Genomic DNA, 57,671 nt, shown 5'->3' on the forward strand with positions numbered 1-57,671 from the left:
GGCAGGACCTTCGAACATGGTGCTTCACCCTCGGTTTGTTTGCACTTCCAAGGGTACACAATTTCGCGGGTCCTGCCGCTCTCCTGCGGTGATTCACCAAGCCCTACGCTAGGTCTTGGCCGGATTTATGATCAAGGCCCAATCAGGAAACTTGATTGCATAAAAGACGAGGGTAGTCAACCATCCGCATCAAAGGAGTGAGTTCATGCTCACCCTCGCCCTCACCTTCCCCGCCGGCCGCTACCACGGCACACCCTGGGGCCGTCACGTCAACGAGGCGGACGTCGGCTGGCCACCGGATGCGTGGCGACTGACCCGCGCGCTCATCGCTACCTGGCACCGGAAACTCAACCCGGAGCAGTTTCCGGTCGAGCGCTTGACGGACCTCCTCGCAACGCTGGCAACGGAGCCGCCGAACTACGCCCTGCCGGAGACCGTACACTTCCATACCCGGCACTACATGCCGGTGCGCGACAAACAGAGCCTGATCTTTGACGCCTTCGCCCAAGTCGGCCGGGAAGCACAGTTGATCATTCAGTGGCCGAGCGCCGACCTGACCCCGCCGCAGGCGCAGTTGCTGGACGCACTGCTGATGGCCATCGGCTACCTGGGCCGGGCCGAGTCCTGGGTGTCGGCCAGCCGAATCACGGATTGGTCGGGTACCTGCGACTGCTATCCGTCCGAGGAGGCCATCGACACCAAGACCGGTGAGGTCCGCGGCGACCTGATCCCACTCTGGCTGCCGCACCCGCCTGAGCGATACGCAGCGATTCGCGCCAGCCAGTTGGACGCCGCCCTCGCCCGCGCCAAGGCGGATGTCCATGTAAAACGCGCCCAGGCCATTGCCGAGGGCAAGAAGAAGCCGCCTGACCCGGAAAAGACCAAGGTGCCGACCGAGATCCTGGCAACCCTGCCCGAAAGCTGGCTGGACGCCATCTCATTGGACACCGGCGACCTCCAATCCGCCGGTTGGAGTTCACCCCCGGCTGCACATCAGGTCTATTACCTGCGCCCCAAAGACGCGCTCCGGTTCATGGCGGCCAGACCGGCGCCGACCAGGAGGAATCGTCCGACTCATCCCGTCACGACCGCCCGCTTTGCGCTGTATGGCAAGCCCTTACCGCGTATGACCGATGCCGTCCGAGTAGGGGAGTTGCTACGCTTCGCCCTGATGAGCCGCGCCCGCCATTTGCCCGGCGAGGTGATCCCGGCCAGCCTGTCCGGCCATGGTCTGCCCAGCGGCAACCGCCATGGTCACGCCTTCTTCTTGCCGGAAGCGAACCTGCACGGTCGCATCGACCACCTGGTGGTCCACGCCCCCGACGGGCTTGACGCTCAGGCCCAGGCCGCCATCGGCGAACTCGCGGCCATTTACACGCATGAGGGGGCCGAATGGCGGGTCTTACTGGAAGGGCTCGGTGAACCAGTGGACTTCGCACCGCACTCACCCTTACTGCGCACGTCCGCCTGCTGGGAATCGGTGACACCCTACCTGCATCCCTGGCACCGTAAGCGCGGCTTCGAGGTGCCGGAACAGATCGCACGAGAATGCCGCGCGCGCGGCCTTCCGGAGCCGAGCCTGGTGGAGCCGCGACCAGACGCCAAGCCGCGAGCGCTGGATTTCCACCGCTTCCGCGGCAAACGCGGCCTGGAGCAGCCCGATCGGCACGGAAGCATGATTCGACTGGAGTTCTCAGAGCCGATCACCGGACCCTTGGCACTGGGGTTTGGGTGCCACTTCGGCTTGGGGCTTTTCAAAGCGGTCGGCGCACGCGGCGCAGATCGATGAAAGCGTCCCCGTGGAAGCGACTTTAGCCGCGACGAGGCCCTGGCCGCTTGCGCGGTCGCGTCGCGGCTAAAGCCGCTCCCACCGGGTCCCGACCCGGCCGGCATTCACTCGACCGCGGGCACCGGCCCCGGCACCTCAAAGACTTCCCATAACGGGATCTCGATGGGCGGTAGCGTGCCTGAACTTAGGGTCAGGGTCTCATTGGCGGCGAAGACGGCACCCTTGTCATAGCCATCGGTGCCCAGGAGAAAGCGGATGGCGTACTGCTCCAATGGATCGACCACCAGATATTCGCGCACCCCGGCACGTTCGTAGAGCGCCTTCTTATCGCGCAAGTCCCTGACCGAGGTCCCGGGAGAGAGGACCTCGACGATCAGGTCCGGGGCGCCTTCGATGTGGCTCGGGGTGATCTTGGCGGGGTCGCAGACCGCCAGAATGTCCGGCTGGACCACGTCGGATTCCGAGAGTTTCACATCCGTGGGGGCGACGAAGGGGCGACAGGGTTGGCCCCGGAGTTGCTGTTCGAGCCGGCTGAACAATCGGCCGACCACGTCCTGGTGCTTGATCGAAGGCGCCGGGGCCATGGCGTAGGCCACCCCCTCAATGAGTTCCCAACGGGTGTCGTCCGGCCAGGATTGGTAGTCGCTCCAGCTGAAACGGTCGGTGGGCTGCGCCAATGCGGGTAGGGACATCAAGGACCTCCAAGTTGTTGGTCCGGCCGGGCCGGTTGCCGCGAGTCGGGGGCGGCACTCCCAGTCCGCGCGGGGCCTTGATCATAACGCAGGCCGCCGCGCCTCGCAGCGACCCGTCGCGGCCTGGGGGCCGCTCCTACGGGACCAGTCATGTCAGCCGCACGGCGGACAGCGCCGGCAACAGATTCACCCCGACCGCGGCTATCGGCCGCGGCCACCCCCACCCATGTCAGACGGAGACCGCCATGGCCAATGAAGAGCACGCCGTACAACTCGATCTGGAACTCCCCTTCCCGGAGATGGTGCGGGATGTCCCGCTGCTGCCCGCGCGCATGATCAACGAATACGCCTATTGCCCCCGGCTCGCCTACCTGGAATGGGTGCAGGGCGAATGGGAGGACTCCAGCGATACGGTGGAGGGCCGCCACGTCCACCGGCGGGTGGATAAACCCGGCGGCAAACTCCCACCCGCCGCCGCGCTCGCCAAGAAAACGAAGGACGCCGCAAACGATGCCGCCCAGACCGCCGATGAACCCAAGGCGCGGAGCACCCCCAAGGCCGCCGAGGACGAGGGCGAGGTGATGGAGAAGATCCACGCCCGCTCCATCACACTCTCATCCAACCGACTCGGGCTCATCGCCCGACTCGACCTGATCGAGGGCGAGGGACTCGCGGTCACCCCGGTCGATTACAAGCGCGGCAAGCGCCCTCACATCGAGCACGGCGCCTATGACCCGGAGCGCGTGCAACTGTGCGTACAGGGCATGATCCTGGCCGAACATGGCTATCGGTGTGAGGCCGGTGTGCTCTATTTTGCCGGCAGCCGCGAGCGGGTACTCGTGGAGTTCACCGACGACCTGCGCCGACTCACCAAGAACACCATCGACGCCCTGCGCTTTGTCGCCAGCGGCGGAACCATCCCCGCCCCCCTGGAGGACAGCCCCAAGTGTCCGCGCTGTTCGCTGGTCGGCATCTGCCTGCCCGATGAGATCGGCTTCTTCCGCGGCGCCGACATCGCCCCCCGCCCGCTGGTGGTCGGGCTGGAAAGCGCCATGCCGGTCTATGTCCAGGCCTTCCACGCCAAGGTGGCCAAGGCCGGCGAATGCCTGGAGATCTCTATCGACGACGTCAAGACCCAGACCGTGCGACTCATCGACTGCTCTCAACTCGCACTGTTCGGCAACATCTATGTCACCACCCCCGCGCTCAACGAACTCATGACGCGCGGTATTCCGATTACTTGGCACAGCCACGGCGGCTGGTTCATGGGTCACACGATCGGCAGCGGTCACAAGAATGTGGAACTGCGGCGCGCCCAATTCCGCGCCGCCGACGACCGGGGCTTCTGCCTGCGCCTGGCCAAGGGCCTGATCGACGCCAAGATCCGCAACGCCCGGAGCCTGATGCGGCGCAACTGGAAAAGCGGCGAGGCGCCCGCCGACCTGCTGGAGGCCATGAGCGGCGACACCCGGCGCCTCACCCGCGTGGCCGACCTGGAGGCCCTGCTTGGTGTCGAGGGCAGCGCCGCCGCCCGCTATTTCGGGAACTTCAGCCACCTCATCAACCACACCGGCCCGGACGGCAACTTCGTATTCGATTTCCAGACCCGCAACCGCCGCCCACCCACCGATCCGGTCAATGCCATGCTCTCCTATGCCTACGCGCTGTTGGTACGTGTCTGGCTGGTCACCCTTTCGGCGGTCGGATTGGACCCCTATCTGGGCTTCTATCACCAACCGCGCTACGGTCGCCCCGCACTCGCCCTGGACCTGATGGAGCCTTTCCGACCGCTCATTGCCGACTCCACCGTCATCCAGGCCATCAACAATGGCGAAGTCCGACCCACCGACTTCGTCCAGGCCGCCGGCAGCGTCAACCTGACGCCGGATGGGCGCAAGCGCTTTATCGGCACTTTCGAGCGGCGCATGTCATTGGAGGTGACCCACCCACTGTTTGGCTACCGCGTCAGCTATCGGCGGCTACTCGAACTCCAGGCCCGGCTGCTCGCCCGGCACCTGTTGGGCGAATTGCCCGAATACCCCAACTTCACGCCCCGCTGACCAGGCGTTGCCCCCTCCCCCCTCGTGGGGGAGGGTTGGGGTGGGGGAAAGCGGCAAGACCACCCCGGAAGCCAACCAACATCCACCGGACCCTTCCATCATGGACCAGCGCCTCTATATCGTCGCCTACGACATCTCCGACCAGCGCCGCTGGCGCCGTATCTTCAAGCTCATGAAGGGCTATGGAGAATGGGTGCAACTCTCAGTCTTCCAGTGCCGCTTGAGCCCCAAGCAACACGCCGAGCTGATCGCGCTGTTGGACGGCATCATCGATCACGACGAAGACCACATCGTCTTGCTCGACCTGGGGGTCGCCGATAATGTGATCCCGCGCGTCGTCAGCCTGGGCAAGGCCGAATTTGTGACCATCGAACACGAACCAGTGATCGTCTGACCCCGCCGCGGCCCGCGAGCGCTCCAGTGCTGCGCCAACCCCCGGCAGCGCTCGCAAAAATCGACACTTGAAAAATCAGCCAACTGGGTTAGAATCATGCCGCCGTGCATGACCATCAGGACCGAGCACCGGCCCCTCGCGGACCAGCGCTCGCAAAGTGCCCCGCAAGCCGCGCCACCAGCGGGCTCGGGGCCGGGCGGTTTCCCCGGCGAATTCGCCGGGGCCTCATTGAAGGTGCTCAATTTCCACAGTCTCAATCTAATCAACGGAGTTTCCCCGGCGAATTCGCCGGGGCCTCATTGAAGGAGCGTAGAGGCGCAAGCGGTCGATGAGATTGAGCCCCGTTTCCCCGGCGAATTCGCCGGGGCCTCATTGAAGCCAGTGAAAAAGTCAGGGTATCAACAATGGCAGCACCCGCGTTTCCCCGGCGAATTCGCCGGGGCCTCATTGAAGCGTCGAACTGGGCTTTGCGGGCTTGGTCGCGCGGTTGTTTCCCCGGCGAATTCGCCGGGGCCTCATTGAAGCTAAAACCAGACTGATTATTATGGTTACCCATGAACAAGGTTTCCCCGGCGAATTCGCCGGGGCCTCATTGAAGCATTCCGGTCTATCTGGTCTGGGGGCTGCCCCATGGCGTTTCCCCGGCGAATTCGCCGGGGCCTCATTGAAGCCCCTTGAACGCGGTCGCTTTGAGCGCGTCAATCAGCTGTTTCCCCGGCGAATTCGCCGGGGCCTCATTGAAGCTGGTAGATTTCGAGCAAGCCGCCCAGCCACGGGGGGAGTTTCCCCGGCGAATTCGCCGGGGCCTCATTGAAGCAGGCATGGTCCAGGTCCTCTTGGGTGAGCGCCCGCGGCGTTTCCCCGGCGAATTCGCCGGAGCCTCATTGAACAGCCCCGCCCACGCCCGCGGCTGGCCTTGATCATAATATCGGCCGCCGCAGATGGAAGCGAGGTCGCTGGTCCGCGCAGCGGACCCTACGGGCGCGCTCAAGCCCTAGCAGGCTGTCGGACTTGCAACGTAACAACTTGATTATAAAAGATAAAAAGTTTACGCCTAAAAAGCGAAAACTCTTTAACTTCAATCGGTTACCTCATCAAGCCCGACAGGCTGCTAGGGTCCGCTGTGCCGACGATCGCCTGGCCGGAATTATGATCAAGCCCCCTGCGGTTTCCCCGGCGAATTCGCCGGGGCATGACGATAAAGTTCACCCCCTAGGTGATTGGTACAACGCCGATAATGCACTGACAAGCCTTGGCGAGCTTGGCGCGTTGGCGCGATAACTGCTCTTTCCGGGTTGAGCGCCTTGGAAGTTTCGGAGAACCACAGGTATGAAGCGATGAGGCGAGATCAGGTTCTCTGATTTATGTGCGGTGCTATAAGGGCCGATGGTGTTCCCACCAATGCCGGGCGATGTCGATGCGGCGTGTCACCCACACCGCGTCATGCCCCAGCACATAATCGATGAAACGCGCCAGTGCCGCGATGCGCCCCGGCCGGCCGCTGAGACGGCAATGCAAACCGATCGATAACAGCTTCGGCGCCACCGCCCCTTCGGCATAGAGTACGTCGAAACTGTCGCGCAGGTAGTTGAAGAACTGATCGCCACAATTAAAGCCCGGCGACACCACGAAGCGCATGTCGTTGCTGTCCAGGGTATAGGGTATGACCAGATGCGGCCCGTGCGGCCCGTCAACCCAATAGGGTAGATCGTCGGCATAGGAATCGGAATCGTAGAGAAAGCCGCCTTCTTCCATCACCAGCCTGCGCGTATTTTCCGAACAGCGACCCAAATACCAACCCAGCGGACGCGCGCCCGTCACTGCGGTGTGAATGCGGATCGCCGCAGCGAGGTGGCGGCGTTCCTCCGGCACGCTGACATCCCGGTATTGAATCCATTTGAGCCCGTGGCTGGCGATCTCCCAGCCGGCCTCTTGCATGGCGGCGACCGCCTCCGGATTACGGGCCAGCGCGGTGGCGATGCCATAAACCGTGAGCGGCACCCCCCGCCCGGTGAACAATCGCCAAAGCCGCCAGAAACCGGCCCGCGGGCCGTATTCATAGACAGATTCCATGTTCATGTTGCGCATACCCGGCCAGGGTTGTGCAGCGACCATCTCAGACAGGTAGGACTCGGAGGCGGGGTCGCCGTGCAGCACACAACTTTCGCCGCCTTCCTCGTAGTTGAGCACGAATTGCACGGCGATCCGTGCGGCACTGGGCCAGCGCGGGTCCGGCGTCTGCCGGCCATAACCGACAAGATCTCTCGGATAAATCAGGTCGACCATTTAATACTTAGCATTTGCGTTAACATCGGGGAGGCATTAAGATGCCCCCATCGCGACCCGCTCGCCCCCGTGAAGAGCGCAGTCGGAGAGCGCAGGGGGCAACCAGACCCCCGCAGCCAAACCCGTTATGCCGGGCGAGGAGGACATCATTAGACCCGCCGGCCCATCGGGCACGGTAGGCGCGGCGTCGGGGCGGGTCGCAAACCCGCCCCGACCCATCCCCGAATCAATCCAGTTGAGACAGGTCCCGCACCGCGCCAAAGGCTGCGCTGGTGGTGAGCGCGGCATAGGCGCGCAGGGCCGCCGACACCGGGCGCTCGCGACCGATCGGGCGCCACGCATGCACCGCGCAACGGCGCGCCTCGATCGCCGCCGGGCTTACCTTCAGCTCGATGCGCCGGTTGGGGATATCGATGTCGATCACGTCGCCCTCCTCCACCAGTGCGATCAGGCCGCCCTCGGCCGCCTCCGGTGAGACATGACCGATGGACAGCCCCGAGGTGCCGCCCGAGAAGCGCCCGTCGGTCACCAGTGCGCAGACCTTACCCAACCCCTTGGATTTGATGTAGCTGGTGGGATAGAGCATCTCCTGCATCCCGGGGCCGCCCTTGGGTCCCTCGTAGCGGATCAGCACCACATCGCCCGCCTTCACGCGGTCGCCCAGGATGCCCGCCACCGCCGCCTCTTGGCTCTCGAAGATACGCGCCGGGCCGGTGAAGGTGAGATTGGACGCATCCACCCCGGCGGTCTTGACGATACAGCCCTGCTCGGCCAGGTTGCCGAAGAGCACCGCAAGCCCGCCGTCGCGCGAATAGGCATGGTCGAGGTCGCGGATGCAGCCGGTCTCGCGATCGAGATCGAGATCCGGCCAGCGGTTCGCCTGGCTGAAGGCGACCTGGGTGGGGACGCCCCCGGGGGCGGCGAGGAACCGGGCGCGGGCGGCGGCGGTGACGCTGTCGCGGGCGATGTCCCAGCCGTCCAGGGCCTCGCCCAGGGTGGCCGAATGGACCGTGGGCACGGCGCGATGGATCAGACCCGCCCGGTCCAGTTCGCCCAGGATGCCCAGGATGCCGCCGGCCCGGTGGACGTCCTCCATGTGATATTTCTGGGTGGAGGGCGCGACCTTGCACAGGTTGGGCACCCGGCGGCTCAGTGCGTCGATGTCGGCCATGGTGAAGTCGAGCTCGGCCTCGTGGGCGGCCGCCAGCAGGTGCAACACGGTGTTGGTGGAGCCGCCCATGGCGATGTCGAGCGCCATGGCGTTCTCGAAGGCGGCCCGGCTGGCAATGGTGCGTGGCAGGGCGCTGGCGTCGTCGTGTTGGTACCAGCGGCGGCACAGGTCCACCGCGACCCGCCCGGCCTGGAGGAACAACGCCTCCCGATCGGCATGGGTGGCGAGCAGGGTGCCGTTGCCGGGCAGGCTCAACCCCAGCGCCTCGGTGAGACAGTTCATGGAGTTGGCGGTGAACATGCCGGAGCAGGAGCCGCAGGTGGGGCAGGCGGAACGCTCGATGGCGGCCACGTCCGCATCGCTCTCGCGGGGGTCGGCCGCCGTGACCATGGCGTCCACCAGGTCGAGCTTGAGGTCGCCGCGGCCTGCAAGGTGGACCTTGCCGGCCTCCATGGGCCCACCGGAGACGAACACCGCGGGGATATTGAGCCGCAGCGCGGCCATCAACATGCCGGGGGTGATCTTGTCGCAATTGGAGATGCACACCAGTGCATCGGCACAATGGGCATTGGCCATGTATTCCACCGAGTCGGCGATGATGTCGCGCGACGGCAGTGAATAGAGCATACCGCCGTGACCCATGGCGATGCCGTCATCGATGGCGATGGTGTTGAATTCCTTGGCCACGCCACCGGCACGCTCGATCTCGCGCGCCACCAATTGCCCCAGGTCCTTGAGATGGACATGGCCTGGAACGAATTGGGTAAATGAGTTGACGACCGCGATAATGGGTTTATCGAAGTCGCCGTCGGTCATCCCAGTGGCGCGCCAGAGGGCGCGGGCGCCGGCCATGTTGCGGCCGTGGGTGGTGGTACGGGAACGGTAGTCTGGCATGGTGGGGTCTCTGTGGTCGGTGCATGCGGTTCGGCAATCGGCACGCGAACCACGCAAGCAATACAAATGAAATCCGTGCGCCCGCTCCGGGTGGGGCATGCGCCCCGCCCGGAACCTTGTCGGCGACCTGCGCAGGCCAGTCGGCCGGCGTCCTAAACGTTCGGGCCGGGGTCACAGACCCCGGCCCGCGCTGAGGCTACGCAGCCAGCCTCAGGCCTCCAGCCAGATGGTTACGGGGCCGTCGTTGACCAGGCTGACCTGCATGTCGGCGCCGAAGCGGCCGGTGGCGAGATCCGCATGGGCGGCGCGGGCCGTTGCGACCAGATAGCTGAACAGGCGCTCACCCAGCGCGGGCGGCGCGGCGGCGGTGAAGCCGGCGCGGGTGCCCTTGCGCGTGTCGGCCGCCAGCGTGAACTGGGGGACCAGCAGCAGACCGCCGCCGCGGCTGCGCAGGCTCACATTCATGCGCCCGTCGGCGTCGGGGAAGACCCGATAGCCCAGCAGTCGCTCCAGCAGGCGCTCGGCGCGCGCCTCGGTATCGTCCGGCTGCACCGCCACCAGGACCAGCAGCCCGGTGTCGATCGACCCGATGAGGTCGCCGTCCACCCGCACCTGGGCCTGCGTGACGCGCTGCAGCAGGCCGATCATCCCAGCAGCCGGGCGAAGTGGTCGGTGGCCGCCACCAGCGCGGCACGGATGCCGGGCTCGAAGGCCGAATGACCGGCATCCGGGATCACCTTCAGATCCGCCGCAGGCCAGGCGCGCTGGAGTTCCCAGGCCGAGCGCAGCGGACAGATCAGGTCATAGCGCCCCTGCACGATGATCCCGGGGATACCGGCGAGGCGCGACGCATCCTCCAGCAGTTGATTGGGCCGCAGGAAGGCGTCGTTGACGAAATAATGGCACTCGATCCGCGCCAGGCTCATGGCCACGTGGGCGTCGGCAAAGTGGGCACGCACGTCGGGGTTAGGGAACAGGGTCGCGGTGCGTCCCTCCCAGATCGACCAGGCCTTGGCGGCGGCCAGTCGCCCGACCTCGTTGCTGCCGGTGAGGCGCTGATGGTAGGCGGCGAGCAGGTCGTGCTGTTCATCCGCCGGGATGGGGGCCAGAAAGTCGGTCCAGTAATCTGGAAAGACCCAGTTGGCACCCTCCTGATAGAACCAGTGGATCTCCTGCGGCCGGCACAGAAAGATGCCGCGCACCACCAGGGCCAGCACCCGCTCCGGATGGGTCTGGGCATAGGCGAGCGCCAGCGTCGAACCCCAGGAACCGCCAAACACCAGCCAGCGCTCGATCCCCAACCGCTCGCGGATGCGCTCCAGGTCCGCCACCAGGTCCCAGGTGGTGTTCGCCGTGAGGTCGGCATGGGGCGTGGAGCGGCCGCAGCCCCGCTGATCGAACAGGACGATGCGGTAACGCGCGGGGTCGAAGAAGCGGCGATGCGCGGCCTCGCACCCGGCGCCCGGTCCGCCGTGCAGGAACACCGCGGGGATGCCGTCCGCCTGCCCACACTGCTCGACATAGAGCCGATGTCCCTCGCCGACCGGCAGGTCATGGGCGGCATAGGGGGTGAGCGGGGGATAGAGGTCATGCTGGGTAGTGTTCATGGACCCCAGGATAAGGGGCGGACGGGCCGGCTGCAATCGGCTCGGCGGGACAGTGTGAGAATATCCCTACAGCACCGAGCGAGATTGCCGACACAGCAACGGCCCGGTCGGCCCGGACAGCGGTGTCGACCCGATGGATACTGACCCTGTCGCCTCCTGGAACCCCACGGACGGACGAACCGCTCAAGCGCGGTTGCACACGCTGGACACCAGACCAAGCCTGGCGACACCCCCGCCGCGGGATGCGACGGGGGTTTTGTCACTCCGCCGACCTCATCATCGCGCCGCCCGCCCGCCGCGCCCGCCAGGCCCGCCACGCGGCGTTGAGCAGCGCCGACACCACATAGACGGCCCCGGCAAGCAGGATCATGGTCGGCCCGGCCGGCAGGTCCGGCCCATACGACAGGGCCAACCCGGAGGCGGTGAGCGCGGCCCCAAGCAGGGTCGCAATCACCATCATCCCCCCCAACGAATGCACCCAGTGACCGGCCACGGCGGCCGGCAGGGTCAGTAGCGCAATCACCAGGATCAGCCCCACCACCTGAATCAACAGCACCACCGTGACCGCCACCAGGCACAGCAGCAGCAAATAGAAAAAGGCCACCGGCACCCCGCGCAGCCGGGCAAACTCCTCATCGAAGCTCACCGCCAAGAATTGCCGGTAACAAAGCGCAACGGTCAGGACCAGCACCAGGTCGAGCCCCGCCATCAGCCACAGGTCGCGGGGCGGGACCAGCAGGATATTGCCGAACAGATAGCTCATCAGGTCCGCGCTATAGCCCGGGGTCTTGGCGATGAAGAGGATACCGATGGCCATGCCGATGGCCCAGATGGCGCCCACCAGGGTGTCCTCCTGGGCGCTCCAGGCGAGGCGCACCACTCCGATGATGAGCGCGGCCACCACCGCCGCCACCAGTGCCCCGAGCACCGGATCGAAGCCATAATAGAGCGCCGCCCCCATGCCCGCTAGGACCGAATGGGCGATCCCGCCGGCCAGGAAGGCGATCCGCTTGACCACCACATAGCTGCCGATCACCCCGCAGCCGACACTGGCCAGGAGCCCCGCCAACAACGCCGTGCGCAGAAAGGCATGATCGGCGAGTGCGCTTAAGAATTCATTCATCGTTCATTTGCGTTCATTTGCGGACGAATTGTGTTTGCGGCTAATGCACATGCGCCACGGCCCGCACGTCGCCGGGATAGAGCCGGTGAATCAGGTCGGCATCGATCGCGGCGGTGTCGTGGGCGATGAGGGTGCGATTGAGACAGGCCACCCGATCCACATAGCCGGAGATGAATGCAATGTCGTGCGACACCACCAGGATGGTCCGACGCGCCTTGAGTCGCGCCAGCAGGTCGAAGATATCGCCTTCCATCCGCTGATCGATATTGGCCGTCGGCTCGTCCAAGATCAGGATCTCCGGGTCGCTCACCAGGGCGCGCGCCAGCAGGACGCGCTGCAACTGACCGCCGGAGAGTGTACCGATGCGCCGGGGGACCAGGTCCAGGCCCTCGACCTCCTCCAGGCTGCGCCGCGCCGCCGCCCGATCCGCCGCGTTGTACCAACCGAGCCCGGGTCCCAGCCGGCCCATCAGCACCACCTGCTCGACCGAGATGGGAAAATCGCGGGCAAAGGTCGGATACTGGGGCACATAGCCCAAGCGACGGCGCGCCTCGCGCGGCGCCAGCCCAAGCACCCGGATGCGCCCGACCTGGGGCACCAGCAACCCGAGGATCAGCTTGAGCAGGGTGCTCTTGCCGCCGGCATTGGGACCGACCAGCCCGACGAACTCGCGCGGGGCAATGGCCAGATTGATGTCGGAGAGCACCGGCGCGTCGCCGAATGAAAAACTCACCCCCACCAGTTCGATGACGGACTGGCTCACGGCGCCTCACCCCCAGCGATCAGGTCGGTAACCCGCCGCAGGGTCCCGAAATAGTCGGCCGACAAGGGGTCCACCGATTCTACCCGGCCACCGATGGCCGCCGCCACCTGCTGCGCCGCCCGCGGGCTGAACTGCGGCTGGACCAGCACCGCCCGCACCCCGGCCGCGCGTGCCGCGTCGATCAGGCCCGCCAGTGCGCGCGGGCCGGGCTCCTTACCCTCGAACTCGATCGCCACCTGGGTGAGCCCATAGGTCTGCGCGTAATAACCCCAGGCCGGGTGGAAGACGAGGAACCGACGTACCTGCAAGGGCTTGAGCTTTAGCCGAATCTCGGCATCGAGCGCGTCCAGCTCGGCGGCCAGGCGCGCATAGTTGGCAGCGAACAAGGCCGCCTGCCCCGGCCGCCGCTGGCTCAGTGCATCGCGGATCGCGGCCGCCATCGACTTCACCAGCGGCGGACTGGTCCAGACATGGGTGTCTTCGGCGCCGTGGTCGTGACCCTCATGCGCCGCCTCGGTACCGTCGACCGGTACCACCGGGTCACTGGGGCGCAGCGGCAAACCGTCGCGGACATCCAGCACCCGCAGCCCCAGGTTGGTGGCACGGATGCGCGGCAACCAGGCGTCCTCCATGGGTACGCCGACGCGGACATAGAGTTCGGCACCGGACAAGTCCGCCACCTGCCGCGGGGTCGGCTCGTAGGTGTGCGGATTCTGGCCCGGCTGAACCATCGAGCGCACCCGCACCTGATCGCCGCCGATGCGCTCAACAACGGTCTGCAACGGCACCACGCTGACGAAGACCGACAGCGGCGCGGCGCTTGGCGGGGCGTCCTGGGCGCGCACCGGTGTACCCAGCCCGAGCAGGACCAGCGCCGGCGCGAGGCCGGCCGGACACCAGGCCAGAAAACGGAGGAAGTCGCGGCGGAAATCAACAGACACAGCAAGCACCCGACAGGACTGATAGAGGGGGAATGATACCTCAATCCGCGTTCGCGGGAGACACCGGCCGCGCAGGACATTGCATTGTGATCGCTGCCGGACCATAATGCCCGGTTTCCCGCGACTCCCCCTGCCGGCCCCCTCCTCGGACGCACTCCTGTTGGATGATGCACTCCCTGGACGCATACCAGGCAGTACACCCACCCCCGTGAGGCACCCCTCCCCAATGGATAACCACAATACTGCCGATGCAGCCGGCAACGAGGCGCAACGCGTCGACGCCGAGCTGACCACCACCGAGACCACCGGCATCGAGGCGCCGCCGGCCGCCGAGCAAACGGCGCCGCCCGCTGAAGCCGAACCGACCGTCGCCGCGGCCGCACCAGTCACGGCCGCCACCCCGGGCGACCAGGCCGAGGTCGAGACCGTTAAGGAGTCAGTCGCCCAGCCGGCCGCCGCACCGACCGAGGCGATCCCGGAGGATTCGTTCGCCATCCTGAATCTCGCACCGGGCGTCGCCCGCGCGGTCGCCGAGCTGGGCTATGAGACCGCCACCGCGGTCCAACTGCGCTGCATCCCCCCGTTGCTGGCCGGCCGCGACGTCATGGGCCAGGCCCAGACCGGCACCGGCAAGACCGCCGCCTTCGCCTTGCCGCTGCTCTCGCGCCTGGAGGCCGATGCCCCCTCCCCGCAGGTGCTGGTGCTGACCCCCACCCGCGAGCTGGCCCTGCAGGTGGCCGAGGCCTTCCAGCGCTACGCCCACTTCCTCCCCAATTTCCATGTCGCGCCCATCTACGGCGGGCAGAGCTACGGCCTGCAGGTCCGTCAGATCCAACGCACACCCCAGGTCATCGTCGGCACCCCGGGCCGGGTCATGGACCACCTGCGCCGCGGCACCCTGTCGCTGGCCGGGCTAAAGGCACTGGTCCTAGACGAGGCCGACGAGATGCTCAACATGGGCTTCGCCGAGGACATCGACTGGATCTTCCAGCAGAGCCCGCCGACGCGTCAGGTGGCACTGTTCTCCGCCACCATGCCCCCGGGCATCATGAAGGTCGCCCGTGAGCACCTGAATAACCCGGTCGAGATCCGTGTCGAGTCGGCCACCGCCACCGTCGACACCATCGAGCAGCAGCATGTCGTGGTCACCCGCTTCCACAAGGCGGACGTGTTGACCCGCATCCTGGAGCTCGAGACCTTCGATGGCATGCTGATCTTTGTCCGCACCAAGGGCGGCACCACTGAGCTGGTGGACAAGCTGCGCTCCCAGGGCTTCGCCGCCGAGGCGCTCAACGGCGACATGAACCAGGAGATGCGCGAGCGCACGGTCGACCGCTTGAAGGGCGGCCAGCTCGACATCCTGGTGGCCACCGACGTGGCCGCCCGCGGGCTGGACGTGGATCGCATCAGCCATGTGGTCAACTTCGACATCCCCACCGACCCCTCGGCCTATGTGCATCGTATCGGGCGCACCGGACGGGCCGGCCGGCAGGGCAAGGCGATCCTGATGGTGGAGCCGCGCGAGCGCGGCCTGCTGCGCTCCATCGAGCGCACCATCCGCCGCCAGATCCCCGAGATGTCCGCCCCCTCCGCCGAACAGCTCAGTGCCTCGCGCATCGACCGCTTCACCACGCAACTGCGTGAGACCCTGGCCGAGCAGGACATGGACTTCTTCTACCGGCTGATCGCCCGCGTCGCCAAGGAGCAGGAGCTGGAGCTCCAGGACATCGCCGCCGCGGCCGCCTACCTGGCCCAGCGCGAGCGTCCGTTAGACGTGAAGGAGACGCCCCGCGAGCCACGCCGCGATTCACGCGACGGCGGCTATGAGCGCCCGCGCCGCCCGCCCTACGGTGGTCGCGACGAGCGCCCGGCCGGGCGCGGCGACGACCGCGGCCCACGCCCCCCGCGCGGCGACCGCGACGCGCAGCCGCGCTTCGACAACCGCGCGGAGCGCCCGGCACCCAACTACAACCGCGAACGCCAGCCCCAGCGCGACGACCGTCCGTTCGGCGGCGAGCGCGATCGCCAACCGACCCAGGTGCCCTACCAGGGGGTGCGTGCCCGTCCTGAGGAACCCCGCTACCCGCAGCGCGACGTCCAGGGCGAGCGCCCGCGTTTCGATCGCGAGCGCGGCCCGGCACGCGACGACCGCCCATTCCGCGCCGACACCCGGCCGCCGCTGCGCGGCGACCAGCAGCCGAGCTTCCGCGACCCGGGGCAAGCACCCTTCCGCGACCGTGATGGCAATCGCGACGGCAACCGTGACGACGGCCGGGACGACAACCGCGGCAACCGTGACCCAAGGTTCGCGGCGGAGCGCCCGCGCGAGGGCTATCAGGACCGCCCCCGGCCGGAGTTCCGCCCCGACGCACGCCCGGATTCGCGGCCGCCGCGTGAGCGTGAGGAGCGCGGCAACCGCGATCGTGGGGTCGACTTGGTGCAGCATCGCATCGAGGTCGGACACCGTGACGGCGTCACCCCGCGCGAGATCGTCGGCGCCATCGCCAACGAGTCCGGGCTGGAAGGCCGCTATATCGGCCACATCGACATCCAGGACGATCACGCCATCGTCGGCCTGCCCGCCGGCATGCCGCGGGAGATCTTCCAGCACTTAAGGCGGGTCTTCGTCTGCGGCAAGGAGCTACAGATCTCCGTGATGGAGGGCGCGCCCCGCCCCGAGCGTCCGCGTCGCGAGGAGCGTGACGGCAGCCCGCGCCCGCCGCGCGACGACTCACGCGGGGCGGCGCCGCGCTCCTTCCGGGCGGACGACCGTGGCCCCCGCGGACCCCGCGCGGACCAGGGCGGCTTCCGCAAAAAGCCGCGTGATTGATGGCTGAGGAGGGCCCGATGACGAAGCAGATTGCGCTTACCCTGATCGCGCTCGCCGGCCTGACGCTGGGCGCCTGCGGACCCAGCGAGGCACCGCCCAAGCCGCCGGAGGCGGCGCTGGGCGAGACGCCCAAGCCGGTGACATCGACCGCCCCCGGCGCGCTGTCCAAGCCGCCCGCGCAGATCCCCGGCGCGACCTCCAGAGCGCTGCCGCCACCCCCCGGACTGTCGCCGGCCCTGCTGGAGCGGGCCAGGCAGGCCCGGGAGGCGGCCAAGGAGGCGGGCCAAGCCGCCAAGGAGGCGGGGCGGGCGGCCGAGGCGCAACTGCGCACGGCCACCCAGGGCCTGGTGGAGAAGGGCCGTGGGCTCACCGCGACCACCGGCACGCAGGCCGCCCTGTTGATCCCTCAGATCAAGGGCGCCATCGCCGCCAACCAGCCGGGACTGGCCAAGACCCTGATGGCCCGACTGGAGTCGATCCAGGGCAGCCTGCCGCCGGGGCTCAAGCTCGAGGTCGCCAGAATCCGGGCCCTGCTGGCAGGCATGCAGCAGACCCCGATCCCCGCGTCGGCCCCAGCCCCCACCCCCAGATCGGCCTCGGCCGTCCACCACGCACCGGCCCCCCCGCCGGCCGGACGGCCAGCGGCGCAGTAAACCACCAGGGGCGCTGCACCCCAGTGCGGGCAAATCCGAAATCTGTAGGGTCCGCTGCAAGGATAAGCTCGGATGACATCCGGAACATAGTCTTCGTCCGGCACAATTTCCCTGATAAGACTGTTCAGGGCACCGCGACCAAAGGCCGCCTCGTATTCCTGGGCAAGGCGCAGAAAGCCGCTGGTGCCTGATGCCTAGCAGGCTGTCGGACTTGCAACGTAACAACTTGATTATAAAAGATAAAAAGTTTACGCCTAAAAAGCGAAAACTCTTTAACTTCAATCGGTTACCTCATCAAGCCCGACAGGCTGCTAGGTGATTGCATGACTCAGCCGCTTTTCGTCGCCTGGAGGATAGAGCCTGGTACATACGCTCGCCGGGTTATGACTGCCACGGGCCAACGGATCGGGACGCGCGACTGGCAGCAGACCTTCCCCGGGCCGGGTTACCAAGCGGAGCTTGGTAACCAGGGAGCGAGGCATAGGACACGCTACGGACACAGGCGCACCTTGAATGCACCGTCCAACTCCAACCGGCCATCGCAGCGGTTGCCCTGGTCATCCGTGAAACCCTTGATGGGGCGCGTGCGGCGGTCCCGAATCAGGGCGGCGATCTGTGGGTCGGTGAGTACCTTGCCGGCGAATTCGCGCAGGATCGCAAAGTCGCAGCCCTCGCGATAGCGGTTGCAGCCGAAACCGCGATGGCCCTGGATGATCTGCCCCTGGCCGCACTTGGGGCAGTTGAAACCAACCGGGCCACGGTCGCCCACCGGGGCGGGCGTCGATTGAACCGCGGGCGGGGCGGACGCGGTATCCGCGTGGATCGCGGCCGGCGCCGCGCCAAAGTCGAACTCCACGCGCCCATCTGCATTGAGACGCAGCGCGGCCGTGAATGGCTTGCCGGCCTTGGACTGGAAGCCTTCAAGGGGACCGATCCGCCCCGCACTCAAGAGTTCACGCACCTGGGCCTTGGTCAGCTTCACCCCCGCCATGGTCTTCCACACCGTGAAGGCACAGCCCTCGCGGTAACGACTGCAACCGAAGGCGCGGGCGGTTTCCATCAGCTCGCCCTGGCGGCATAGCGGACAGGTGCCGAGCCCGGCCGGCCGGGGCGCCGCGCCCGGTTTGCCGCCGCGGGTCGCGCCACCCGGCCGGGCCGCCCGTGCCTGGTCGACCTGCTCAGGGGAGAAGGCCGGCCCCTGCCAGACCCGCGGGATCAACTCGCGCACGAGGTCCAGGATGCCCTGATTGAACTCCGCCACCGGCCGGGTGCCCTCCTCCACCTCGCGCAACTGTTGCTCCCAGGCGGCGGTGAGCTCCGGGCTCTTGAGCGGCAGCGCCACCCGCTCGATCAGCACCCGCCCCTTCTCGGTGGCGCGCAACTGTTTGCGTTGGCGCTCCACATAGCCGGTGCGGATCAGCTTCTCGATGGTTTCGGCCCGGGTCGCGGGGGTGCCGAGCCCGCTCGCCTTCATCGCCCGCGCCAGGTCCCGGTCCTCGATGGTGCGACCGGCGTTTTTCATCGCCGCCAACAGGGTCGCATCGGTGAGGGGGCGCGGCGGGCTGGTTTCGCGCTCGCGCACCTCCAGACGATCGACATGTACGGGCTGCTCGAGTGCGAGCGGCGGCAGGACCTGCTCTTCGCTCGGCTCGACCGAAGGCTCGGCGCCCTCCCCGCCCACGGCCGGCGCAGCGGACCCGGCGCCGGACGCCTGGGCGCGCCCGGCCGCCGTGCCCCCATCGGCCAGGGTCCAGCCCGGCTCCATCACCCGCGCGCCCCGTGCCACGAAGTCGGCCCCGCCGATCGCCAGCACCACGCGTGTCTCCTCCACCACCTGATCGGGCAGAAAGACGCAGACAAAGCGGGTTTGGACCAGGTCATAGACGCGCCGCAGCGGCCCGCTCAGGCCAGCGGGGGCCGACTTGCCGGTGGGCAGGATGGCGTGGTGGTCGGTGAGCTTGGTCTGGTCCACATAGGCGCGGCCCAGGCGGTGACCGGCCGCCAGCCGGGCCAGCGCGGCCGGGGCCTGTGGGTGGTCCAGGCCCTTGAGGATATCGGGGAGCCGATCGACCAGGTCCTCGCCGATATGCCGACTCTCGGTGCGCGGATAACTGATCAGCTTGTGGGTCTCATAGAGCGACTGGGCCAGCTCCAGGACCTGGGCCGCGGTCAGGCCGAAGCGGCGGTTGGCATCGCGCTGCAGGGTGGTCAGGTCATAGAGCGGCGGCGGCCGGTTGCGCTGAATCTGCTGTTGCAGCTCGCGCACGGTGCCGGTGCGTTGCGGCTCGATCGCCGCGCCGATCTCGGCGTGCAGGCGCTCGGCGTCCTCCTTCTTGTCGATCCGGGTCTCGCCCTCCTTGCTATAGCGCGCCACAAAGCCCTCGGCCAGGTGCGCGAGCAGTTCATAGAAGAGGGTCTTGGTGAATCCGGCAATCTCCGCATCGCGGGCGCAGATCATCGCGAGCGTCGGGGTCTGCACCCGGCCGATGGTGCAGAGGACCCGGTTGTGGACCGTATAGGCGCGGGTCAGATTCATGCCGATCAGCCAATCGGCCTGGGCGCGGGCACGCGCCGCGCGGGCCAGGTCGTCATAGGCACTGCCGGGCTTGAGCGCGCGAAAGGCCGCGCGCAGGGCGTCATCGGTGAGACTCGACACCCACAGCCGATCGAACGGCTTGCGGCAGTGCGCATGCTCATAGATCAGCCGGAAGATGTGCTCACCCTCGCGCCCGGCGTCCGTGGCACAGACCAGGCGCTCGGTGCCCGGGTCGTTGATCAGCGCCTTGACGATCTTGAACTGATCGGCCGTCTTGGCATCCAGCTTGAGCTTCCAGCGCTCCGGAAACATCGGCAGTTGCGCCGCCGACCAGCGCCCCTTCCAGGGTGGACCATAGTCGTCCGGCTCGGCCAGGTGGACCAGATGCCCGAAGGCCCAGGTGACACAGTAGCCGTTACCCTCAAGACAACCCTGGCCCTTGCGGTTGGCCCCCAGGACGCGGGCGATATCGCGGGCAACACTCGGCTTCTCGGCGATGACGACGATGGTCATGCGTCAACCAAAAACCGGAATTTGCTCACGCCAAGGCGCCAAGAAAACCCATGGAGCACCTGCACGCGTAGACACCGCCCGGACAAACCGTGAGACGCTAATAACAGACTGAATTAACTTGGCGTCTTGGCGTCTTGGCGTGACAACGGCCCGCCCCTCAGTGCTTGCCATCCGCCCCGCCATCGTCGCGATGGGCGGCAAAGGCGAGACGATCCAGCACCCCCATCAGCACCGCCGAGACGACGAAGGTCAGGTGGATGATCACAAACCACATGAGCTTGTCGTTGGGGGTGTTTTCGATATTGACGAACTTCTGCAACAGGTGGATCGAGGAGATCGCCACGATGGACGCGGCCACCTTGAGCTTGAGCGTCCCGGCGTCGAGCTTGCCCAACCACCCCAGCTTGTCGTCGTCCTCCGCCAGGTCGATCTGCGAGACGAAATTCTCGTAGCCCGAGAACATCACCATCACGACCAGGCTCGCCACCAGTGAAATATCGATCAGGGCGAGCACCCCCAGGATCATGTCCGACTCGGACACGCTCCAGACATGGGCCAGGTGCCAGACCTCCTCGAAGAACTTGATCCCCAGCAGCAGCAGGGTCAGCGAGAGCCCAAGATAGACCGGGGCCAGCAGCCAGCGGCTCGAATACAACAGCCGTTCGATAAAACGTTCCAAGACCGGTCACTCCGCGAAATTTTCCAGGGGGCGCTAGTGTCCCCGCCCCCGGCCGGGGCGTCAACGCGTGGTGCAGGATTCCGGCCCCGGCGGGCGGTCGGCTCGCCCCAGGCGCCCGGCGAACCACAGGCGCGATAGCCCGAGTAGTGGCCCACACCATCGCGGAACCGCCTGCGGCCTTGACCGGTCCCTCGCGGTTGACAACTGACCCGCGGTCACTTATCGTGGAGGCTAAGTGACCCGCAGTCAGTTATGGGTCGAACCGCCGGAGTACCCCACCATGGCCATGCGCCAGCGCGCCATCCAGGCCGAAGACAAGCAGGAACGCCGCGACGCCATCCTCGACGCGGCCGAGCACCTGTTGCGGGACGCACCCGAGCGGGTGGCGAGCGTCGCCGAGGTCGCCCGCCAGGCGGGCCTGGCCAAGGGGACCGTGTATCTGTATTTCCCGAGCAAGGAGGAACTCCTGCTCGCGGTGCATGAACGACGGGTCGACGGCTTCTTCCGCGAGCTGTGCGTCCTGGTGGAGCGGGAACCGACCCCCGCCTTCGACACCCTGTTCGCCTTGACGCGCACCCATTTGGTCGAGCCGCCGCTGTTCCTGCCGCTGGCGGCACGCTGCTTCGGACTGATGACGCACAGCATCCCGCCCGCCGCCGCGCTGGCCTTCAAGCAACGGATGGCCGAGCGCCTGGAACGCGCGGGCGCCGGGATCGAGCGCCATTTCCCCGTACCGACGCTGGCCGCGGGTGATGGCGTGGCGCTGTTGCGCCGCTGCCACGCAATGATCCTCGGACTCTGGCAGATGTCCATCGCCGTCGGCTGCGGTGCCGGCGACGCGTCGACCGACACCGCGGTCCCGCCGGCGTTCGCCTGGAGCTACCCCGTTGAGTTGGAAGGGGCTTTGCGGGCACTCTGGCAGGGGACCATCGCGGCGCCACCCACCACGGAGGACACGCAATGAACACCAAGCGACACGCACTCATCATCCTGGCGGCCGTCGCACTGACCGTCGGCGGCTGCGGTAAGCCCGCGCCGATCGCGGATGCGATCCGCCCCGTCCTGCTCACCGAGGTGGTGCTCGGCAGCGGCGCCGAGACCGCGCTGTTCGCGGGCGAGGTCAAGCCGCGCTATGAATCGGACCTGGCGTTTCGGATCGGCGGCAAGATCGTCGCGCGGGCCGTCGATGCCGGGGCCCGGGTGCGCAAGGGCGCGGTGCTGGCGCGGCTCGATGCGGCGGATGTCGCCTTGCAGACCGAGGCCGCACAGGCGCAGGTCGCGGCGGCGCAGGTCGATGCCGACTTCGCCAAGGCCGAGTTCGACCGTTACGAGAACCTGCTCAAGCAGAAATTCATCAGCGCCTCGGCACTCGACGCCAAGCGCAATGCCATGAAGGCGAGCCACGCCCGGCTCGATCAGGCACAGGCCAACCTGGCAGTGACCCGGAACCAGGCCGCCTATGCGACGCTGATCGCGCCGGCGGACGGGGTGATTACGAGCGTCACCGCGGAGACCGGGCAGGTCGTCGCGGCGGGCCAGGTGGTGATGCGCCACGCGCGCGATAGCGAACGCGAGGTCGTCATCGCCGTCCCGGAGGGGCGGATCGACGAACTCAAGGCGGCGGACAGCATCACGGTGGTCCTGGCGGCCGATCCCGCGACCAGCTACCGCGGACGGGTTCGCGAGGTCTCGCCGGCGGTCGACCCGATTACCCGGACCTTCACGGTGCGTGTCGCCGTGCTGGATCCCGCCCCCGCCATGCAGTGGGGCATGACCGCCAATGTACTGCTCGCCGACGACGGGGCCGCCACGGCGAGCCTGCTGCCGTCCACCGCGCTCTACCAGGCGCTCGACGGGCGGCCGGCACTGTGGGTCTATGACCCGATCATTGGCAAGGTGTCGCTGCGTCCGGTCGTGATCGGGCAGTATCGGGAGGACGGCGTGGTGATCGCCGCTGGCCTTGCGGCCGGCGAATGGGTGGTCGCCACCGGCGCGAACAAGCTCCACGAAGGCCAGCGCGTCCGACCCTACGAGGAGGCGGGGCGCCCCACCCCGCCGCCGCCGATGGCGACCACCGCGCGCGCGAATTAATACCTCCCCGTGCCATTGTGGCTATGGAAAGATTTTTTTGTCCGCAAATGAACGCGAATAAACGCAAATGATACAATTGGTAACCGAAGTGCAGCGTCACACCGGCGGCAGGCCAATCCACTACCGGACATCGGCTCGCGCTGCTCCAAGTCATCTCCCTCTGACGGGACAGGAGAGTGGTAGCTACAGAGGTGAAGCGATCAAGAACCGCAATGCGATTTCTATTCGCGTTCATTCGCGTTCATTTCCGTATCCTCTGCTCTTTTCAGCATGACGCCGCTCATACCCCCCGCGGCGCCCAGTACAGCCTTCAACCTGTCCGCCTGGGCGCTGCGCCATCGCCCGCTCGTCCTGTATCTGATCTGTGTCCTGGCGGTGGCAGGCGCCTTCGCCTACGGCCAGCTTGGTCAATCAGAGGACCCGCCGTTCACCTTCAAGGTCATCGTGGTCAAGACCGCCTGGCCGGGCGCCTCGGCGCGCGAGGTCGAGCAGCAGGTGACCGACCGGATCGAGCGCAAGCTGCAAGAGCTGCCGCTCATGTTCGTGCGCAGCTATTCGCGGCCGGGCGAATCTATGATCTTCGTGTCCTTGCAGGACTCGCTGCCGCCCAGCGCCATCCCGGAGCTCCAGTATCAGGTGAGAAAGAAGGTCGGCGACGTCCGCCACTCACTACCGGCCGGCATCCAGGGACCCTTCTTCAACGACGAGTTCGGCGACACCTATACCAACCTCTATGCGATTACCGGCGAGGGCTATACCTATCGCGACCTGAAAGACTTCGGCGACCGCGTGCGCGCCGAGCTGCTGCGCGTGCCGGCAGTGGCCAAGGTCGATTTCATCGGTGAACAGGAAGAGAAGATCTTCATCGAGCTCGCGAATGCGCGGCTGGCCCTGCTGGGGATCTCGCCCACGCAGATCGCGCAGACCCTCGCGGCGCAGAACGCGGTGGCCGCCGCCGGTGCCTTCGAGACCCCGACCGAGCGCATCTATCTGCGCCCGAGCGGGGCCTTCGACTCGCTGGATGCGGTCCGCGACATCGCCCTGCGGGTCAACGACCGCCTGTTCCGGCTGGGCGATATCGCCGAGGTCTCGCGCGGCTATGTGGACCCGCCCGAACAGAAGATGCGCTGGCGCGGCCGCGAGGCGCTGGGGATCGGGGTCACCATGGTGGCCGGCGGCGATGTCATCGCGCTGGGGCACGCGCTCGACGCACGGCTGGCGACGCTGGCGTCCGAACTGCCGATCGGGATGGAGATCGGGCACGTCACCAGCATGCCGCGGGCGGTGGAGCGGTCGGTGAGCGAATTTGTGCGCTCGCTGGCCGAGGCGGTGGCGATCGTGCTGGCGGTGTCATTGATCAGCCTCGGCCTGCGCACCGGGTTGGTGGTCGCGGTGGCCATCCCGCTGGTCCTGGCCACGACCTTCCTCTGCATGTGGCTGTTCGGTATCGGCCTGCACAAGATCTCGCTCGGGGCACTGATCCTCTCGCTCGGTCTCCTGGTGGACGACGCCATCATCGCGGTCGAGATGATGGCCATCAAGCTGGAGCAGGGATTCGACCGCCTGAGCGCCGCCAGCTTCGCCTATTCCAGCACGGCCTTCCCGATGCTCTCCGGCACCCTAATCACCGTGGCCGGCTTCCTGCCGATCGCGATGGCCAAGAGCACCACCGGCGAATATACCCGCTCGCTGTTTCAAGTCTCGGCCATCGCGCTCATCGCCTCCTGGTTCGCGGCGGTCATCGTGATCCCCTATCTGGGCTATCTGTTGCTGCCGCAGCGCGATCAGGCGCGCCGCGCGACGCTCGCGGCGCGCTGGATGGCGCGCTGGCGCGGGCTCCCGGACCCGGTGCCGGCACCCCAGGCGGCCGTACACGAAGACCCCGATCAGGTCTATGACACGCGCTTCTATCGCCGCTTCCGCGCCCTGATGGGCTGGAGCCTGAGCCATCGCTGGATCGTGATCGGGGCCACACTCGCGGTCTTCGTCGGCGCCTTGGCCGCCTTCCGCCTGGTCCCGCAGCAGTTCTTCCCGTCCTCGTCACGACCGGAGCTGATCGTGGACCTGCGCCTGCCGGAGGGTAGTTCATTCACCGCCACGGCTGCGCAGGCGCAGCGGATGGAGTCGATCCTGGACGGCGAGCCGGGGATCGAAAGCGCGGTCGCCTATGTCGGCGTGGGCAGCCCGCGCTTTTATCTGCCGCTCGATCAACAGCTGCCGAGCGCCAATTTCGCCCAGTTCGTCGTGACCGCAAAGAGTGTGGAAGAACGCCAACGGTTGCGGGCCCGGCTGGTACACCGCTTCGACACGGACTTCCCAGGTCTGCGCGGACGGGTGACTGAACTGGAGAATGGGCCGCCGGTCGGGTTCCCGGTGCAGTTCCGGGTCTCCGGTGAGGACCTGGGGCGGGTGCGCGCGATCGCGCAACAGGTGATGGCCGTGGTACGCACCGACCCGCAAGTCACCAACGCCCAATTCGACTCGGACGAACCGACCAAGGTGGTGCGGCTCAAGGTCGACCAGAACCAGGCGCGGGTGCTGGGTTTCTCGTCCGAGGACTTGGCCGCCTTCCTCAACAGCACCATGACCGGGCGCACGGTCACCTATGTGCGCGAGGGCGACCGGCAGATCGAGGTGGTGCTGCGGGGCGCCCCCGCCGAGCGCGCACAACTCAAATCGCTCAAGGACTTGGCACTGTCATCGAGCAACGGCCGGGCGGTGTCGATCACCCAGCTCGCCGAGATCCGCTATGCGCAGGAGGACGGCATCGTCTGGCGGCGCGACCGCCTGCCGACCGTCACCGTGCGCTCCGACGTGCTGGGCCAGGCGCAGGGACCGGACGTGGCCAAGCGGATCGACCGCCAGTTGTTACGGCTACGCGGCTCCTTGCCGCTCGGTTATCGCATCGAGATCGGCGGCGCGGTCGAGGAGTCGGCGCGCGGCCAGCGCTCGATCGCGGCCGGGGTGCCGCTGATGCTGGCGGTGGTCTTGACGCTCCTGATGATCCAATTGCAGAGCTTCTCGCGCACCCTGATGGTCCTCTTGACCGCCCCCTTGGGGCTCATCGGTGTCACCGCCGGACTGCTTGCGTTCGGGTTGCCATTCGGCTTCGTCGCGATGCTGGGGACCATTGCACTGTCCGGCATCATCATGCGCAACGCCATCATCCTGGTCGACCAGATCGAGCAGGACCGCACCGCCGGCGAGCCCCCGTGGGACGCCATCATCGGTGCAACCACGCGGCGCTTCCGCCCGATCGTCCTCACCGCCGCCGCCGCGGTGCTCGGTATGATCCCGCTGACCCACAGCGCCTTCTTCGGCCCCATGGCAGTGGCCATGATGGGCGGCATCCTGGCCGCCACCGCGCTCACACTCACCTTACTACCCGCCCTCTATGCCGCCTGGTTCAGAGTGCCGCACGGGGCGCGGAGCGTCACATCCCAATAGCTCCCACGTCATTCCGGTGAGATTGTCGGCATCAAGAGCGTATAGCGCCGACCGCACCAGCCGACGTTGCGGCCGGCGCCATTGCCGTATTCACGGCAACGCGCCGGCCTTCGTTGCAAGCCGCCCGGTGCGCTCAGTGCCCCAGGATCGCCCGCCAACCGCCGCGGCTGGGCAGTGCCAATGCCCAATCAATGCCAGACCCGGTCGTAAAACCGCGCTCCACGCTTAATGCCTGTCCGACCGGCCATCCCAGCGAGTCGAAGGCCGCGACCACCCACCGATAGGCGGTGTTCGGCGCCAGGGCCTGCGACAACGGGACCTGGACCGCATACGAGGTCTCCCCATTCGGCGCGATCGGGGCTTGGAAGACCATATCGCCGCTGGTCGCATCCATGATCGCCAGCATGTAATACGCCGCCCCGGTGATCCCGGTGGTGGTGAAGTTGAAGCTGGGCTGCAAGGACACGCCCGTCGCCTGATCAGCAGGCCCTCCGGTCAACACCGGCACCGCATCGAATACATAGATAGTCCAGAGCAACATCCGGGTCTGTCCGTTGGATGGATCGGTGACGGTAATGTGCAGCTGGTGCGGGCCGTTATTCAGGGCCTCACTCACACCGACCGGGGTCGTGTAGACATATTCCCCGCCATTCTGCACGAGGTTCAGCCATGACTTGCCGAACTGGGTCATGTCCATTGCCGACACGGCGAGCGTACCGCCGGTGGTACTATCGGCAAGGACCACCAGGTCTAAGGTCACTCGCCCATCCGCTTGCCGGTACGCCCGGGTGTCACCTTCGTCCATCATTGATGGAGGGCTATTCGAGCCGGGCGCGGCGTTAACGACGGTAAAGCGAAACACCTGTGCGCTGGCCAACGGGTTACCGGCCAGGTCCGCAATGCTCGCGGCGAGTTCGACGCGAAAGGTATGGTCCCGCTGCCAGCGCCCGCCCTCCGCGAAGGCCCGGTCGATCCCGATCTTGGCGCGCGCGCCGTCCTCGGCGACCCAGTCCTTACGGATATGGATGCCGACCTGGGTGCCCCCTGCGGTCTCGTCGAAGACCTGGACCGTGGACGGGAGGATCGTATCGGGGTTCATGTTCTCAGAGAAAAAAACGCCAATGGGCTCCCACTCCAATCCGGGTGACAGATTGGCCGGGCGCGTCTGCAGCACCATTGGTGCGGTGGTATCCCCGGCACCGGTGTTGAAACTCAGACTAAAGGGCGCCGCCAGGTGGTGACCCTGCGCATCGGCCACGGCGGTCGTCAGGGCAACCTGATATTGGGCCTGGGCCTGCAAGCCCTGCGGCCAGATGTGCAGTTCAAAGCCCAGGGGTTGCAGCCGGTAAGCAGGCACCCCGGGTCCGGTCAACTGCACCGAGACCGAATTCACGGTCGCAGGATCGATTGGCTTGTCAAAAAAGATGCGAATATGCGCGGTGTCTCCGCCGACTTCGCCAGCAGCGGGTAAGGTCGCGATGACTTGGGGTGCGGAGGTGTCGCCCGGGGCACCGGCGGTCGAGAAGAAGTGATGCGCGCTCCACTCATAGCCACCGACCGCATTCCCATTGGTGTCATGGCAGCGGGATAAGACCAGGTCGTATCCCATGCTGTAGCGCAAAGGCGCGGCGGGCACAAAGGTAAGGGTATCGTTGGGGAGCATCGTCTGCGACCAGGTCAACTGACCCGACAGTTCAGGCCCACCATGCCAGTCCGCCAATTGCACCTGGCAATAGTTGCTGTCCATGGAATGATCGAACCGCGCGATGATCGGCTGAACCGTCGACACGCCCGCGGCATTGTCGGCGGGTTGGAGGCTGACCATCGCGGGCGGGGGAGTATCCACGGCCAGGCCATTGACGCCCGCGGTGATCTGGCCGGCGGTCACTGCCACATTATTGATAAGATTGCGGCCGGCGCTGACGCTGTCACAATATTGCGTTCCCTGGACAGCCGGATTCCAGCCATAAAAGCAGACCCGGTAGCTACCGGTTAACAGCGCGCCGCCGAGATTGTAAGTTCCGTTAGCGGCGGTGGTGGCGCGAATCGGCCACTGCGTTGTATTCCCGAGGTCGGCGACCACTTGAATACCACCTACGCCGTTACCACCCGCATCTCTGACGGCTCCGGTAATGCTGCCGGCCTGGGTGGCAGTCGCCGTCCCCACCAATAGCCAGAGGGTGGCCAGCGCGACCCAGGCGATGCCGGGTCGATGGTATTTCGGCGTCATCGCCGGCGCATCGGTCAATCGCGTTTCATTCATGGTCTGAGAGCTCCATGTCAACAGGCGTTATAGCGGCCCGCGCGGCCCGCGCGAATGCCGGGATAGAGAACGGTGGGATAGGCGCGAACAAGGTCGATGGGTGCCGCCAAAGCTGGCAATCCCAGAGATCGCGCGGCCAGGCGGTTTTACCCAACTTGAAACCGGGGACGATTATACACGCTTGTTGGCCAGCGCAAAAAAAACCGGCATGACAGCAGCAGTTTCAAATCAGGATAATCGTCGCGCACCGCTCCCGCGCCTGGAGTCTGGCGCTCGAACGCACGAACCGAAGCTGGCACAGCCGGTCGCGACACGTGTATGAGCGTCGGAAAGGTTTACGTGCCCACTCGGAAAACATATACTAACAGGTTACTTTTCCGGGGCAGCCGCCCCTTCGGAGAACCCCAAGCCATGCGCCTGATCCAGGAAGCACTGACCTTCGACGATGTCCTGCTCGTCCCTGCCCATTCACGGGTGTTGCCCAACGAGGTCAGCTTTCAGACCAAGCTGACCCGCGAGATCGAGCTGCGGATTCCGCTGGTCTCGGCCGCCATGGACACCGTGACCGAGTCGCGCCTGGCGATCGCCATGGCGCTTGAGGGCGGGATCGGCATCATCCACAAGAACATGAGCCTGGAGCGCCAGGCCCGCGAAGTCCTGACGGTCAAGAAATACGAGAGCGGCATCATCCGCGACCCCATCACCGTGTCCCCGGACGTGACCGTGGGCGAGGTGCTGCGCCAGACCAGGGCGCACAACATCTCCGGTGTCCCGGTGACCGAGAACGGCAAGCTGGTCGGCATCGTCACCGGCCGCGATCTGCGCTTTGAGACCCGCATGGATGAACCGGTCTCCGCCATCATGACCCCCAAGGAGCGCCTGGTGACGGTCAGGGAGGGGGCGAGTCGGGAGGAGGTGGTGCGGCTGCTGCACCAGCACCGCATCGAGAAGGTGCTGATGGTCAACGACCGCTTCGAGCTGCGCGGCCTGATCACCGTGAAGGACATCCAGAAGGCGAAGGACTTCCCCAAGGCGTCGCGCGACCACCACGAGCGCCTGCGCTGCGGGGCGGCGGTGAGCGTCGGGCGGGGCACGGACGAGCGGGTCGCCGCACTGGTGGAGGCTGGGGTGGATGTGATCGTGGTCGACACCGCCCACGGGCATGCCCAGGGCGTGCTCGACCGGGTCGCCTGGGTCAAGCGTCAGTTCCCCTCGGTCCAGGTCATCGGCGGCAACATCGCCACCGCGGATGCCGCGCGCGCCTTGGCGGACGCAGGGGCGGATGCGGTCAAGGTCGGCATAGGCCCCGGCTGTTTCGCGGCTGGCACACGCGTTCTGATGGCTGACGCCAGCTACCGGAATATCGAGGAAGTCCGCCCCGGCGATCGCGTGATCAACCGGGACGGACAGCCGGTTAACGTCGTGAAGGCCTGGTGTACTGGTGTCCGTGAGGTCATGCAAGTTCGCCACACCGCCTCACTCTGGGCCACACTCGCTACCCCCGACCATCGCTATCTCATGGGCGATCTCGCGACCACCAGCGCGGCGACGGTGACCTCAAAGGGCTATGCCAACGTGTTGGATAAGCCGACGCGACAGGGTGCCTCAAGAATCGGCTGGAACGCCATCGGCGAAGTCGAGCGCGGGACCTGCCTGTTTCCGCGCCAGGTCACGTTCGAACTACCCGAACGTATTGACATCGACCTGACCGAGTTCGCCATCCGCAAAGATTTGCAGTTGGCACGCTATCACACCGCCATCCGTGATTCCTACGCACTCGGCTATCTCTTCGGCACCTTTCTCGGCGATGGCCATGCCTTCATCGCCGCGTCCAGAAATTCCGAAATTGGTCGGGTATCCTGGTTTTTTGGCGCACATGAACAGGCCATTGCGAACAAACTGATCCAGTGTGTCGAGGAGGTGACTGGGGTCGCGCCCGTGCAGACGCCAGGACCGAGTATCATCAACGTCCATTTCTATTCGCTCCAGTGGGCGCGTTTACTGGCGCAGCTTGGTAAGCGCCATAACAAACAGTTACCGTCCGAGCTCCTGTGCGCCAATCCTGACTATCTACAGGGGCTGTTCGACGGGCTTCTGGATAGCGACGGCTATGTCAGTGCGGCCGGGCGGACCTGTTTCGGTAACACATCGCAATCGCTGGTCGAACTCTTCAACCTGCTCTGCCTGCTCCTGAAGGGCAGCCTGCCAAATTGCCATATCGAAGCAGCATCCGCCGGTGGGCTGGAAGGCACCTGCGACGCCAACTGTCGCGATTCTTATCGTGCCCGCCTGAATGTTTCGCATGAAAAGCGCCTGATCAAGGACTATCAGGTACTGAAACTGCTTGACCGCCAGCCGCTACATCTGGAACTTCCGGTCTATGACATTGAGGTCGACTGTCCGACCCACAGTTTCATCGCGGATAACGCGATCGTGCATAACTCGATCTGCACCACCCGCATCGTCGCCGGCGTGGGCGTACCCCAGATTACCGCCGTCTCCAATGTGACGGAGGCCCTGGAGGGCACCGGCATCCCGGTGATCGCCGATGGGGGCCTGCGCTATTCCGGGGACGTCGCCAAGGTGATCGCGGCCGGCGCCCATAGCGTGATGATCGGCGGGCTCTTCGCCGGCACCGATGAGGCGCCGGGCGAGGTGGAGATCTATCAGGGCCGCTCCTACAAGTCCTATCGCGGCATGGGCTCGCTCGGGGCCATGGGCGCCAAGGAGGGGTCCAGCGACCGCTATTTCCAGGAGGGCGCCGAGAAGGACAAGCTGGTACCCGAGGGCATTGAGGGCCGGGTTCCCTACAAGGGCAGCGTGCTCAATGTCATCCACCAGTTGATCGGCGGCCTGGGGTCCGGCATGGGTTATACCGGCTGCGCCACCATTGAGGAGATGCGCACCAAGCCGCAGTTCGTGCGGGTGAGCAGCGCCGGGATGCGCGAGTCGCATGTGCATGACGTGCAGATCACCAAAGAAGCGCCGAATTATCGTATAGACAATTGATCGCCGGGTAAGACGAAACCAAGAATTGTTGTCCGCAAATGAACGCAAACGGCGCAAATGAAGAAAAAAATAGTCTTACCAAGTGAGGCTATGACCATTTGCGTTTATTTGCGTTCATTTGCGGACGTCTTTTTCCCGATTTAAGGGCGCTCCATGACTTCCAACATCCACGCCGACCGTATATTGATTCTGGACTTCGGTTCGCAGTACAGCCAACTCATTGCCCGGCGGGTGCGTGAGGCCGGGGTCTATTGCGAACTGCACCCCTGGGATATGGGGGCGGAGGCCATCCGCACCTTCGCCCCCAAGGGCGTCATCCTCTCCGGCGGTCCGGAATCGGTCCATGAGGCAGAAACACCGCGCGCCGACCCGCTGGTCTTCGCCCTGGGTATCCCAGTGCTCGGCATCTGCTACGGACTCCAGACCATGACCGCCCAACTCGGCGGCCAGGTCGTCCCCTCCGCCCATCGCGAATACGGCTATGCCCAGGTGCGCGCCCGTGGCCACTCCCGCCTGCTGCGCGAGATCGAGGACCGCGTGAGCCCGGAGGGTTATGGCCTCCTGGATGTCTGGATGAGCCATGGCGACCGGGTGGAGTCACTGCCCGCCGGGTTCAGCGTCATCGCCGAGACCCCGAATGCCCCCCTGGCCGGCATCGCCGACGAGGACCGCGGCTTCTACGGTCTCCAATTCCATCCCGAGGTCACTCACACCCATCAGGGCGGGCGCATCCTGGAGCGTTTCGTCCACGACATCTGCGGCTGCGACCGACTCTGGACCCCGGACAACATCATCGCCGACAGCATCAGTGCGGTGCGCGCCCAGGTGGGCAAGGACCAGGTCCTGCTCGGGCTCTCCGGCGGGGTGGACTCCAGCGTGGTCGCCGCCCTGCTGCACCGCGCCATCGGCGACCAGCTCACCTGCGTCTTTGTCGACAACGGCCTGCTGCGCCTGGGTGAAGGCGATCAGGTGATGGCGACCTTTGCCAAGCACATGGGGGTCAAGGTCATCCGAGTGGATGCCGTCGACCGCTTCCTTGATGGCCTCAAGGGCGTCACTGACCCGGAGCGCAAGCGCAAGGTCATCGGCAGCACCTTCATCGACGTCTTCGACGACGAGGCCGGCCGGATCACCGATGTGCGCTGGCTCGCCCAGGGCACCATCTATCCGGACGTGATCGAGTCCGCCGGGGCCAAGACCGGAAAAGCGAAGGTCATCAAGTCGCACCACAACGTGGGCGGCCTGCCGGAGCACATGAAGCTCAAGCTGGTCGAGCCATTGCGGGAACTCTTCAAGGACGAGGTGCGGCGCATCGGCGTCGAACTGGGGCTCCCGGCCGAGATGGTCTACCGCCACCCCTTCCCGGGTCCCGGGCTTGGGGTGCGTATCCTGGGCGAGGTCCACCGTGAATACGCGCAGACCCTGCGCCGCGCCGACCACATCTTTATCGAGGAACTGCACCGCGCCGACCTCTATGACAAGGTCTCCCAGGCGTTCGCCGTCTTCCTGCCGGTGCGCTCGGTGGGCGTGGTGGGTGACAACCGCCAGTATGCCCATGTCATTGCGCTACGGGCAGTGGAGACCATCGATTTCATGACCGCCCGCTGGGCGCACCTGCCCTATGACTTCCTGGATCTCGTCTGTCGGCGCATCGTCAACGAGGTGCCGGGCGTCTCCCGCGTCGTCTACGACATCACCGGCAAGCCGCCGGGCACCATTGAGTGGGAATAGCCACCCTACCCCTACCCTCGTGACACCGCGCAAGCGGTGTCACGCCTGTGTCTGGCGCTCCGCGCCGCGATGGCTGATGAGCGACCCATATCTAGGATGAATGTTCAACGACTGGAAAATGAACTCTGGGAGGCCGCCGACCAACTGCGCGCCAACTCCAGGCTGACCGCCGCCGAATATTCGATGCCGGTCCTGGGCCTGATCTTTCTGCGGCACGCGGACAATCGTTTCACGGCCTATCTGTCTGACATCGCGGCGGACATCCCGCCCCAGGTCCCGCCCGCGCAGCGTGAGACACTGATCAAGCTCGGCTTCCAGGGTAAGGCCGCCATTTATCTCCCGGTGCGCGCCCGCTTCGACAAGATTGCAGGCGCCCCCCGGGGCGCCAACGTCGGTGCGATCATCGATTCCGCCAATGACCTGGTGACCTTTCACGGTCAGGAGAAGTCGGACACCAACACCAAGTTGGCCCGCATGAACCTGGTGGTCCATGGACTGGATGCATCCAACATCCGCCAGGGCAACACCTTCTACGATCAGGTCGACCAGCTGATCGGCCGGTGCGACTTCGTGATGGCCAATCCGCCGTTCAATGTCGACGGTGTCGTCACTGACAAGATCGAGGGCCAGGTGGACATTAAGGGCCGCCTGCCCTTCGGCCTGCCGGGCACCAACGCCAAGACGGGCGCCATCTCCAACGCCAACAGCCTGTGGATTCAGTATTTCTACGCCTATCTGAACGCGACCGGCCGCGCCGGTTTCGTCATGGCCTCCAGCGCATCCGATGCCGGTAACAAGGACCGCGACATCCGCGAACAGTTGGTCAAGACCGGCCATGTCGATGTGATGGTGGCCATCGGCAACAAGTTCTTCTATACCCGCAGCCTCCCCTGCACCCTCTGGTTCTTCGACAAGGGCAAACCCGATCACCTGAAGGACCGGGTGCTGATGATCGACGCCCGCAATGTCTATCATGTGGTGTCGGCGCGTTCGCATATCTTCACCGAAGAGCAACTGACCAATCTCACCGCCATCGCCTGGCTATACCGGGGCGAACAGGTTAAGTTCATCGCGCTGGTCGGCGGCTATCAGCGGCAGGTCGATCAATGGCTGGAACAGTTGCCCGCCTGCATTGAGGCCGACAGCGCGACCATCGCCAGGCTAGGCACCCTCCTGCAAGCCTTTGCCGATAAGGTGACACTCGCCGAACTCAATGCCGATCAGCCGCCGGAGGCACTCTTAACCCAAGCCACGCTCGATGCCTTCAAGGCCGAATTGACCGCTTGGGACCGTGATTGTCGTTCCGACCTCAAGGAGACAGGAGGTCGAGGCTTTAGCCGGTCGACATCGCATCTTAGCGGCCCTGATCCGGCTAAAGCCTCGACCTCCAGTCGGCAGCTCTGGAATGACGCCCAAGGCCCCGCCGACCATGACCAAGAGCAGATCACCGCACTACTCGCGGCGACCAACGCGGCGCGCACCGCCATTGCCGCAGCCGACCTCGGCAGCCATACCGCCCAGGTCGCACTACAAATCCAACTGGACGCACTGGTGCCGTCACTCAAGCTGGGCATGAAGACACTCGAGGCCCGCCACAAACGCTGGCTCAAACTGCTGGACACCGCCGAAAAGACCCTGCGCGCGCGGCTGTCCGACGCATTCGACGGCAAGGCGGCGCGCGAGTGCAAGCGTGCGCTGCTCGCCGCCGACACCAGGAAGGGCGAAGCACCGACGGTACGCGACGACGTCTTGGACGCCTTGAAGCAGGCGGTCTATTTCATCCATCAGGTGCAGTGGCTACACAGTCGCTTCCCCGAGGCAGTGTTCGCCGACGTGCCCGGACTGTGCAAGGCCGTTACGACCGATGAGATCGCGGCGAGCGACTATTCACTGACGCCGGGGCGCTATGTGGGAACGGCCCAGGGCGACATCGAAGACGAGGATGACTTTGCCGAAAAGCTGCGTGAGATCCACGATGAATTGAGCGAGTTGAATGACAAGGCGGTGGAGCTTGCCGGGCGGATCAGTAGCAACTTCGAGGCGTTACTGGCATGAAGTCTCGGACTCTGGGAGAGCTTTGCGATCAAACTGGGGGCTATGTGCAAACAGGGCCGTTCGGCTCTCAACTTCATCAATCAGATTACAAGAATGACGGCATACCTGTCGTCATGCCGCAAGATATTATCGATGATCGCATTTCCGATGATCGAATCGCCCGGATAGATGACGCGCTGGCAAAGAAACTCGGCCGACATCTCCTTGCTGAGGGCGATATCGTTTTTCCTCGCAGAGGAAATATCAGCAAGAGGGCCTTTATTGATTCAAGCCAATCAGGCTATTTCTGCGGCACTGGTTGCTTGAAAATCTACATCCCTTCAACTGAGATTTCATCAAAATGGCTCTTTTACTATCTCGGCCAAGATCATATCGTTAAGTGGATTGAAAGCAAGGCTATTGGCGCAACAATGCTCAATCTGAATACCGGCATCCTCAGATCTCTGCTGATTAGATATCCGGACATGATTGAGCAGCTGCGAGTCGTCGATTATCTCGAAGTTTACGACGACCTGATCGCCACCAATAGACGCCGCATTCAGTTACTCAAAGATTCCGCTCGCCGGATATATCGTGAGGTCGAAAAGAACCAGCCTGGCGAAGCGAATTATTTTCAACTATACGAGATTGGCCGCATAGCAGGCATATTTGATGGCCCGCACGCCACACCAGCCCTTCACCTGCAAGGGGTAGCAGTCTTTCTTGGCATTAGAGAAATCACGGCGGATGGGCACATCGAGCTTTCCGAGGCGCGCTGGGTCTCAGAGGCAGACTATCCAAAGTGGACTAAGCGAGTTACGCCGGAAGGCGGTGACATTGTGTTCACCTATGAGGCCACACTAAACCGCTATGCTCTGATTCCAGATGGCTTGCGTTGCTGCCTCGGCAGACGAACCGCTTTGATTCGACCGAACCCGGAAAAAGTTAATCCGCGATTCCTTTTTCACCATTTGTTTTCACCGGAATGGCGTAGCCAGATTGATGCAAATGTCGTAGCGGGCGCGACCGTCGATCGTATTTCACTTAAGAAATTCCCGGCATTCCAAGTCAAATTGCCGCCCAGAGAGGTTCAGGATAGCATTGCGGACACATTGTCAACATACGACGAGCTGATTGAAAACTTAGGACGGCAACGGCGGTGCTTAAAGGCTGCCAAAGAATTACTTCTCCCCAAGCTCATGTCCGGCCAACTCGACGTCTCCCGCATCCCCTTGCCGGAGAACATGGCGGCATGAGCCAGCAGAAGATCATTATCATCGCCGGCCCCAACGGCGCGGGAAAGACCACCTTCGCCCGCGAGTTCCTGCCGCAAGAGGCTGCTTGTCCGGTCTTTGTGAATGCCGATCTGATCGCCGCCGGATTGTCGCCCTTTCGGCCCGAGGCCGCCGCCGTGAAGGCCGGGCGGCTGATGCTGGAGCAGATCGCCTTGCACGTCGAGCGGCGGGATAGCTTCGCCTTTGAGACCACCCTTTCCGGGTTGGGCTACGCCCGCAAGATCCCCGAATGGCAGGCGCTCGGCTATCATATCAAGCTGTTTTTCCTGAGCCTGCCGTCACCGGAACTGGCAGTCGAGCGGGTCACGGAACGCGTCAGACAGGGCGGGCATCATGTACCCGAGGTCGTCATCCGTCGGCGCTTCGCGGCGGGGCGGAAAAACTTCCAGCACGTCTATCAGCCATTAGTGGATGCGTGGCTCTTGTATGACAGTTCAGAAGCACAACCACTGATGCTCGAATGGGGAGAGAACGCATGAATACCAAGCCGTTAGACGAGGCCAGTGATCCGGATTTGCGCAATTCTTTGCAGGCCATGCGCCGGGCCACGAAGCGGGCGCGCGAGATCGCAGCACAAACCGGCACTGATATCGTGGTGCAGGAAGGATCGGTGATCCGGCACATTTCGCCGGGCGCAGAAAGCAAAGAGGTCGCGGAGCCCCAGTGTCGATAGGATAGCCTGAGCCAACTCCCCTCGTTGGGAACGCGGCCCGCAAGACTCTGCTTCGCGTGTCGCCGGCATCGGCAAGTGACGCGTCAAAGACCGGGTTGCAAGCGAGGCTTGAAGATCCGCGTCACGCACCGCCCTACATACCAGAAAAGAGATACACTGATGACCTGGACGGTTCACCTGTGTCCCGAGGCGGAAACCGAGCTGCTGGCGATGCCCGCCGACATCCGCGCCCGGTTTCTGCACATTGCAGAACTGCTGATGGCCTGCGGCCCGCAGCAAACAGGTATGCCGCATGTTCGCCACTTGGAGGACAAGTTGTGGGAGATGCGCATGACGGGCCGCGACGGGATCGGCCGCGCGGTCTATGTGGCGCGTACCGGGCGGCGGTTAACCGTGTTGCACGTCTTCGTCAAGAAGTCCCAGAAGACCCCACGTCTGGCACTGGCAACCGCCCGTGCCCGCCTGCGGAGATTGATCGATGATTGACCTTACCGATTTGAAGGCTCGCCTGCTGGAAGACCCGGACACCCTCAAGGAATACGAGGCCCAAACGCCCGAGTTTGACATCGCCCATGAATTAATCGCCGCCCGAGCCCGCGCAGGCTTGAGCCAGGCGCAGGTTGCCGAACGGATGGGGACCTCGCAATCGACGGTCGCCCGGCTGGAGAGCGGACGCACCCGGCCCAGCCTACGCACACTGGACCGCTATGCCAGCGCCACCGGGACTCGCACCGTGGTGAAGCTGGTGGCTCAACCGTGAGGACGCCCACGGCCCCGGGGTTTCACAATCACTGAGAGCTCGGGGAGAAGGCGCTCATGGCCAAGAAAGATTATTCGGAAGACCTGCTGATCCAGGTCCCCACCGCTGCGTTTCTGCAACAGCGACTGGGCTGGGAGACGGTGTTCGCGCAGGATGAGGAGGATTTCGGTCCACTCAGCCTGCTGGGGCGCGCATCGGATCGCGAGGTGGTGCTGACCCGCGATGTGCTGGCGGCGCTGCGGCGGCTGAACCCGGGGCTGCCCGACCTGGCCTATACGCAGGCGCTGGCCCAGGTGATTGCCGAGGATTTCACCAAGACCCTCGTCCAGTTGAACGTGGAGAAGTACCGCCTGCTGCGCGACGGGGTGCCGGTGAGCTATCGCGATGCCGCGGGCCGCCTGGTCGATCAGCGCCTGCGCCTGATCGACTTCGACGACCAGACCCAGAACCGCTATCTTGCGGTGCGCGAGTTGTGGGTCCGCGGCCGGCTGTGGCTGCGCCGCCCGGATATCATCGGCTTCGTCAATGGCCTGCCGCTGGTGTTTATCGAACTCAAGCGGTTCGAGGTCCATGTCGACAGCGCCTATAAGAAGAACTTCAGCGATTATCTCGACACCATCCCGCACCTGTTCCACTGGAACGCACTGGTCATCCTCTCCAATGGCCACGATGCGCAATATGGTTCGATCACCTCGACCAGGGAGCATTTCTACCGCTGGAAGCGACTCGACGAGGACGCCCCGGAGCCGCGCGCCGACCAGCCCCTGCTGCCCATCCTGCTGGAGGGCATGCTGCACCGCGCCCGCTTGCTCGACATCGTCGAGAATTTCGTGCTGTTCGATGCCTCAGCGGGCAGCACGCGCAAGATCATTGCGCACAACCACCAATATCTCGGCGTCAATCGCGTTTTCGACCGGCTGACCTCAGACGACCCCAAGGTGCAGGCGGAGGTGCTGGCCGGGCAATTGGGGGTCTTCTGGCACACCCAGGGTTCCGGCAAGTCTTATGCGATGGTCTTTCTCACGGAGAAGATCCACCGGAAGATCTCGGCCGGCTACACCTTTGTGATCATCACTGACCGCACCGAACTGGACGACCAGATCGCCTCCACCTATACCAATGCGGGGCGCGCCAACAGCAAGACCGACCAGGCCCAGAACAGCGATGCCTTGCGCCGCATGCTGCGCGAGGAGAACCGCCGCTATGTCTTCGGGCTGATCCAGAAATACCGCGAGTCGGTGACGCAGCCCTATTCCGAGCGCGAGGATATCATCGTGATTTCGGACGAGGCGCACCGTACCCAGTATGGCCGCCTGGCACTCAACATGCGCAAGGGTCTGCCGCGCGCCAAGTTCATCGGCTTTACCGGCACCCCGCTGATCGATGCCGCTGAGAAGCAGTTGACCCGCCAGGTGTTTGGCGATTATGTCTCGATCTACGATTTCCGGCGGGCCGTGACCGATGGTGCCACCCTACCCCTGTTTTACGAGAACCGGGGCGAGAAACTGAAGATCGTCGACCCCCAGGTCAACGCGCGCATCGCCAAACACATCGAAGCGGCCAGGCAGTCCGCCACCCTGGATAACCCCTGGACTCAGGAGAAGGAAGACAAGCTCTACCGCGAACTGGCACGCGACTATCCCATCCTCACCTCACCCACCCGGCTCGACCGGGTGGCACAGGATTTCGTCGATCATTTTCACCAGCGCTGGCGGGTGGTGGACAATGGCGGCGGTAAGGCGATGATGGTCTGCCTGGACAAGCCGATGCAGGGCCATACGCTGATGCAGGCGATTGCGCGGGTCAACCGGGTGGGCGGCGGCAAGAAGCATGGCCTGATCATCGACTACAACGGCATGCTGAAAAGCCTGCGTAAGGCACTGGCCACCTTTGCCCAGGGCGACCGTGCCGGGACCGGCAAGGGTGAGGACGAGCAGGATACGGTGCGGGATGATGCTGCGGCGTTGGCCGAATACGCCGCGAGCCTCAAGCAGGCGCGCGACTATCTGGCGGGTCTGGGGTTTGCGCTGGATGCGCTGATCGCCGCCCAGGGCTTCGAGAAGCAGGGGTTGATCCTGACGGCCGTGAATCTCCTGTGCGAGAGCGATGAGCGGCGCAAGACCTATCAGGTGATCGTCGAGGATGTGCAGGCGCGGCACCGTGGCCTGTTTCCGAATCCGGGCCTGTTCGATTACGACGCGCAGGCCAGCGCTATCGCTGCCGTGTATAACAAGATCGAGGACCTGCGGGAAACACCGGACGTGAGCGCACTGCTGCAATCACTCTATGCCGTCGTCGATACTACCCTCACCACGGAGAACCCGGCGCCCCTCGGCATCGCCTATCCGCAGGTCCGCCATGACTTATCGAATATCGATTTTGCGCGTCTGCGTAAAGAGTTCGAGCGAACCCCCTTCAAAAATGTCGTGACGCTCAACCTCAAGGAAAAGATCGAGGAGCGCCTGGCCATGATGCTGGCACGCAACCCGACCCGGGTTGATTTATATGAGCGCTACCAGAAAATCATCAAAGAATACAACAAGGACAAGGATGACGCCGAAATCCAGAAGGTGTTCGACGAGCTCAATGCCTTCAACAGCACGCTCAACGAGGAGCAAAAGCGCTACCTGCGCGAAGATCTGGACAATGAAGACCAGTTGGCGGTATTCGATCTGCTGCAAAAGGACTCGCTCACCAGGGGCGAGCGTGATGCCATCAAGAAGGTGGCCGCGCAACTGCTCGATACGTTGAATTCGGGCAAGCTGCAGATCGACCACTGGCGGGAAAAGGCGACGGCACGGGCGCAGGTCCAGGCCGAGATCATCAAGCACCTGTTCGCCAACCTGCCCGCGGCGGCCTATGACGCCGATGAAATCGACCTGAAGGCGAATGCCGTGTTTGCCCATCTCTACACCGCTGGCCTTGCCGGGGAAACGCGGGTGTATCACTGATGGCAGACGACGCGCACCTCGCCCCGGAGCCCGCAGCCGGTCCATCGCCGGAGGATATCCACTGGATGGGCGAAGCCCTCAAGCTCGCGGAACAGGCAGCGACAGAGGGCGAGGTCCCGGTCGGCGCCGTGCTGGTCCTGGATGGCGAGCTCATCGGCGCCGGCTGGAACCGCCCCATCGGTGCAAGCGACCCCAGCGCCCATGCCGAGATCCAGGCGCTGCGCGCGGCCGGTCAACACTTGAGCAATTACCGCCTGCCCGGCTCCACCCTCTATGTGACCCTGGAACCCTGCGTGATGTGCGCCGGGGCGATCATCCACGCGCGGGTTGAACGGGTCGTCTATGGCGCCGCCGATCCCAAGGCCGGCGCCTGCGGCAGCGTCTTCCACCTGCTGCCCGCGGATGGCCGCTTCAACCACCGTACCGCCTGTTCCGGCGGCGTACTGGCGGAAGCCTGCGGCGAGACCCTGCGTGCCTTCTTCAGAGCACGCCGGTAAGCTCGGAAAGCGTTGTTCTCACGCCAAGGCGCCAAGCTCGCCAAGAAAGCCGATGAGATGTGTCGAGTATCCGGCTCACCCAGCGGGTGAATCACCGATCACGGATAAGGAACTAAAAGGCCTTGGCGAGCTTGGCGCCTTGGCGTGAGCCATTTACGGATTCAGGTCAAGCCCCCAATGCCTGCGCCAGGGCGCGCCGGAAGAACTCGGGCTGGGCCAGCGCCGCCTGGTGGATCTCGGCATTGTAATACTGGGTCTCGAAGGGCTTGGCGCGCACGTCCTCGGCGCGGAACGCGTCAAATGACCCGCCGTTGCGGGCCATGGTGGCGGTCATCCAGCCGGAGGGATAGACGGCCTGGGGAAAGAACAGACTGCGGGTATCCGCAAAGCCGGCTCGGCGCATCTCCACATGCATCTGCGTGAGGATGTGCATGTGATAGAGGGGCGACTCGCTCTGCTGGACCAGGATACCGCCGGAGGCCAGTGCCCGCTCGCAATCACGGTAGAAATCGCCGCTGAACAAACCGATGGCGGGGCCCACCGGATCCGTGCTGTCGACGATGATCAGGTCCAGGCTCGCGGGAGCGGCCTCCTGGACCCAGCGGATGCCGTCGGCGAACAACAGCCGGGCGCGCGGGTCGCGATTGGCGGCGGTGAGTTCGGGAAAGAAGCATTCGGCGGCGCGGGTGACGCCTTCATCGATGTCGATCTGGACCACGGATTCGACACCCGGATGCCTCAGCACCTCGCGCAGGGTGCCGCAATCCCCGCCGCCGATGATGCAGACCCGCCGCGGGTCGGCATGAGTGAAGAGTGCCGGGTGTGACATCATCTCGTGATAAAGGAAGTTTTCCCGGCTGGTGAGCATGACGAAGCCGTCGATCACCATGAGGTTGCCGAACCCCGCGGTGGCATAGACCTCAATCGACTGATAGGGGGTCTGCTCCTCATGGAGCTTGCCGGTCACCCGCAGTGAGAAGGCAGAGCCCTCGTCTTCGACGATCTCGGTAAACCATTCGTTGGGCTGGAGCATGAAGCAGGTCCTGGGGTGTGGGGCGGGTGGATGGGGACCGCGCGATTTAGCGCGGGTAGCGGTCGTCCAGGTTGGCCGGACACAACACCTCACGCATGATACCGATCAGGTCCAGCAGTTGGTCGTTGCGAATACGGTAGAAGATCCGGTTGGCCTCCTTGCGGGCAACCACGATGTTCTTGTTGCGCAATTGCTCCAGGTGCTGGGAGATGTTGCTCTGGGAGGTCCCGGTGCATTCAACGATCTCACCCACCGAGAGCTCTTTGTCTCCCAGCGAACACAGGATCTTCCAACGTAGCGGGTGGGCCATCGCCTTGAGCGCATTGGCGGTGAGGGTGGTTTGGGCATCCCCCTGCAATTGCGGATCGGGCGGGTCATCGTCGAGCGGGTCACTCATCCTAAAGCCTCCTGCGGCCGTTCATCTGCATTTGGGGTGGTCGCGGGATCGGTGTCGGCCGCAACCTCGACCCGGACATAGCCGGTCATGTCTTTGGCGATGCAGATGATGTCGCTCAACCTCCCGGCGCTGTCGGTCACCGCGGTGCGGGCAAACAGGATGGGCACCCGCCGGCCGTCCCGCGCAATGAAGCGGGCCTCGATCTTGCTGATGGCACCGGTGCGGATCAGGGCCTCCAGCCAGGTGCCCCAAAAGGCCTCGGCCACCTCGTCCCCCTCCTCCTCGAACACGTCGCCGATGCCCATGCCGATCAGGTCCGCCGCAGTATAGCCAAGCATCCGGCAGGCCGCCGGATTGGTGAGCTTGATGACTCCGGTCGGTTCCAGCACCAGCAGCGCCTCGCCCATATGGGTGATGATGTTCTCCAGGTACTGCCGCGCCGCGGCCAGTTCAGCGGTGCGCTCCGCCACCCGCTGCTCCAGGACCCGGTTGAGCCCGCGCTCTTTCTCGATCAGCCGGAAGTAGGTGCTGATCTTGTTGATCAGCAGGTTGTCGTCGATGGGCTTGAGTAGGTAGTCCACCGCCCCGACGGCAAAGCCGCGCTGCTGGAACTCCTCTGACTTGAAGGCGGCGGTGAGGAAGATGATGGGGATGTCGCGGGTGCGCTTGCGCAGCTTCAGCAGCGCGGCGGTCTGAAATCCATCCATCTCCGGCATCTGCACGTCCAGGATGATCAAGTCGATATCGGGGTGACCATGGGTGAGGTCGATGGCCTGCTGACCGGAGCTGGCCTCCAGCACGACCGCGCCCATGTGCGCCGCGATCAGGGTGCGCAACGCAAACAAATTATTCGCGTGATCATCGACGATCAGCAGCTTGAATCCGGCGTAACCGTTCATCCCAAGAATCTCATTGGTCCGCACATGAACGCAAATAAACGCAAATAAACGCAAATAATGGAATTCATCGGAAAAACCTAGAGCGGCTGAGTGATTCAAGGTCATCACTGCCGAGCGGCGGCGCGCCAGCCCGGCGCCGTCAGTGCTGGAATTGACTGGTCACACCGCCGCTCGGCAGCCCGGCGAGGACCGCCCGGAGCGCGATCGGGGTCACCGGCGCAGACAAAAATGCCACCGCGCCAGCGGCCAGGCAGGCGTCCGCCTGATCCTGCGCAAGGGCCTCGGCCATGACCGCGACAGCGGTCCCGCGCGCTTGATTTTCCTTCAAAAGGGCTGTAATCCTATCACAGGTCTCCGCCGCCGACACCCGCGCGGACACCAGCACCAGCACGCAGGTTCCGGGTTCCTCTTGCAGGGTCTCCAAGGCCTCATCCAGGTCCCCCGCGCTCTGCACGGCAAGTCCCGCGGCGCTGATGAGGTCCGCCAGATGGACCAGACTGGGGACATCCCGGTCGATGATCAGCACCCAGTGGCCGGCATCTGGCGGCTGCGCCGCCGTCAGCGCCGCGGCCGCGGCCGGCGCGGACGCGACGGGCGGCGGCAAGGACTTGGCCGGCTCCGCCGCCGCGGCGATGCCCGTCGGCGCAGACCGGGGCAACAGCAGCGTGAAGCTCGCCCCGGCCCCGGGGGCGCTCTGCACCGCGATGCGCCCCCCCAGACGCTTGGCCAGCTCGCGGCTGATGGAAAGCCCGAGCCCGGTCCCGCCGTAGCGGCGACGGGTAGAGCCGTCGGCCTGCTGGAAGGCCTCGAAGATGATTTCCTGTTTGTCCGCGGCGATACCGATCCCGGTGTCGGTGACGGCGATGGCCACGGGCCACCCCGGCTCACCGCACGGGGCCAGGCTGAGGGTGACCCGACCCCGATCGGTGAATTTGATGGCGTTGACGAGCAGGTTCTTGAGGATCTGGCGCAGCTTCTCCCGATCGGTGTCGATCGAGGACGGGGCCGCGGGGTCGATCTGAAGGTGCAGCGTGACCGGCTTATCCCCGATCAGCGGCTCAACCAATGCCATCAAGTCCCGTAACACCGCGGGCAGGTCCACGCGCTCCAGCTGGATCGGGACCTGCCCGGCCTCGATCAGTGAGCAATCCAGGATGTCATCGATCAGTGTGAGCAGGTCGGTGCCGGCCGCATGGATCACCTGCGCCTGACGGCGTTGAGACTCCGACAGGCCGCCATCCGCGGTGGCGAGCAGCTTGGAAAGCAGCAGAATGGAATTGAGCGGGGTGCGCAGTTCGTGACTCACGTTGGCCAGGAACTCCGATTTGTAACGATTGGAGCGCTCCAGTGCGCGGGTCTGCTCCCGCGCGCCGCGCAGGTGTTCGGCATGGGTCTGCGCCAGCACCGTGAGTTGCTCCCCGAGCTGCCGGATCTCCCGGGGGCCGCGCCAACTAAAGCGCAGCGGCAACCCGTCGCGCAGGATCTGCGCAATGCCCCCAGTCAGTTCCTGACCGAAGGACTCGGCCCGCTTGGCGATCCAGCGCGCCAACACCAGGACCACCAGCACCAGGATCAGTATGATCGAGAGCACCCGCACCATCAGTGCGTTACGGAAGGTCTCGATGGGCGTCGGGTCTACCGCGCGCCCCACCCACAAGGGCTGGCCGTCCTCGCTGGCGAACATGGGCACCCACAGGAACTGCGCCCCGCCCCGCCCTGTCCATAGGGCCAGGGTGCGTTGACTGAAGATCTTCTCAAGCCCTGGGAAGGTCTGGAAGGCCACGGGCCCGCCTCCGATCGGCTGGCCGGGCCGCAGATAGCTGCCGTCCTGGTTGACCCAGACGGTGTCACGGTAAAACTGGGCCAGGCCGCCCACGTCGATCCCCATCACCACCACCCCCAAGGGCTGCCCCGCGCTGCCCATGATCGGACTCACCAGGCTCAGGGTCATGAACCGGCGCGGGTCCACTGCACTGGCCGCGGAGTCCACCCGGATGCGGCTGACCAACACCCCCCCGGGGTCCAAGGCCAGCCCCGCCGCCACGAAGTCGGCACTCGGGATCAGCGGCGGCTGGGTGGGCGGTCGGGCCGGTGGCCGCCAGTCCAGGGTACGCGGATCGCGGACCAGCCAATACCGCGTCTCACCCTGGTCGTCGAGAAAGAGGATCTGGATGATGTCGCGCTGCTCGCCCAAAGACTGATTGACCCAACCGATATAGCGCCCGCGTGCCGCCTCGAGCGGCTCCCGATCCAACGGCGCGCCGACGATCGACGCGGACTCCGGCAGCTTTGCCAACAGCCGGATCATCTCGTGACAGCTCGCCAGGTGCTGGTCCAGGTCGCGAAAATCCGCGCGTAGGTTCAGGAGATACGCGCGCTGATAGAAGAGCGCGGTACGCTCCAGCACCAGGGGCAGGTCGATGGCCACCGCCAGCAGCAAGGGCGTCAGCCCGAACACCAGCAGAAAGACCAGGATGTGCGTGCGCAGCTTCACGTCGGAGGCGGACCGGGCAGCGGTGTGCTGGGGTCCGCCACCATGGCTACAAGACCTGCACCAGGCCCAGCACCTGGAGCGCGTGCCCCTTGGGCTTCACGTCCGCCAGGGCGTGCCGGATCAGCCCTTGCTTGTCGATGACGAAGGTGGAGCGGACGATGCCCATGCGCTTCTCGCCGTGGGCCTCCTTTTCCTGCCAGACGCCATAGGCCTCGCAGACCTCGCCGTCGGGGTCGGCCAGCAGGCGCAGGGTGAGCCCGTGCTTGTCCCGGAAGGCCCCGTGACTGACGCAGGTATCGCGACTGATACCCAGCACCTCGGTATCCGCCGCCTCGAACTCCGCCTGATGGTCGCTGAAATCCAACGCCTCCATAGTGCAACCCGGGGTGTCGTCCTTGGGATAGAAATAGATCACCAGCTTGCGCCGCCCGATCAGGGTGGCCAGGTTGACCCGCTCCATGTCAGCGTCGGGCAATGAGAAAATGGGTGCCTTGTCGCCAGGCTGAAGCATCGGCTGTCGCTCCGGTGTAAGAGGTTTGCTGCACGCGGAATTTAGGCAGCCCCGGGGTTGTCGTCAACCGGGCGCGCCACGGGGCCTTGCGGCAGACGCCGGGTCAACTAAATTCTCGACTGAAATCCTTGGTTGCGTATTCGCAAGGATTCCTTCGGCCTTGCAATGTTACAGTATTAGCGTATTCTGAAATAGCAGCCTACCGACTGTCTGACGCACGAGGAGCCCTGGGGCGGGAAGCTCTCGCCGCACGGCCTCCGAGTCACCCTTTTCTAACAGCAGTATCTGGAGGCGAAACCATGAGTTTCGACGCACTGACCATTCTCGGCATCCTCGCCAGCATTCTGAGCGGCGGATTTCTGATCGCATTGACCGCCAGCAACGACTCGGACAAATAGGGTCGCGCGACCGCGCGACCCCTCTCAGGCAGCAAGTCTTTAGCAGCCACGACCCTGTCGCGGCGGCCTCTTTTTGCGCGCCCGGCCAAGGCAACGGCGCACGCCATCAATAGGATAGGATCGGCGGCAGGGCCTTGGCCTGGGCGATCCAGTTCAGCACCATGGACTGGGTCGGCGGCTTGGTGGTGAGGCGGTCCCGCTCGTTGGTCTCGTTGATCTTGGCATAGAGCTGGTCGGCGCGCCGGCTGGCCAGTTCCTTGACCGTGACGACCCCCGCGATCTCCAGCAGGTCGGAATAAACGCCTGAGATACCGCGCACCCGCGCCAGGTCCGAGCGGTTGGCGAGGTGGAGTATATCGGCGTTCTCGCAACCGCACAGGCGGGCCAGTTCCTTGCGCAGGGCGGGGGTGGCAGCGGCCTTGATCAACTGCAGGTTATCCCTGATACCCCGCTCGGCCAGTGTGGCGATGACCTCGTCGGTCGCGCCCTCAAGGTCTTTGATGGGGGTCGTCATCGGTCATCTCCGGGTGGGCTCAAGTGGGACGGTCGAATCGCGCAGGGTCAACGCATCCCGGGCTTCAATTCTCCACTGCCATGATAGGCCAAGACCCGGCCCGGAAGCGAGCGGGCATCACGCGCGGCGCTCCAGCTCGGCGCACCGCTCGCGCAAGGCGTCGAGTTCCTGCTGCTGGCGTTTGAACGCCTTGAGCAGCCCCGGCAACTGGGCCAGGGCCGCCAATTCGCGCAGCGTGTCCTTGACCGGCCGCGCCGGGGTCCCAAACATTGCCGCACCGGGCGGCACGTCCTTGGTCACCCCCGACTGGCCGCCCAGGCGCGCCCCCGCCCCCACCGCGACATGGTCCGAGACCGCCACCTGACCGCCGATCACCGCGCCTTCGCCCACCCGGCTACTCCCCGCCACCCCGGACTGACCGGCCATGATCACATGCGCACCGATATCGGTGTTGTGGGCGATCTGCACCAGATTGTCGATCTTGGCCCCCCGGCCGATGCGGGTCTCGCCCAGGGTGGCCCGATCCACGCAGCAATTGCACCCAATGTCCACGTCGTCCTCGATCACCACCCGCCCGAGCTGCGGGACCTTGCGATGGGCGTGCCCATCCCAGTGAAAACCGAAGCCGTCCCCGCCGATCACCGTCCCCGAGTGGACGATACAGCGCTTCCCCACACTGGTGTCGCGGTGCAGGGCGGCGTTGGCCTCGATCACCGAATCCGCCCCCAGGGTCACCCCGGGCCCCAGATAGACGCCCGGACCGATGGTGCAGCGCGCCCCCACCCGAACCCCGTCGGCGAGCACCGCGCAGGCGCCCACCGCGACCCCCTCCCCCAGCACCGCCCCCGGATCGATCACCGCACTCGGATGGATGCCCTGCACCTCCGAGGTAGGCCGGAAGGACTCCGCGAGCAGGAAAAAGCTGGCGCGCGGCTCGGCCACCCGGATCAACAGGGGTCCACTCACCACTGGGAAGCTGTCGTGTACCAGCACCGCGGCCGCGCCTGAGTGTTGCACGGCGGGAATTTGATCCGCGCCATCGGCGAAGCACAAATCGGTGTCACCGGCCAGTTGCAGGGTATTGACCCCGCGAAATTCGGGGGACGCCAGGGCGCTGCGCAAGGCGGGCACCGGGATGTCGAGCCGCGCGCAGAGTTGAGGAAGATCGTAGACCATGGAGACTCCAGTGGAGGGGCGGGCCGGCGCCAAGGGACAGTAGATGGGGGCGCCGGCAGCCACTGGGAACAGTGGTCGCACAAAACACCCCAACCAGCGCCATTGCAGGAAGGACCAGCTGAGTACCAACGGCTGCGACGCTTTCGAGCCAATCCCCAACCCGTGGCGGGTGGCGCACGCCGCGTGCGTGGAGGCCCTGTTCGGCCCGGCTCAGTCGCCGAGGATATAGGCCAGGTCGATCTCGATCTCATCGAAGGGCGGGATGCGCACCCGCGCGGGTTCGGTGAGGGTGGCAGTGACCCTATAGTGGTCACCATCGAGCCGATAGGCAACCAGGGTCCGGTCCTCCGGCCAGATCAGCCAGTAAAACGGCACCCGGTGGCGCTGCAAAAGCAGGAACAGGGTGAGGGTATCCTTGCGCTCGTGGCCCGGGGAGACGATCTCGCACACCCAATCCGGCGCCAGCTCGATGACACCGCGCGGACGCTGCGGCATCCGCTCGTTGCGCCAGCCGGCCAGGTCATGGCAGGGGCACTGATGGAGCTCGTAGCCGACGCTCACGTCGGTGATGATCCACCAGCCGCCGGGGCCGGACTGGCGGTCGAACGGCCCCAGCTCTACGCCGGCCCGGTGCTGCACGACCCCGTGCTCGGCCCGCGCCATGGGCCGGCGAATAATCTCACCGTTGATCAACTCCACCCGCTCATCCGGACTGATCAGCAGGTCGGCAATGGTGTCCAGTTGGTAAGCTTCCATCCGCTGCGCCCTCTTCGTCGCCGCATGGTCAGTGACCGGATGGCGACCATGCTAGGTCGCCCCGGTCGGATTGTCGAGCCGACGGCGCCAGCCGGTCACTGGCCGCTGGCACCTGGCCGCCCCGCGGGGATATCCTAGCCCCCATTGGAGCGGGGAGCGTCCGACGATGCCATTGCAGATCGAGTTCAAGACCGCGGGTGCGGACCGGGGGACCTTGCGCGTCCGCGGGCTGCCTGAGGTCGGGTCCGAGGTCCTGGTGGCGGTCCAGCGGCTCGCCGATGCGCGCTATCTCACGATGCACGGTCTGTGGGACGAGGCCGCCAGTTGGTTCCCCTGCCCCCGCGTGGACGGCGACGACCCGGCCGTCGTCCGCTTCGAGACGGGCACGGCCCTGAGCGCGGGGATTCTCGGTGCCGCCGGCGAGCCGCTGCGGCTCCATCTGCGGCGCCGCGATTTCACGGACTTTGGGCCGCTGGAGGTCCGCCACCCCGCGCCCATACACGCGACTGCACCGATCCAGGCGGCCCCGCCGGTGGCCCCGGAGTCGGCGCTCGCAAGCCCGGACACGGCAACCGACCCGCTACCCGATGCCAAGCCAAGGACGCCAGCCCTGCAACCGGCCCGCCGCCACAGCGGCTGGCGCTGGGTGGTGCTGGCCCTGTGCGTCATCGGCCTCGCGACCCTGACTTGGCGGTACACGACACAGAAGACCGCCGAACCGATTCCGCCCGGCCCACCGCCACCCGCCCCGGCGCCCGCCACCGGCAAGGCACTGGCCGATGAGCTCAAACGCCAGAATCTCCCCCCCGCCGCCCTGTTCCAGCGCGCCACACTGGCCGACCAATCCGGCGACTGCGCGGCAGCGATCCGGCTTTTTGTTGAGGCCGCGAACCGCGACGCGACCTTGGCGGACGGCCTGGCACGACGGTATGACGGTGCGGCTTTTCAGCCGTCCCCCTGCTTCGCCGAGCCCAAGGCAGACAGCGCGATGGTTTGGTATGAGCGCGCCGCGCGGGCCGGCATCCCCCACGCGCAACGCCGTTACGGCGAATTACTCTTGGACGAGACCAGCGCCGGCCCCGTCTACCGGGACGCCATCGAGTGGCTTCGCAAGGCCGCCGCGGCCGGCGATGCGGCGGCGGCCAGCCGGCTTGCAGCCCTGGGAGAGCGCTGAACCGGCCATTATCAGGCCAGGCGGTCGATCGGGGTCACATCGACGGTGACTTGATCGGTGCCAAACCAGACCTGGCCGCCGTCGATGGTGCATTGCAGCTCCATGGAGCGCTCGGCCAGGTCGGCCAGGGCCCGGACCTCCGCGGTGGTAAGGGCCCAGACCTTGAGGTTGCGCAGGCGCCGCAGGCCCTCCCCGTTCTGCTCCCACCACAGATCGGACGCCCGCCCGCCGTAGTTGATGACGACGACCTCCCGGGCGCGCCCGCACGCCTTGCGGATGCGTCGCTCGTCGGGCTGACCGAGTTCGATCCAACGCTCGATCTCCCCGCTCAGGCTGCGCTGCCACAGGTCCGGCTCGTCGTCCGCACTCACGCCCTTGGTGAAGGTGAGCTGCGGGTCCGCATAGAGACAGAAGGCGAACAGCCTGACCATCATCCGGTCATCGGTCTCTGAGGGGTGACGGGCGATAGTGAGGCTGTGGCTCTCATAATAGTGACGGTCCATGTCGCTGATCTGCACCTGGGCCTTGAACACGGTTGCCTTGAGGGCCATACATCTGTCCTGCTTCTGGAGTCCAAGGCGCAAGCCTTGGTCCTGTCAATCCAAGGCTTGCGCCTTGGACTCCCGGTCACGCTTGCGCCGCCTCCAGCCGCGCCGCCTTCGCCAACACCGCCGCCTCCAGGCCGCGCTTGTAGGCGACGACCCGCTCGCGCACGGCCGGGTCCGCGGTGCCGAGGATCTGGGCGGCGAGGATGCCGGCGTTCTTGGCGCCGTCGATGGCGACGGTGGCCACCGGCACCCCGGCCGGCATCTGCACGATGGACAGCAGTGAGTCCTGACCGGACAGGGCGGCCGAGCGGATCGGCACCCCGATGATCGGCAGCGGCGTGAAGGCCGCCAGCACGCCCGGCAGGTGGGCCGCCCCGCCGGCCCCGGCGATGATGACTTGCAGGCCGCGACCCACCGCACCCTCGGCAAAATCGATGGCACGCCGGGGAGTGCGGTGGGCGGAGGCGATGGTCATCTCGTAGGGGATACCAAACTCCCGCAGGATATCCGCCGCCTCCTGCATCACCGGCAGGTCCGAGTCGCTGCCCATGATGATCCCGACCAGCGGTCGGGCCGGCCGATCAGCCCCTGCTAAAGTTAATGTTGTGCTCATGGATGATCCTCGCCGCTGATGTCGATGGATAAGGGGTATGGGTCCAACAGACAATCATGTCGGTTATCGGGGGGAATGGGAAGCCCCTGTGAAGGATTGATCTCGTGCCCACGCACCGGCGTGGAAATGCAGTCTTGGCCGCTCCAGCGGCGCGAATTCGCACGCGACGCTGGAGCGTCGGGACTGGCTCCCTCGCTGGCGCGTGGGCGCGAGAAATTCTACAGCGTTTCAGCGGACTGGCGGGCCTGGGCGAGGAACTGGTCGATGGCGGCTTGCAGGCTCGCCGGGTCCACCTGGCGCTGGCGCAGCCACTGGGCCAGGGGGGCGAAGGCGGGGTCGGCGAGCAGCTCGGCCAGGCGGGGGATGGCGAGTTCGGTGCGGGCGGCGCGGGCGCGTCGGAAGGCGATGGCGTAGTTGTGCAACGAGGTCTGGAGGGACTGGCCCAGCCCGGCGACCAGGAAGTAGACGAACGCGGCGAGTTGGTGGCGGGCCGACTCGGCGAGCGCGGGCGGGGTGCCGCTGCCGTCCAGATAGCTGGCCAGATTGTTGTGCGAGAGGGCGCGGTCGGCGGGGTCCGGCAACTGCTCGCGCAGGGCGAGGGCGCGGCGCTGCTGGGTGATGGCCTGGGCGCGGTCGCCCTGGCGGTTGAAGAGGTCGGCGAGTGAGCCGAGCACCTTGGCGCGCCAGGCGGGATTGTTCTCGAAGAGCACGAGACAGGTCTCCAGCTCGGCCTTGGCCTCGCCGAGGCGGCCCGGCATCTCCATCAGCACAGTGGCACGGTTCATCCGCGTGGCGCCGAGGTCCTCCGCCGGGCGTTGCAGTGTACGCTCGACCTCCAGGGTGGCATCCAGGCGGACCAGGGCGGAGGCCCAGTCCGCTTGCGCGTAGTGCGCGTCCTTGGCGATGTCGAGTGCGCCGATCAGGGTTCGGGCGAGGGGCTCGGCATCCGGGGCCTCGGGTACTGACTGACCGGCCCGGTGCTGGTGCCACCACCCCTGCACCTGGGCGAGCCGCCGCTCGACCTCGGGCAGGGCGGTGGCGACCTGGCCCTGCTGGATGTCGATGCGCAGGGCCTCCAACTCGCTGCCGATGACCTGGACGGCGGGGCGGCCGGCCCTCTTGTGCGCCTCGGCCCCCTCAATCCGCCGCCGACGGGCGCCGTCGAGGTCGCCGACATCGCCGAGTGCGTTCGCCCAGTTGCCGCTGATCACGGCCAGGTCCGCCCAGGCCTGCCGGGCGCCCTCGCCCCCCGACTCGGCGGCGGCGTCCGCCTGCGCGGCGGCCTGCTCGTAGAAGCTCAGGCCGGCGTCGGGGCGGCCGGCTTGACGCAACGCATCGGCGAGGTAGCAGAGGCAGGACCAGCGCGGCTGGCCCTCCGGGGCCTGGCCGGCGGCGGTCTCCAGGTGCGGGGTCAGTGCCTGGAGCAGCACCGGGTCCTGCGTGCTGGTGACGAGGCGGCTGGCAAAGCCGCCCAGTCGCTCCCAGGCCGCGGCCTGGACGCAGTAGACCAGGGCGCGGCTGCCCGCCTGGATGGCGGCGGTCATGTCCTGGTGCAGCAGCCCCTTGAACGCGGACTCCAGCCGCTGCGCATAGGCGAGGCGCACGCCGTCCTCGGTCAGGTCCGCCCGGTCCGCCGCGTGACGTTCCATCCAGTCGCGGATGCGCTCGCGCACCAGCTCATGACAGCCGAAGTTCGGGGTCGCGTCCCCCTCCCCGGCACGCTCCTCGGTCACCAAGCCCAGGGCGACCAGCCGGCGCAGCAGCGGGGCCGGGTCGGGTTGCGCCGGTGCCGCGGGCGGCAGGGCGTCGAGCATGGCGCGCCAGTCCGGCGACATCTCCTGCAACATCGCCTCAAGCTCGGCAGGAATGGTCGGCAGCACCTCCAGCATCGCCTTGATCTGCCGCAGTTGCCCCTGCTCCTCATCCTCCCCGCTCCAACCCCCCCGAATCAGCCGGAGGGACTCCGGCTGATTGGCCAAGGCAATGATCCACAACAACCGCCGCGCCTCCGGACTCAGGTCATCGAGCAACTGCCCGATCGAGCGCCCCAGCGCGTCGTCCAGATAGGCGAGTTCCGCCGCGTCCCCCGGCTGCATGGCGAAGAGCGCGGGCAGGCGGTCGAATCCCTTGGCCTCTTCCAGTACCGCCAGCACGTCCAAGAGCCGCGGGCGCAGCGCCGGGTCCGCCGCCAGCCGGGCGAGCCGGTCCATCAGGAGCGGATGGAAGCGGCTGGCATGGAGCAGACGTTGGGCGAGCCGCCGCTCCGCAGGATCGGCACCGAAGATCATCCCGCCCAGGGTCGGCTGCTCGCGCAGATAGAGCGCCGCCTCCGCGGCGGGCAGTGGGCCGAGCAGGACGGTGAGGCCCGTCGGGTCCGCTGCGCGGACCGCGGCCTGCGCCAACGCGGCGAGCGGACGGCGGCTGGCGATGAGTACCCGGGAGGGGGCGCCGACCAGACCGGCGGCGAGGGCCTCAAGACATTGATCCCAGGCCGGGTCCTGGCAGGCCCAGACCGGGTTGGCGGCCGGCTCCGGCCTGGGCTTGAGATTGGTCTCGAAGTTGTCCAGCACCAGCAGGATCGCCTCGTCCTTGAGCGCACGGACCAGGTTGAGGATGAGCCGCGTCAGGCGCTCGTAACCGGTGAATCCCGGCTCCGGGTTGCGGTGGACGGCATCGGCCGGGCGGGCCTTGACGTGCGCGTGATAGCGGCCGAGCTCGCCATGAAGCTTGAGATGAATGTCGCGCAGCCAGGCGTCGAACGCAAGCGGGCTGGGCTTGACCTGGTAGATCAGGACCCAGTCGAAGCCCTGTTCCCAGAGGTCCAGGGCCTCGGCCGCCAGCGCGGTCTTGCCCATGCCGCCCAGGCCGACGATGACGGCGACCGGGCTGGTCTGCGCATCCGGACCGGTACCAATGAAGTCCGCCCCGAGCCGCGTCAGTTCCCAGGTCCGCCCGACGAAGTGCGGATGCGCCACAGTGGTCAGCTCGGCGACCGGATGCAGGCGCCGGCCGCGCGCATCGGATGCGCCGCCGCGGCCGGCTCGCAACGTCAGCCCGGGCGTCTCCTCGCCATAGAGGACCGGGGTGGCGTGGTCGCAGACCTGAAACCAGGCCGGCGCCTGCGCCGGGCCATTGAGCAGCGCCCGGCGCACCAGGGTGTGCGCGGCGGCGGCGTCCTTGGGCCTGGGGTCGGCGAGCAGTGCGCGGTAGAAGCTGAGCGCCAGCTCACGGGCATAGTCGTCCCCGACCGCGTAGCGCATGGCGACCACGGACGGGACACCGCCTTGCAGCAGGGCGTGGGCGGAGCCGGTGTAGCCGGGCTGGTCGTGCAGGTCCAGGTCGCGGCTGGGGTCGGCGGCGATCTGCTTGGTGGCTGGCGCCTTACCCTGGGCGAGGGCGAGGAAGTCGTCCCAGTCCTGGACGCGCAGCAGGTCGCCGGAGTGGCAGGCGCTGAGCACAAAGAGGCGCGGGAGCAGGCCGCCCGCGTCCAGGAAGAGCTTGAGCAGGTCCTGGCCGGAGATCGGGTCGCCGGCGCCGCCGGGGCGGGCGAGTTCCAGCAGGTTACGATTGCCGTGACCGCTCCAGTGTACACAGTGGTAGCCACCGTGACCCTGCACTTGGGCGATGAGCCGCTCCCGCGTCACGCCGTGGCTGAGGAAATGGGCGACGACCTGGCGCCCCGGATAGACCTCTTTTTCAAAGAGCCGGATCAGCGCGCGGCGTTCCCGACGCAGCCCGAGCGGCTGGGAGCCGCGGGCCTCGGCAAAGACGAACAGCACCCGCAGCGGCTCGTCCGGCGCGAGCGCCATGGGCGTGGAGGCGGGGTCCTGCCGATCATGGACGACACGGACCAACAGGTTGCGCTCGGCCAGGCTGTCGGCATCCGCTGCCGGGCGGGCTAGTTCCCAGGGGACGCGGGCCAAAGCGGCGGCCAGCGGGTTGTCGCGTTCCGCCGCACCGGGCAGTTGGATGCGCAGTGTGCGCTGGGTCCGCACGGTCCAAAGCGGCTTGAAGATGTCGACGCCCAGGACCTCCTCGGCGATGCAGACCCCGACCTCGGCCAGGGCGGCACGCTGGCCGGCCTCGTCGCAATACAACCGCAGGTAGTCGCGCAGGTCAAAAAGGCCCTGTTGGCGCCCCGCCGGGATGGTCTTGAAGTCGGTCTGCTGATAGGCAAGCTGGTTGCCGGCGCCGTCCAGCAGGCGGAATTCAGCGGTGCGGCTCGGGTAGTCGGCGGTAACGACGAGGTCGAAGCGGGCAGTCATGGCGGCGGATGCTCCTGCAACGGGTCCAGGGTCGCCCGGGTGGCGCCGGTCCGCGGCCGCCAAGGCGGGGACTATCATCCGAAAAAAGCCATCGATCCGCAAATGGCTTCGCTGCCGCGCGGCGAGACACGGCCAACAAGCGGTGTTCGGTCCGCACAGCGGACCCTACGGCTGGCGCCGCGCCCGTAGGGTCCGCTGTGCGGACCAACGACCTCGCCGTTAGCACGGTGGCGAGGCCGATACCGGGTCGGTTACGTCTTATTTTGGTCCTTGTTGAACAAGCCCATCTGATATTCCAGGTCGTAACGGCCGAACACCAGGTTGGCCTCGCGCAGGAGTTCCTCGAAGAGGTCCCGCGGGTCCTCCCCGTCGGCGATCCGCCGGTCGACCAAGGTCTCGAGAATCTCTTTGAAGCTGGTAGCCATAAACACCCCCACAGGTTTCGTTGCGAACTTAGAGTATAGCGCTCCCCCCCAAAGTGCCGACATAGAAGTTGGCGGGAGCGCCGACAGAATGTCGGCGCTCCCAGGTGCCGCCTGGCGGCGGGAGACAAAAAAAACCGGCCCGGCGTGAGCCGGGTCGGGTCTTGGGCGGCATCCCTGCCGCAGCGATCGGATCGCCCCGAGCGGCCTTCTGGATCAGCTTTCCGGGACGATATCCACCGTCACCGTCGCCTCCACCTCGGGGTGCAGACGCAGCGTGATCTCGAACTCGCCGGTGGTACGCAAGGCGGCCGGGAGACGGACCTCGGCCTTGACCACGGCCATGCCGGCGGCGGTGATCGCGGCGGCGATATCGCCGGCGCCCACCGAGCCGAACAGACGGCCCTCGTCACCCGCCTTGCGGGCGATGGTGACACGCACCCCGTCAAAGGAGGTCTTGCGCTCCTCGGCGCTCGCCAGGTTGGCAGCGGCCTCGCGCTCCAGTTCAGCCCGACGGGCCTCGAAGGCCTCCAGGTTCTTGGCCGTGGCCGACACGGCGTGCCCGCCGGGGACCAGATAGTTGCGGCCGTAGCCGGGGCGCACACTGACCTTGTCGCCAAGGGCGCCCAGACCACCGACATTCTTCAGCAGGATGACTTCCACTTCGCTTTTCCTCAAGTCTAAGGGGGTAACCGCCGCGCGCCTGGTGTACGCGCACCGTCAGCCTGGGCTGTCGGGGCGCCGCCCGAGGCGGGCGCGCAGGTCGGCCCAGATATCCACCAGGCCGAT

The 57,671-nt window shown here is 65.9% G+C and carries 43 protein-coding genes, 2 pseudogenes and 1 CRISPR repeat array (1 of these 46 running past the window's edge); of the genes and pseudogenes, 20 read left to right on the top strand and 25 right to left on the bottom strand.

Annotation, left to right across the window (positions count from 1 at the left end; translation table 11 throughout):
• Nucleotides 1-205: 205 nt before the first annotated feature.
• Entirely contained in the window at nucleotides 206-1,789 is a 1,584-nt protein-coding gene (csb2, locus tag QZX93_RS01770) for a type I-U CRISPR-associated protein Csb2 (protein ID WP_295388838.1), read from the top strand.
• 104 nt (nucleotides 1,790-1,893) lie between these two features.
• Here the strand turns inward: csb2 and QZX93_RS01775 are convergent, their stop codons facing one another.
• Nucleotides 1,894-2,481 carry a Uma2 family endonuclease gene (locus QZX93_RS01775; protein ID WP_295388839.1) on the bottom strand — a complete coding sequence of 196 codons (588 nt, stop codon included), beginning with the start codon at nucleotides 2,479-2,481 and terminating at the stop codon, nucleotides 1,894-1,896.
• Nucleotides 2,482-2,726: 245 nt separating this feature from the next.
• On the opposite strand from QZX93_RS01775, the gene cas1 reads away from it, so the two are divergent.
• Together cas1 and cas2 are read left to right on the top strand one after the other, a co-directional pair.
• Entirely contained in the window at nucleotides 2,727-4,541 is a 1,815-nt protein-coding gene (cas1, locus tag QZX93_RS01780; RefSeq protein ID WP_295388840.1) for a CRISPR-associated endonuclease Cas1, read from the top strand.
• Between the two features lie 100 nt (nucleotides 4,542-4,641).
• On the top strand, nucleotides 4,642-4,935 hold the full coding sequence (gene cas2, locus QZX93_RS01785; RefSeq protein WP_295388841.1) for a CRISPR-associated endonuclease Cas2: 294 nt from the start codon (nucleotides 4,642-4,644) through the stop codon (nucleotides 4,933-4,935).
• Nucleotides 4,936-5,134: 199 nt separating this feature from the next.
• Nucleotides 5,135-5,825: a CRISPR direct-repeat array (repeat unit 35 nt; unit sequence GTTTCCCCGGCGAATTCGCCGGGGCCTCATTGAAG).
• 484 nt (nucleotides 5,826-6,309) lie between these two features.
• On the opposite strand, the gene puuE is transcribed toward cas2, so the two are convergent.
• The 7 genes from puuE to QZX93_RS01820 form a co-directional block, all read right to left on the bottom strand.
• On the bottom strand, nucleotides 6,310-7,221 hold the full coding sequence (puuE, locus tag QZX93_RS01790) for an allantoinase PuuE (RefSeq protein ID WP_295388842.1): 912 nt from the start codon (nucleotides 7,219-7,221) through the stop codon (nucleotides 6,310-6,312).
• 226 nt (nucleotides 7,222-7,447) lie between these two features.
• Nucleotides 7,448-9,286 carry a dihydroxy-acid dehydratase gene (ilvD, locus tag QZX93_RS01795; protein ID WP_295388843.1) on the bottom strand — a complete coding sequence of 613 codons (1,839 nt, stop codon included), beginning with the start codon at nucleotides 9,284-9,286 and terminating at the stop codon, nucleotides 7,448-7,450.
• 210 nt (nucleotides 9,287-9,496) lie between these two features.
• Complete coding sequence (gene dtd / locus QZX93_RS01800; RefSeq protein WP_295388844.1) at nucleotides 9,497-9,934, bottom strand: D-aminoacyl-tRNA deacylase; 438 nt, start codon at nucleotides 9,932-9,934, stop codon at nucleotides 9,497-9,499.
• Entirely contained in the window at nucleotides 9,931-10,893 is a 963-nt protein-coding gene (gene pip, locus QZX93_RS01805; RefSeq protein ID WP_295388845.1) for a prolyl aminopeptidase, read from the bottom strand. The genes dtd and pip overlap by 4 nt, the downstream gene beginning before the upstream one ends.
• 259 nt (nucleotides 10,894-11,152) lie before the next feature.
• Nucleotides 11,153-12,016 (bottom strand): metal ABC transporter permease, encoded by an 864-nt coding sequence (locus QZX93_RS01810; protein ID WP_295388846.1) that lies wholly within the window; start codon nucleotides 12,014-12,016, stop codon nucleotides 11,153-11,155.
• 40 nt (nucleotides 12,017-12,056) lie between these two features.
• Nucleotides 12,057-12,779: an ABC transporter ATP-binding protein gene (locus tag QZX93_RS01815; protein WP_295388847.1), complete on the bottom strand. Its 723-nt coding sequence runs from the start codon at nucleotides 12,777-12,779 to the stop codon at nucleotides 12,057-12,059.
• Nucleotides 12,776-13,720, bottom strand: a complete 945-nt coding sequence (locus tag QZX93_RS01820) for a zinc ABC transporter substrate-binding protein (RefSeq protein WP_295388848.1) — start codon at nucleotides 13,718-13,720, stop codon at nucleotides 12,776-12,778. The genes QZX93_RS01815 and QZX93_RS01820 overlap by 4 nt, the downstream gene beginning before the upstream one ends.
• A gap of 226 nt (nucleotides 13,721-13,946) precedes the next feature.
• Between QZX93_RS01820 and QZX93_RS27240 the strand changes: the two genes are divergently transcribed.
• Together QZX93_RS27240 and QZX93_RS01835 are read left to right on the top strand one after the other, a co-directional pair.
• Nucleotides 13,947-16,550 carry a DEAD/DEAH box helicase gene (locus tag QZX93_RS27240; RefSeq protein WP_366759490.1) on the top strand — a complete coding sequence of 868 codons (2,604 nt, stop codon included), beginning with the start codon at nucleotides 13,947-13,949 and terminating at the stop codon, nucleotides 16,548-16,550.
• Between the two features lie 17 nt (nucleotides 16,551-16,567).
• Entirely contained in the window at nucleotides 16,568-17,203 is a 636-nt protein-coding gene (locus QZX93_RS01835; protein ID WP_295388849.1) for a hypothetical protein, read from the top strand.
• 490 nt (nucleotides 17,204-17,693) lie between these two features.
• On the opposite strand, the gene QZX93_RS01840 is transcribed toward QZX93_RS01835, so the two are convergent.
• Both QZX93_RS01840 and QZX93_RS01845 read right to left on the bottom strand, forming a co-directional pair.
• Nucleotides 17,694-20,252, bottom strand: coding sequence for a type IA DNA topoisomerase (locus QZX93_RS01840; RefSeq protein ID WP_295388850.1), 2,559 nt, complete (start codon nucleotides 20,250-20,252; stop codon nucleotides 17,694-17,696).
• Between the two features lie 157 nt (nucleotides 20,253-20,409).
• Nucleotides 20,410-20,931, bottom strand: a complete 522-nt coding sequence (locus QZX93_RS01845) for a TIGR00645 family protein (RefSeq protein WP_295388851.1) — start codon at nucleotides 20,929-20,931, stop codon at nucleotides 20,410-20,412.
• A 280-nt stretch (nucleotides 20,932-21,211) separates the two neighbouring features.
• Here QZX93_RS01845 and QZX93_RS01850 point away from each other — a divergent pair, with 280 nt between their 5' ends.
• The 3 genes from QZX93_RS01850 (at nucleotide 21,212) to QZX93_RS01860 (ending at nucleotide 26,469) form a co-directional block, all read left to right on the top strand.
• Nucleotides 21,212-21,895, top strand: coding sequence for a TetR/AcrR family transcriptional regulator (locus QZX93_RS01850; protein WP_295388852.1), 684 nt, complete (start codon nucleotides 21,212-21,214; stop codon nucleotides 21,893-21,895).
• Complete coding sequence (locus QZX93_RS01855) at nucleotides 21,892-23,022, top strand: efflux RND transporter periplasmic adaptor subunit (RefSeq protein ID WP_295388853.1); 1,131 nt, start codon at nucleotides 21,892-21,894, stop codon at nucleotides 23,020-23,022. The genes QZX93_RS01850 and QZX93_RS01855 overlap by 4 nt, the downstream gene beginning before the upstream one ends.
• A gap of 270 nt (nucleotides 23,023-23,292) precedes the next feature.
• Nucleotides 23,293-26,469, top strand: coding sequence for an efflux RND transporter permease subunit (locus QZX93_RS01860; protein WP_295388854.1), 3,177 nt, complete (start codon nucleotides 23,293-23,295; stop codon nucleotides 26,467-26,469).
• 133 nt (nucleotides 26,470-26,602) lie between these two features.
• Here QZX93_RS01860 and QZX93_RS01865 read toward each other — a convergent pair whose 3' ends face one another.
• Complete coding sequence (locus QZX93_RS01865) at nucleotides 26,603-28,732, bottom strand: Ig-like domain-containing protein (RefSeq protein WP_295388855.1); 2,130 nt, start codon at nucleotides 28,730-28,732, stop codon at nucleotides 26,603-26,605.
• A gap of 411 nt (nucleotides 28,733-29,143) precedes the next feature.
• Between QZX93_RS01865 and QZX93_RS01870 the strand changes: the two are divergent.
• From QZX93_RS01870 to tadA, 11 genes and pseudogenes are all read left to right on the top strand, one after another.
• Nucleotides 29,144-30,196: pseudogene (locus QZX93_RS01870) on the top strand (IMP dehydrogenase); the annotation flags it as partial.
• A gap of 978 nt (nucleotides 30,197-31,174) precedes the next feature.
• A pseudogene (locus QZX93_RS01875) lies at nucleotides 31,175-31,741 on the top strand (IMP dehydrogenase); the annotation flags it as partial.
• 153 nt (nucleotides 31,742-31,894) lie between these two features.
• Entirely contained in the window at nucleotides 31,895-33,472 is a 1,578-nt protein-coding gene (gene guaA / locus QZX93_RS01880; protein WP_295388856.1) for a glutamine-hydrolyzing GMP synthase, read from the top strand.
• A 96-nt stretch (nucleotides 33,473-33,568) separates the two neighbouring features.
• The gene (locus QZX93_RS01885; RefSeq protein WP_295388857.1) at nucleotides 33,569-35,527 is read left to right on the top strand and encodes an N-6 DNA methylase; all 1,959 of its coding nucleotides are present in this window, start codon (nucleotides 33,569-33,571) and stop codon (nucleotides 35,525-35,527) included.
• Nucleotides 35,524-36,762 carry a restriction endonuclease subunit S gene (locus tag QZX93_RS01890; RefSeq protein ID WP_295388858.1) on the top strand — a complete coding sequence of 413 codons (1,239 nt, stop codon included), beginning with the start codon at nucleotides 35,524-35,526 and terminating at the stop codon, nucleotides 36,760-36,762. Before QZX93_RS01885 ends, QZX93_RS01890 begins: the two co-directional genes overlap by 4 nt.
• Nucleotides 36,759-37,280 carry a zeta toxin family protein gene (locus tag QZX93_RS01895; RefSeq protein WP_295388859.1) on the top strand — a complete coding sequence of 174 codons (522 nt, stop codon included), beginning with the start codon at nucleotides 36,759-36,761 and terminating at the stop codon, nucleotides 37,278-37,280. Before QZX93_RS01890 ends, QZX93_RS01895 begins: the two co-directional genes overlap by 4 nt.
• Complete coding sequence (locus QZX93_RS01900) at nucleotides 37,277-37,474, top strand: hypothetical protein (RefSeq protein ID WP_295388860.1); 198 nt, start codon at nucleotides 37,277-37,279, stop codon at nucleotides 37,472-37,474. Before QZX93_RS01895 ends, QZX93_RS01900 begins: the two co-directional genes overlap by 4 nt.
• A gap of 159 nt (nucleotides 37,475-37,633) precedes the next feature.
• Entirely contained in the window at nucleotides 37,634-37,960 is a 327-nt protein-coding gene (locus QZX93_RS01905) for a type II toxin-antitoxin system RelE/ParE family toxin (RefSeq protein ID WP_295388861.1), read from the top strand.
• Complete coding sequence (locus QZX93_RS01910; RefSeq protein ID WP_295388862.1) at nucleotides 37,953-38,234, top strand: helix-turn-helix transcriptional regulator; 282 nt, start codon at nucleotides 37,953-37,955, stop codon at nucleotides 38,232-38,234. Before QZX93_RS01905 ends, QZX93_RS01910 begins: the two co-directional genes overlap by 8 nt.
• Nucleotides 38,235-38,290: 56 nt before the next feature.
• Entirely contained in the window at nucleotides 38,291-41,185 is a 2,895-nt protein-coding gene (locus QZX93_RS01915) for an HsdR family type I site-specific deoxyribonuclease (RefSeq protein WP_295388863.1), read from the top strand.
• A 65-nt stretch (nucleotides 41,186-41,250) separates the two neighbouring features.
• The gene (gene tadA / locus QZX93_RS01920) at nucleotides 41,251-41,682 is read left to right on the top strand and encodes a tRNA adenosine(34) deaminase TadA (protein WP_295388942.1); all 432 of its coding nucleotides are present in this window, start codon (nucleotides 41,251-41,253) and stop codon (nucleotides 41,680-41,682) included.
• 166 nt (nucleotides 41,683-41,848) lie between these two features.
• On the opposite strand, the gene speE is transcribed toward tadA, so the two are convergent.
• The 8 genes from speE to QZX93_RS01960 form a co-directional block, all read right to left on the bottom strand.
• The gene (gene speE / locus QZX93_RS01925; protein WP_295388864.1) at nucleotides 41,849-42,715 is read right to left on the bottom strand and encodes a polyamine aminopropyltransferase; all 867 of its coding nucleotides are present in this window, start codon (nucleotides 42,713-42,715) and stop codon (nucleotides 41,849-41,851) included.
• A gap of 46 nt (nucleotides 42,716-42,761) precedes the next feature.
• Entirely contained in the window at nucleotides 42,762-43,112 is a 351-nt protein-coding gene (locus tag QZX93_RS01930) for a metalloregulator ArsR/SmtB family transcription factor (protein ID WP_295388865.1), read from the bottom strand.
• Entirely contained in the window at nucleotides 43,109-44,011 is a 903-nt protein-coding gene (locus QZX93_RS01935; RefSeq protein ID WP_295388866.1) for a response regulator, read from the bottom strand. Before QZX93_RS01935 ends, QZX93_RS01930 begins: the two co-directional genes overlap by 4 nt.
• 139 nt (nucleotides 44,012-44,150) lie before the next feature.
• Nucleotides 44,151-46,505 carry a response regulator gene (locus tag QZX93_RS01940; RefSeq protein WP_295388867.1) on the bottom strand — a complete coding sequence of 785 codons (2,355 nt, stop codon included), beginning with the start codon at nucleotides 46,503-46,505 and terminating at the stop codon, nucleotides 44,151-44,153.
• A 46-nt stretch (nucleotides 46,506-46,551) separates the two neighbouring features.
• Nucleotides 46,552-47,016, bottom strand: coding sequence for a peroxiredoxin (locus QZX93_RS01945; RefSeq protein ID WP_295388868.1), 465 nt, complete (start codon nucleotides 47,014-47,016; stop codon nucleotides 46,552-46,554).
• Nucleotides 47,017-47,520: 504 nt separating this feature from the next.
• Nucleotides 47,521-47,928: a DUF4332 domain-containing protein gene (locus QZX93_RS01950; RefSeq protein WP_295388869.1), complete on the bottom strand. Its 408-nt coding sequence runs from the start codon at nucleotides 47,926-47,928 to the stop codon at nucleotides 47,521-47,523.
• A gap of 117 nt (nucleotides 47,929-48,045) precedes the next feature.
• Entirely contained in the window at nucleotides 48,046-49,104 is a 1,059-nt protein-coding gene (gene lpxD / locus QZX93_RS01955; RefSeq protein WP_295388870.1) for a UDP-3-O-(3-hydroxymyristoyl)glucosamine N-acyltransferase, read from the bottom strand.
• A 210-nt stretch (nucleotides 49,105-49,314) separates the two neighbouring features.
• Entirely contained in the window at nucleotides 49,315-49,860 is a 546-nt protein-coding gene (locus QZX93_RS01960) for a Uma2 family endonuclease (RefSeq protein WP_295388871.1), read from the bottom strand.
• 166 nt (nucleotides 49,861-50,026) lie between these two features.
• On the opposite strand from QZX93_RS01960, the gene QZX93_RS01965 reads away from it, so the two are divergent.
• Nucleotides 50,027-51,034, top strand: coding sequence for a hypothetical protein (locus QZX93_RS01965; RefSeq protein WP_295388872.1), 1,008 nt, complete (start codon nucleotides 50,027-50,029; stop codon nucleotides 51,032-51,034).
• An 11-nt stretch (nucleotides 51,035-51,045) separates the two neighbouring features.
• Here the strand turns inward: QZX93_RS01965 and QZX93_RS01970 are convergent, their stop codons facing one another.
• The 6 genes from QZX93_RS01970 to QZX93_RS01995 form a co-directional block, all read right to left on the bottom strand.
• The gene (locus QZX93_RS01970) at nucleotides 51,046-51,585 is read right to left on the bottom strand and encodes a YaeQ family protein (protein WP_295388873.1); all 540 of its coding nucleotides are present in this window, start codon (nucleotides 51,583-51,585) and stop codon (nucleotides 51,046-51,048) included.
• A 76-nt stretch (nucleotides 51,586-51,661) separates the two neighbouring features.
• Entirely contained in the window at nucleotides 51,662-52,195 is a 534-nt protein-coding gene (purE, locus tag QZX93_RS01975; protein WP_295388874.1) for a 5-(carboxyamino)imidazole ribonucleotide mutase, read from the bottom strand.
• Nucleotides 52,196-52,413: 218 nt separating this feature from the next.
• Entirely contained in the window at nucleotides 52,414-56,460 is a 4,047-nt protein-coding gene (locus tag QZX93_RS01980) for a CHAT domain-containing protein (protein WP_295388875.1), read from the bottom strand.
• Between the two features lie 251 nt (nucleotides 56,461-56,711).
• Nucleotides 56,712-56,885 (bottom strand): hypothetical protein, encoded by a 174-nt coding sequence (locus QZX93_RS01985; protein ID WP_295388876.1) that lies wholly within the window; start codon nucleotides 56,883-56,885, stop codon nucleotides 56,712-56,714.
• A 213-nt stretch (nucleotides 56,886-57,098) separates the two neighbouring features.
• Nucleotides 57,099-57,545 (bottom strand): 50S ribosomal protein L9, encoded by a 447-nt coding sequence (rplI, locus tag QZX93_RS01990; protein WP_295388877.1) that lies wholly within the window; start codon nucleotides 57,543-57,545, stop codon nucleotides 57,099-57,101.
• A 57-nt stretch (nucleotides 57,546-57,602) separates the two neighbouring features.
• On the bottom strand, nucleotides 57,603-57,671 hold the end of the coding sequence (locus QZX93_RS01995) for a DUF2232 domain-containing protein (RefSeq protein ID WP_295388878.1). The gene runs 843 nt beyond the window's last position; 69 of the gene's 912 nt are visible here — the last part of the coding sequence; the start codon falls outside the window, past its right edge; the stop codon is at nucleotides 57,603-57,605.

The sequence above is a fragment of the uncultured Thiodictyon sp. genome, assembly GCF_903946935.1.
GTDB lineage: Bacteria > Pseudomonadota > Gammaproteobacteria > Chromatiales > Chromatiaceae > Thiodictyon.

Excerpts from the sequence above, each read along its gene's own strand:
- QZX93_RS01935 (WP_295388866.1), bottom strand. The coding sequence starts at position 44,011 with ATGAACGGTTACGCCGGATTCAAGCTGCTGATCGTCGATGATCACGCG.
- QZX93_RS01950 (WP_295388869.1), bottom strand. The coding sequence starts at position 47,928 with ATGACGACCCCCATCAAAGACCTTGAGGGCGCGACCGACGAGGTCATC.
- lpxD (WP_295388870.1), bottom strand. The coding sequence starts at position 49,104 with ATGGTCTACGATCTTCCTCAACTCTGCGCGCGGCTCGACATCCCGGTG.
- QZX93_RS01945 (WP_295388868.1), bottom strand. The coding sequence starts at position 47,016 with ATGCTTCAGCCTGGCGACAAGGCACCCATTTTCTCATTGCCCGACGCT.
- QZX93_RS01930 (WP_295388865.1), bottom strand. The coding sequence starts at position 43,112 with ATGAGTGACCCGCTCGACGATGACCCGCCCGATCCGCAATTGCAGGGG.
- cas1 (WP_295388840.1), top strand. The coding sequence starts at position 2,727 with ATGGCCAATGAAGAGCACGCCGTACAACTCGATCTGGAACTCCCCTTC.
- QZX93_RS01885 (WP_295388857.1), top strand. The coding sequence starts at position 33,569 with ATGAATGTTCAACGACTGGAAAATGAACTCTGGGAGGCCGCCGACCAA.
- QZX93_RS01980 (WP_295388875.1), bottom strand. The coding sequence starts at position 56,460 with ATGACTGCCCGCTTCGACCTCGTCGTTACCGCCGACTACCCGAGCCGC.
- QZX93_RS27240 (WP_366759490.1), top strand. The coding sequence starts at position 13,947 with ATGGATAACCACAATACTGCCGATGCAGCCGGCAACGAGGCGCAACGC.
- QZX93_RS01860 (WP_295388854.1), top strand. The coding sequence starts at position 23,293 with ATGACGCCGCTCATACCCCCCGCGGCGCCCAGTACAGCCTTCAACCTG.
- cas2 (WP_295388841.1), top strand. The coding sequence starts at position 4,642 with ATGGACCAGCGCCTCTATATCGTCGCCTACGACATCTCCGACCAGCGC.
- pip (WP_295388845.1), bottom strand. The coding sequence starts at position 10,893 with ATGAACACTACCCAGCATGACCTCTATCCCCCGCTCACCCCCTATGCC.
- QZX93_RS01775 (WP_295388839.1), bottom strand. The coding sequence starts at position 2,481 with ATGTCCCTACCCGCATTGGCGCAGCCCACCGACCGTTTCAGCTGGAGC.
- QZX93_RS01915 (WP_295388863.1), top strand. The coding sequence starts at position 38,291 with ATGGCCAAGAAAGATTATTCGGAAGACCTGCTGATCCAGGTCCCCACC.
- QZX93_RS01910 (WP_295388862.1), top strand. The coding sequence starts at position 37,953 with ATGATTGACCTTACCGATTTGAAGGCTCGCCTGCTGGAAGACCCGGAC.
- speE (WP_295388864.1), bottom strand. The coding sequence starts at position 42,715 with ATGCTCCAGCCCAACGAATGGTTTACCGAGATCGTCGAAGACGAGGGC.
- tadA (WP_295388942.1), top strand. The coding sequence starts at position 41,251 with ATGGGCGAAGCCCTCAAGCTCGCGGAACAGGCAGCGACAGAGGGCGAG.
- QZX93_RS01835 (WP_295388849.1), top strand. The coding sequence starts at position 16,568 with ATGACGAAGCAGATTGCGCTTACCCTGATCGCGCTCGCCGGCCTGACG.
- QZX93_RS01810 (WP_295388846.1), bottom strand. The coding sequence starts at position 12,016 with ATGAATGAATTCTTAAGCGCACTCGCCGATCATGCCTTTCTGCGCACG.
- QZX93_RS01895 (WP_295388859.1), top strand. The coding sequence starts at position 36,759 with ATGAGCCAGCAGAAGATCATTATCATCGCCGGCCCCAACGGCGCGGGA.
- QZX93_RS01985 (WP_295388876.1), bottom strand. The coding sequence starts at position 56,885 with ATGGCTACCAGCTTCAAAGAGATTCTCGAGACCTTGGTCGACCGGCGG.
- QZX93_RS01965 (WP_295388872.1), top strand. The coding sequence starts at position 50,027 with ATGCCATTGCAGATCGAGTTCAAGACCGCGGGTGCGGACCGGGGGACC.
- QZX93_RS01970 (WP_295388873.1), bottom strand. The coding sequence starts at position 51,585 with ATGGCCCTCAAGGCAACCGTGTTCAAGGCCCAGGTGCAGATCAGCGAC.
- QZX93_RS01855 (WP_295388853.1), top strand. The coding sequence starts at position 21,892 with ATGAACACCAAGCGACACGCACTCATCATCCTGGCGGCCGTCGCACTG.
- purE (WP_295388874.1), bottom strand. The coding sequence starts at position 52,195 with ATGAGCACAACATTAACTTTAGCAGGGGCTGATCGGCCGGCCCGACCG.
- QZX93_RS01900 (WP_295388860.1), top strand. The coding sequence starts at position 37,277 with ATGAATACCAAGCCGTTAGACGAGGCCAGTGATCCGGATTTGCGCAAT.
- guaA (WP_295388856.1), top strand. The coding sequence starts at position 31,895 with ATGACTTCCAACATCCACGCCGACCGTATATTGATTCTGGACTTCGGT.
- QZX93_RS01840 (WP_295388850.1), bottom strand. The coding sequence starts at position 20,252 with ATGACCATCGTCGTCATCGCCGAGAAGCCGAGTGTTGCCCGCGATATC.
- dtd (WP_295388844.1), bottom strand. The coding sequence starts at position 9,934 with ATGATCGGCCTGCTGCAGCGCGTCACGCAGGCCCAGGTGCGGGTGGAC.
- QZX93_RS01850 (WP_295388852.1), top strand. The coding sequence starts at position 21,212 with ATGGCCATGCGCCAGCGCGCCATCCAGGCCGAAGACAAGCAGGAACGC.
- QZX93_RS01890 (WP_295388858.1), top strand. The coding sequence starts at position 35,524 with ATGAAGTCTCGGACTCTGGGAGAGCTTTGCGATCAAACTGGGGGCTAT.
- ilvD (WP_295388843.1), bottom strand. The coding sequence starts at position 9,286 with ATGCCAGACTACCGTTCCCGTACCACCACCCACGGCCGCAACATGGCC.
- QZX93_RS01865 (WP_295388855.1), bottom strand. The coding sequence starts at position 28,732 with ATGAATGAAACGCGATTGACCGATGCGCCGGCGATGACGCCGAAATAC.
- QZX93_RS01960 (WP_295388871.1), bottom strand. The coding sequence starts at position 49,860 with ATGGAAGCTTACCAACTGGACACCATTGCCGACCTGCTGATCAGTCCG.
- QZX93_RS01905 (WP_295388861.1), top strand. The coding sequence starts at position 37,634 with ATGACCTGGACGGTTCACCTGTGTCCCGAGGCGGAAACCGAGCTGCTG.
- csb2 (WP_295388838.1), top strand. The coding sequence starts at position 206 with ATGCTCACCCTCGCCCTCACCTTCCCCGCCGGCCGCTACCACGGCACA.
- puuE (WP_295388842.1), bottom strand. The coding sequence starts at position 7,221 with ATGGTCGACCTGATTTATCCGAGAGATCTTGTCGGTTATGGCCGGCAG.